54 protein-coding genes and 2 pseudogenes (1 of these 56 running past the window's edge) are annotated in these 56,958 nt (G+C 65.5%); 28 read left to right on the top strand and 28 right to left on the bottom strand.

Annotated elements, in window-relative coordinates; genetic code table 11:
• Window positions 1-845 carry the 3' end of a putative PEP-binding protein gene (locus ACQP1T_RS25060; protein ID WP_433755510.1) on the top strand. It extends 868 nt beyond the left edge of the window, so only the last 845 of its 1,713 coding nucleotides appear in the window; its start codon lies beyond the left edge, outside the window; its stop codon occupies window positions 843-845.
• Window positions 846-935: 90 nt separating this feature from the next.
• On the top strand, window positions 936-1,139 hold the full coding sequence (locus tag ACQP1T_RS25055) for a hypothetical protein (RefSeq protein ID WP_433755509.1): 204 nt from the start codon (window positions 936-938) through the stop codon (window positions 1,137-1,139).
• Window positions 1,140-1,173: 34 nt separating this feature from the next.
• On the opposite strand, the gene ACQP1T_RS25050 is transcribed toward ACQP1T_RS25055, so the two are convergent.
• From ACQP1T_RS25050 to ACQP1T_RS25040, 3 genes are all read right to left on the bottom strand, one after another.
• Complete coding sequence (locus tag ACQP1T_RS25050) at window positions 1,174-1,716, bottom strand: DUF779 domain-containing protein (RefSeq protein WP_433755507.1); 543 nt, start codon at window positions 1,714-1,716, stop codon at window positions 1,174-1,176.
• Window positions 1,716-3,239, bottom strand: a complete 1,524-nt coding sequence (adh, locus tag ACQP1T_RS25045) for an aldehyde dehydrogenase (protein WP_433755505.1) — start codon at window positions 3,237-3,239, stop codon at window positions 1,716-1,718. The genes ACQP1T_RS25050 and adh overlap by 1 nt, the downstream gene beginning before the upstream one ends.
• A gap of 92 nt (window positions 3,240-3,331) precedes the next feature.
• Window positions 3,332-4,624, bottom strand: a complete 1,293-nt coding sequence (locus ACQP1T_RS25040) for a transcriptional regulator (RefSeq protein WP_433755504.1) — start codon at window positions 4,622-4,624, stop codon at window positions 3,332-3,334.
• Window positions 4,625-4,815: 191 nt separating this feature from the next.
• On the opposite strand from ACQP1T_RS25040, the gene ACQP1T_RS25035 reads away from it, so the two are divergent.
• Genes ACQP1T_RS25035 through ACQP1T_RS25020 form a run of 4 tightly spaced genes read left to right on the top strand, consistent with a single transcriptional unit; the run spans window position 4,816 to window position 10,442 of the window.
• Window positions 4,816-6,078 carry a cytochrome P450 gene (locus ACQP1T_RS25035; RefSeq protein WP_433755503.1) on the top strand — a complete coding sequence of 421 codons (1,263 nt, stop codon included), beginning with the start codon at window positions 4,816-4,818 and terminating at the stop codon, window positions 6,076-6,078.
• Between the two features lie 36 nt (window positions 6,079-6,114).
• The gene (locus ACQP1T_RS25030) at window positions 6,115-6,570 is read left to right on the top strand and encodes an SRPBCC family protein (RefSeq protein WP_433755502.1); all 456 of its coding nucleotides are present in this window, start codon (window positions 6,115-6,117) and stop codon (window positions 6,568-6,570) included.
• A gap of 25 nt (window positions 6,571-6,595) precedes the next feature.
• Entirely contained in the window at window positions 6,596-6,943 is a 348-nt protein-coding gene (locus ACQP1T_RS25025) for a maleylpyruvate isomerase N-terminal domain-containing protein (protein WP_433755501.1), read from the top strand.
• Window positions 6,944-6,971: 28 nt separating this feature from the next.
• On the top strand, window positions 6,972-10,442 hold the full coding sequence (locus ACQP1T_RS25020) for a protein kinase domain-containing protein (protein ID WP_433755500.1): 3,471 nt from the start codon (window positions 6,972-6,974) through the stop codon (window positions 10,440-10,442).
• Between the two features lie 6 nt (window positions 10,443-10,448).
• Here the strand turns inward: ACQP1T_RS25020 and ACQP1T_RS25015 are convergent, their stop codons facing one another.
• Window positions 10,449-12,194: a putative bifunctional diguanylate cyclase/phosphodiesterase gene (locus ACQP1T_RS25015; RefSeq protein ID WP_433755499.1), complete on the bottom strand. Its 1,746-nt coding sequence runs from the start codon at window positions 12,192-12,194 to the stop codon at window positions 10,449-10,451.
• Window positions 12,195-12,381: 187 nt separating this feature from the next.
• Complete coding sequence (locus tag ACQP1T_RS25010) at window positions 12,382-12,663, bottom strand: YggT family protein (protein ID WP_433755498.1); 282 nt, start codon at window positions 12,661-12,663, stop codon at window positions 12,382-12,384.
• A 111-nt stretch (window positions 12,664-12,774) separates the two neighbouring features.
• Here ACQP1T_RS25010 and ACQP1T_RS25005 point away from each other — a divergent pair, with 111 nt between their 5' ends.
• On the top strand, window positions 12,775-13,566 hold the full coding sequence (locus ACQP1T_RS25005) for a transporter substrate-binding domain-containing protein (protein ID WP_433755496.1): 792 nt from the start codon (window positions 12,775-12,777) through the stop codon (window positions 13,564-13,566).
• 63 nt (window positions 13,567-13,629) lie between these two features.
• Here the strand turns inward: ACQP1T_RS25005 and ACQP1T_RS25000 are convergent, their stop codons facing one another.
• Window positions 13,630-15,357 carry a DUF3556 domain-containing protein gene (locus ACQP1T_RS25000; RefSeq protein WP_433755495.1) on the bottom strand — a complete coding sequence of 576 codons (1,728 nt, stop codon included), beginning with the start codon at window positions 15,355-15,357 and terminating at the stop codon, window positions 13,630-13,632.
• A 176-nt stretch (window positions 15,358-15,533) separates the two neighbouring features.
• Between ACQP1T_RS25000 and ACQP1T_RS24995 the strand changes: the two genes are divergently transcribed.
• The 4 genes from ACQP1T_RS24995 (at window position 15,534) to ACQP1T_RS24980 (ending at window position 18,380) form a co-directional block, all read left to right on the top strand.
• Window positions 15,534-15,968 carry a GlcG/HbpS family heme-binding protein gene (locus tag ACQP1T_RS24995; protein WP_433755494.1) on the top strand — a complete coding sequence of 145 codons (435 nt, stop codon included), beginning with the start codon at window positions 15,534-15,536 and terminating at the stop codon, window positions 15,966-15,968.
• 122 nt (window positions 15,969-16,090) lie between these two features.
• Window positions 16,091-16,882, top strand: coding sequence for an alpha/beta fold hydrolase (locus tag ACQP1T_RS24990; protein WP_433755493.1), 792 nt, complete (start codon window positions 16,091-16,093; stop codon window positions 16,880-16,882).
• Window positions 16,883-17,097: 215 nt separating this feature from the next.
• A complete protein-coding gene (locus ACQP1T_RS24985) occupies window positions 17,098-17,526 on the top strand; it encodes a DUF6636 domain-containing protein (protein ID WP_433755492.1) in 429 nt (142 codons plus the stop codon).
• Window positions 17,527-17,588: 62 nt separating this feature from the next.
• Window positions 17,589-18,380 carry a hypothetical protein gene (locus ACQP1T_RS24980; protein WP_433755491.1) on the top strand — a complete coding sequence of 264 codons (792 nt, stop codon included), beginning with the start codon at window positions 17,589-17,591 and terminating at the stop codon, window positions 18,378-18,380.
• A 126-nt stretch (window positions 18,381-18,506) separates the two neighbouring features.
• Here ACQP1T_RS24980 and ACQP1T_RS24975 read toward each other — a convergent pair whose 3' ends face one another.
• The 4 genes from ACQP1T_RS24975 to ACQP1T_RS24960 form a co-directional block, all read right to left on the bottom strand.
• A complete protein-coding gene (locus tag ACQP1T_RS24975; RefSeq protein WP_433755489.1) occupies window positions 18,507-18,665 on the bottom strand; it encodes a hypothetical protein in 159 nt (52 codons plus the stop codon).
• A gap of 11 nt (window positions 18,666-18,676) precedes the next feature.
• The gene (gene msrA, locus ACQP1T_RS24970; RefSeq protein WP_433762343.1) at window positions 18,677-19,141 is read right to left on the bottom strand and encodes a peptide-methionine (S)-S-oxide reductase MsrA; all 465 of its coding nucleotides are present in this window, start codon (window positions 19,139-19,141) and stop codon (window positions 18,677-18,679) included.
• Window positions 19,142-19,185: 44 nt separating this feature from the next.
• The gene (msrB, locus tag ACQP1T_RS24965; protein ID WP_433755488.1) at window positions 19,186-19,641 is read right to left on the bottom strand and encodes a peptide-methionine (R)-S-oxide reductase MsrB; all 456 of its coding nucleotides are present in this window, start codon (window positions 19,639-19,641) and stop codon (window positions 19,186-19,188) included.
• 101 nt (window positions 19,642-19,742) lie between these two features.
• Window positions 19,743-21,392: a bifunctional phosphatase PAP2/diacylglycerol kinase family protein gene (locus tag ACQP1T_RS24960; RefSeq protein ID WP_433755487.1), complete on the bottom strand. Its 1,650-nt coding sequence runs from the start codon at window positions 21,390-21,392 to the stop codon at window positions 19,743-19,745.
• Between the two features lie 19 nt (window positions 21,393-21,411).
• Here ACQP1T_RS24960 and ACQP1T_RS24955 point away from each other — a divergent pair, with 19 nt between their 5' ends.
• Window positions 21,412-23,436 (top strand): M3 family metallopeptidase, encoded by a 2,025-nt coding sequence (locus ACQP1T_RS24955; RefSeq protein ID WP_433755486.1) that lies wholly within the window; start codon window positions 21,412-21,414, stop codon window positions 23,434-23,436.
• A gap of 50 nt (window positions 23,437-23,486) precedes the next feature.
• On the opposite strand, the gene ACQP1T_RS24950 is transcribed toward ACQP1T_RS24955, so the two are convergent.
• Together ACQP1T_RS24950 and ACQP1T_RS24945 are read right to left on the bottom strand one after the other, a co-directional pair.
• On the bottom strand, window positions 23,487-24,845 hold the full coding sequence (locus tag ACQP1T_RS24950; protein ID WP_433762342.1) for an AIM24 family protein: 1,359 nt from the start codon (window positions 24,843-24,845) through the stop codon (window positions 23,487-23,489).
• A 96-nt stretch (window positions 24,846-24,941) separates the two neighbouring features.
• Complete coding sequence (locus tag ACQP1T_RS24945; protein ID WP_433755485.1) at window positions 24,942-25,268, bottom strand: hypothetical protein; 327 nt, start codon at window positions 25,266-25,268, stop codon at window positions 24,942-24,944.
• A gap of 137 nt (window positions 25,269-25,405) precedes the next feature.
• Between ACQP1T_RS24945 and ACQP1T_RS24940 the strand changes: the two genes are divergently transcribed.
• Window positions 25,406-26,890 (top strand): alpha/beta fold hydrolase, encoded by a 1,485-nt coding sequence (locus ACQP1T_RS24940; protein WP_433755483.1) that lies wholly within the window; start codon window positions 25,406-25,408, stop codon window positions 26,888-26,890.
• A 3-nt stretch (window positions 26,891-26,893) separates the two neighbouring features.
• Here ACQP1T_RS24940 and ACQP1T_RS24935 read toward each other — a convergent pair whose 3' ends face one another.
• The gene (locus ACQP1T_RS24935) at window positions 26,894-27,595 is read right to left on the bottom strand and encodes a putative glycoside hydrolase (RefSeq protein ID WP_433755482.1); all 702 of its coding nucleotides are present in this window, start codon (window positions 27,593-27,595) and stop codon (window positions 26,894-26,896) included.
• Window positions 27,594-27,785 (bottom strand): annotated as a pseudogene (locus ACQP1T_RS24930) (putative glycoside hydrolase); the annotation flags it as partial. The pseudogene ACQP1T_RS24930 and the gene ACQP1T_RS24935, both read right to left, overlap by 2 nt.
• 826 nt (window positions 27,786-28,611) lie before the next feature.
• Between ACQP1T_RS24930 and ACQP1T_RS24925 the strand changes: the two are divergent.
• Entirely contained in the window at window positions 28,612-29,613 is a 1,002-nt protein-coding gene (locus ACQP1T_RS24925) for a polysaccharide deacetylase family protein (RefSeq protein ID WP_433755481.1), read from the top strand.
• A gap of 319 nt (window positions 29,614-29,932) precedes the next feature.
• Window positions 29,933-32,479, top strand: coding sequence for an MFS transporter (locus ACQP1T_RS24920; protein WP_433755480.1), 2,547 nt, complete (start codon window positions 29,933-29,935; stop codon window positions 32,477-32,479).
• Window positions 32,480-32,617: 138 nt separating this feature from the next.
• Here ACQP1T_RS24920 and ACQP1T_RS24915 read toward each other — a convergent pair whose 3' ends face one another.
• Window positions 32,618-33,538, bottom strand: a complete 921-nt coding sequence (locus tag ACQP1T_RS24915; protein ID WP_433755479.1) for an LLM class flavin-dependent oxidoreductase — start codon at window positions 33,536-33,538, stop codon at window positions 32,618-32,620.
• 158 nt (window positions 33,539-33,696) lie between these two features.
• Here ACQP1T_RS24915 and ACQP1T_RS24910 point away from each other — a divergent pair, with 158 nt between their 5' ends.
• Entirely contained in the window at window positions 33,697-34,170 is a 474-nt protein-coding gene (locus tag ACQP1T_RS24910; protein WP_433755477.1) for a hypothetical protein, read from the top strand.
• Between the two features lie 67 nt (window positions 34,171-34,237).
• On the opposite strand, the gene ACQP1T_RS24905 is transcribed toward ACQP1T_RS24910, so the two are convergent.
• From ACQP1T_RS24905 to ACQP1T_RS24885, 5 genes are all read right to left on the bottom strand, one after another.
• A complete protein-coding gene (locus ACQP1T_RS24905; RefSeq protein ID WP_433755476.1) occupies window positions 34,238-34,462 on the bottom strand; it encodes a hypothetical protein in 225 nt (74 codons plus the stop codon).
• Window positions 34,463-34,508: 46 nt separating this feature from the next.
• The gene (locus ACQP1T_RS24900; RefSeq protein ID WP_433755475.1) at window positions 34,509-35,735 is read right to left on the bottom strand and encodes a cytochrome P450; all 1,227 of its coding nucleotides are present in this window, start codon (window positions 35,733-35,735) and stop codon (window positions 34,509-34,511) included.
• 88 nt (window positions 35,736-35,823) lie between these two features.
• Window positions 35,824-36,243: a MarR family winged helix-turn-helix transcriptional regulator gene (locus ACQP1T_RS24895; protein ID WP_433755473.1), complete on the bottom strand. Its 420-nt coding sequence runs from the start codon at window positions 36,241-36,243 to the stop codon at window positions 35,824-35,826.
• Window positions 36,233-37,609 (bottom strand): MFS transporter, encoded by a 1,377-nt coding sequence (locus ACQP1T_RS24890; RefSeq protein ID WP_433755472.1) that lies wholly within the window; start codon window positions 37,607-37,609, stop codon window positions 36,233-36,235. The genes ACQP1T_RS24895 and ACQP1T_RS24890 overlap by 11 nt, the downstream gene beginning before the upstream one ends.
• Window positions 37,610-37,696: 87 nt before the next feature.
• Window positions 37,697-38,581 (bottom strand): LysR family transcriptional regulator, encoded by an 885-nt coding sequence (locus ACQP1T_RS24885; protein WP_433755471.1) that lies wholly within the window; start codon window positions 38,579-38,581, stop codon window positions 37,697-37,699.
• 79 nt (window positions 38,582-38,660) lie between these two features.
• Here ACQP1T_RS24885 and ACQP1T_RS24880 point away from each other — a divergent pair, with 79 nt between their 5' ends.
• Genes ACQP1T_RS24880 through ACQP1T_RS24870 form a run of 3 tightly spaced genes read left to right on the top strand, consistent with a single transcriptional unit; the run spans window position 38,661 to window position 41,136 of the window.
• A complete protein-coding gene (locus ACQP1T_RS24880; protein WP_433755469.1) occupies window positions 38,661-39,581 on the top strand; it encodes an EamA family transporter in 921 nt (306 codons plus the stop codon).
• Window positions 39,578-40,201, top strand: coding sequence for an NAD(P)-dependent oxidoreductase (locus ACQP1T_RS24875; protein ID WP_433755467.1), 624 nt, complete (start codon window positions 39,578-39,580; stop codon window positions 40,199-40,201). The genes ACQP1T_RS24880 and ACQP1T_RS24875 overlap by 4 nt, the downstream gene beginning before the upstream one ends.
• The gene (locus ACQP1T_RS24870; RefSeq protein ID WP_433755466.1) at window positions 40,198-41,136 is read left to right on the top strand and encodes an SMP-30/gluconolactonase/LRE family protein; all 939 of its coding nucleotides are present in this window, start codon (window positions 40,198-40,200) and stop codon (window positions 41,134-41,136) included. The genes ACQP1T_RS24875 and ACQP1T_RS24870 overlap by 4 nt, the downstream gene beginning before the upstream one ends.
• Before the next feature lie 76 nt (window positions 41,137-41,212).
• Here ACQP1T_RS24870 and ACQP1T_RS24865 read toward each other — a convergent pair whose 3' ends face one another.
• The gene (locus tag ACQP1T_RS24865) at window positions 41,213-41,968 is read right to left on the bottom strand and encodes an alpha/beta hydrolase (RefSeq protein WP_433755465.1); all 756 of its coding nucleotides are present in this window, start codon (window positions 41,966-41,968) and stop codon (window positions 41,213-41,215) included.
• Between the two features lie 85 nt (window positions 41,969-42,053).
• Here ACQP1T_RS24865 and ACQP1T_RS24860 point away from each other — a divergent pair, with 85 nt between their 5' ends.
• Entirely contained in the window at window positions 42,054-42,221 is a 168-nt protein-coding gene (locus ACQP1T_RS24860) for a hypothetical protein (RefSeq protein WP_433755464.1), read from the top strand.
• Window positions 42,222-42,290: 69 nt separating this feature from the next.
• Here ACQP1T_RS24860 and ACQP1T_RS24855 read toward each other — a convergent pair whose 3' ends face one another.
• Together ACQP1T_RS24855 and ACQP1T_RS24850 are read right to left on the bottom strand one after the other, a co-directional pair.
• Entirely contained in the window at window positions 42,291-43,247 is a 957-nt protein-coding gene (locus ACQP1T_RS24855; protein WP_433762341.1) for an alpha/beta fold hydrolase, read from the bottom strand.
• A gap of 124 nt (window positions 43,248-43,371) precedes the next feature.
• Complete coding sequence (locus ACQP1T_RS24850; protein WP_433762339.1) at window positions 43,372-44,742, bottom strand: ABC1 kinase family protein; 1,371 nt, start codon at window positions 44,740-44,742, stop codon at window positions 43,372-43,374.
• A gap of 155 nt (window positions 44,743-44,897) precedes the next feature.
• Between ACQP1T_RS24850 and ACQP1T_RS24845 the strand changes: the two genes are divergently transcribed.
• Entirely contained in the window at window positions 44,898-45,527 is a 630-nt protein-coding gene (locus ACQP1T_RS24845) for a TetR/AcrR family transcriptional regulator (protein WP_433755463.1), read from the top strand.
• Between the two features lie 269 nt (window positions 45,528-45,796).
• On the top strand, window positions 45,797-47,038 hold the full coding sequence (locus ACQP1T_RS24840; RefSeq protein WP_433755462.1) for a PucR family transcriptional regulator: 1,242 nt from the start codon (window positions 45,797-45,799) through the stop codon (window positions 47,036-47,038).
• 228 nt (window positions 47,039-47,266) lie between these two features.
• Here the strand turns inward: ACQP1T_RS24840 and ACQP1T_RS24835 are convergent.
• Window positions 47,267-48,505 (bottom strand): annotated as a pseudogene (locus ACQP1T_RS24835) (MFS transporter); the annotation flags it as partial.
• A 75-nt stretch (window positions 48,506-48,580) separates the two neighbouring features.
• Between ACQP1T_RS24835 and ACQP1T_RS24830 the strand changes: the two are divergent.
• Both ACQP1T_RS24830 and ACQP1T_RS24825 read left to right on the top strand, forming a co-directional pair.
• The gene (locus tag ACQP1T_RS24830; RefSeq protein WP_433755461.1) at window positions 48,581-49,501 is read left to right on the top strand and encodes a LysR family transcriptional regulator; all 921 of its coding nucleotides are present in this window, start codon (window positions 48,581-48,583) and stop codon (window positions 49,499-49,501) included.
• 328 nt (window positions 49,502-49,829) lie between these two features.
• Window positions 49,830-50,801: an alpha/beta hydrolase gene (locus ACQP1T_RS24825; protein ID WP_433755460.1), complete on the top strand. Its 972-nt coding sequence runs from the start codon at window positions 49,830-49,832 to the stop codon at window positions 50,799-50,801.
• A gap of 67 nt (window positions 50,802-50,868) precedes the next feature.
• Here the strand turns inward: ACQP1T_RS24825 and ACQP1T_RS24820 are convergent, their stop codons facing one another.
• A complete protein-coding gene (locus tag ACQP1T_RS24820) occupies window positions 50,869-51,534 on the bottom strand; it encodes a hypothetical protein (RefSeq protein ID WP_433755459.1) in 666 nt (221 codons plus the stop codon).
• 146 nt (window positions 51,535-51,680) lie between these two features.
• On the opposite strand from ACQP1T_RS24820, the gene ACQP1T_RS24815 reads away from it, so the two are divergent.
• Window positions 51,681-52,865: an NAD(P)/FAD-dependent oxidoreductase gene (locus ACQP1T_RS24815; protein WP_433755458.1), complete on the top strand. Its 1,185-nt coding sequence runs from the start codon at window positions 51,681-51,683 to the stop codon at window positions 52,863-52,865.
• Window positions 52,862-53,758, top strand: a complete 897-nt coding sequence (gene sigJ / locus ACQP1T_RS24810; RefSeq protein ID WP_433755457.1) for an RNA polymerase sigma factor SigJ — start codon at window positions 52,862-52,864, stop codon at window positions 53,756-53,758. Before ACQP1T_RS24815 ends, sigJ begins: the two co-directional genes overlap by 4 nt.
• 31 nt (window positions 53,759-53,789) lie before the next feature.
• Here sigJ and ACQP1T_RS24805 read toward each other — a convergent pair whose 3' ends face one another.
• Together ACQP1T_RS24805 and ACQP1T_RS24800 are read right to left on the bottom strand one after the other, a co-directional pair.
• A complete protein-coding gene (locus ACQP1T_RS24805; protein ID WP_433755456.1) occupies window positions 53,790-54,263 on the bottom strand; it encodes a nuclear transport factor 2 family protein in 474 nt (157 codons plus the stop codon).
• A 36-nt stretch (window positions 54,264-54,299) separates the two neighbouring features.
• On the bottom strand, window positions 54,300-54,869 hold the full coding sequence (locus ACQP1T_RS24800) for a YdcF family protein (RefSeq protein ID WP_433755454.1): 570 nt from the start codon (window positions 54,867-54,869) through the stop codon (window positions 54,300-54,302).
• Between the two features lie 157 nt (window positions 54,870-55,026).
• On the opposite strand from ACQP1T_RS24800, the gene ACQP1T_RS24795 reads away from it, so the two are divergent.
• Window positions 55,027-55,203 (top strand): hypothetical protein, encoded by a 177-nt coding sequence (locus ACQP1T_RS24795; protein WP_433755453.1) that lies wholly within the window; start codon window positions 55,027-55,029, stop codon window positions 55,201-55,203.
• A gap of 188 nt (window positions 55,204-55,391) precedes the next feature.
• Here ACQP1T_RS24795 and ACQP1T_RS24790 read toward each other — a convergent pair whose 3' ends face one another.
• Window positions 55,392-55,796 (bottom strand): peptidase inhibitor family I36 protein, encoded by a 405-nt coding sequence (locus ACQP1T_RS24790; protein WP_433755452.1) that lies wholly within the window; start codon window positions 55,794-55,796, stop codon window positions 55,392-55,394.
• A 148-nt stretch (window positions 55,797-55,944) separates the two neighbouring features.
• On the opposite strand from ACQP1T_RS24790, the gene ACQP1T_RS24785 reads away from it, so the two are divergent.
• Window positions 55,945-56,511: a hypothetical protein gene (locus ACQP1T_RS24785; protein ID WP_433755451.1), complete on the top strand. Its 567-nt coding sequence runs from the start codon at window positions 55,945-55,947 to the stop codon at window positions 56,509-56,511.
• Window positions 56,512-56,958: the final 447 nt, after the last annotated feature.

The raw sequence follows: 56,958 nt of genomic DNA, 5'->3' as shown, positions 1-56,958 counted from the left end.
GTGCGACGCGCTCACAACCGGCCGAGGGCATCGGCCTGTTCCGCACCGAATTATGTTTCCTGGACCGCGAATCCGAGCCGAGCATCGCCGAACAGGCGGCTATCTATCGCGAGGTCTTCGATGCCTACGCCGGGTCGAAGGTGGTGATCCGCACCCTCGACGCCGGATCGGACAAACCCTTGCGTTTCGCCGACCAAGCCAATGAGGCGAACCCGGCGCTCGGCGTGCGCGGCATCCGCATCGCGGCCCACGACAGCGGAATCCTGGACCGCCAACTCGACGCGATCGCCCAGGCCGCCGCCGATCGCACGCCGACGCCGTGGGTGATGGCTCCGATGATTTCCACTGCGGCCGAAGCGAAGTCGTTCGCCGCCGCGGTGCGAGCGCGCGGGCTGATCCCGGGCGTCATGATCGAGGTCCCCGCGGCCGCCCTCCTGGCCGAGGCCATTCTGGAACACGTCGACTTCCTCTCGATCGGCACCAACGACCTCGCGCAGTACACCATGGCCGCCGATCGCATGTCCGCCGACCTCGCCGCACTCACCGACCCCTGGCAACCCGCGGTGCTGGCACTGGTGGCGCGCACCGCGGCCGCGGGCGCGACCGCGCACAAGCCCGTCGGCGTCTGCGGCGAAGCCGCCGCCGATCCGCTATTGGCTTGCGTCCTAACCGGATTCGGCGTCGGCTCGTTGTCCGCCGCCGGTGCCGCAGTAGCCGCTGTCGGCGCCACCCTCGCCTCCGTCACGATAGAAGACTGCCGCCGCGCCGCGGCCGCCGTCCTGTCGACCGCCGATCCGGACAGCGCTCGCGCCGCCGCTCGCGCTGCCCTCCAAGCCGCCGGATGAGCGAGGTTGCATCGTGATTGCTGAATGTGCCCTTCGTGATCCAGCAAACTCGAGCGAAACGGTCGGGCGTGTTGCGGCGATCTGGTGAATATGGCCACCGACACCATGGATCTCGCCGAGCGACGTCAAGCGATCAGACGACTCGTCGCGGTCTGCCACGTAGTCAACAAGCTGGTAGAGCTAGCCGAGACGGAATCATCCGAACCCTTGATCGCGCAGGCGCATACCACTCGCAGGGTGCTCCAGGATCTGGTGCTCGACCTGGTGGCGATCGAGCCGCGCACTGAAGTGTGAGTCGGAACCGGCAGGGTCGCAGTAAAGTTAGCTGTCAAGCTCGAGGCCGCGTTCCGCTATCGGGGACCGGGCAGGCATCGGCTGCCTCGGCGACGACCTGTGCTTCGGTTGCCGCCGCAGGACGTTCCCCACGCTCCCAGCCAGCGCCCGTGACGGGTTCGATCGCGGCCAGTGCGACAAGCTCATCGTCATCGAAAACCCTTCCGCGACTGAGGAATCGAAACCCCTCGGGCGATTCCAGACTGAAGCCCGAACCGCGACCCGGCACCACATCGAGGACCAGCTGGGTGTGCTGCCAGGCAGCGAACTGCGCTCCCGAGATCCACACCGGCGCAATATCGTCCGGCTCCGGCGCGGTAGCCGGCAACTCGTCGACCCGCAATCGCAAATCGAGCAATCCGAGCAGCACATCGTGATCGCCGACGATGAATTCGCCTGCGGGATAACACATCGGGGCCGATCCGTCGCAGCAACCGCCGGACTGGTGCAGCATGAGCGGGCCGTGCAGCCCTCGGAGGCGACGGAGCAGATCCATCGCCGCCGCGGTGGCGCGCACGCGCCGGGGGACTGCCGCCATCAGAAGAAGCCTTGCGCCTTCGACGCGTAGCCGACCAGCAGGTTCTTCGTCTGCTGATAGTGGTCGAGCATCATGCGGTGGTTCTCCCGGCCGATACCGGACTGCTTGTAGCCGCCGAATGCCGCGTGCGCGGGGTACTGGTGGTAGGTGTTGGTCCACACCCGTCCGGCCTGGATATCGCGTCCGGCCCGGTAGGCCACCGAACCGTCACGCGACCATACGCCAGCGCCGAGTCCGTAGAGGGTGTCGTTGGCGATCTTGATGGCTTCGTCGTAATCCGCGAACGAGGTCACCGAGACAACCGGTCCGAAGATTTCCTCCTGGAAGATCCGCATCGAATTGCTGCCCGCGAAAACCGTTGGCTGCACGTAGTATCCGCCGGACAGATCGCCGCCGAGATCGGCGCGCTCGCCACCGGTCAGCAACGTCGCGCCCTCGCCCTTGCCGATTTCGAGGTAGGACAGGATCTTTTCGAGCTGATCATTGCTTGCCTGTGCGCCGATCATCGTTTCGGTGTCGAGCGGATCGCCCTGCCGCACCGCCTTGGTGCGCACCACGGCGGCGGCCAGGAATTCGTCGTAGATATCGGCCTGGATGAGCGCACGCGACGGGCAGGTGCAGACCTCACCCTGGTTCAGCGCGAACATGGTGAAGCCCTCGAGCGCCTTGTCCTGGAAGTCGTCATTGGCGGCGAGGACATCGCTGAAGAAGATATTCGGGCTCTTCCCACCGAGTTCCAGCGTGACCGGGATCAGGTTCTGCGAGGCGTACTGCATGATCAGGCGACCGGTGGTGGTCTCACCGGTGAAGGCGATCTTCTTGATCCGCGGGCTGGAGGCCAGCGGCTTGCCCGCCTCGACACCGAAACCGTTGACGATATTGACCACACCGGGCGGCAGCAGATCACCGATCAGCCCGATCAGGAACATGATCGAGGCGGGAGTCTGCTCGGCGGGCTTGAGCACGACCGCATTACCGGCGGCGAGTGCGGGCGCGAGCTTCCAGGTGGCCATCAGAATCGGGAAGTTCCACGGAATGATCTGGCCGACCACACCGAGCGGCTCGTGGAAGTGGTAGGCGACGGTGTCGGCGTCGATCTGCGAGAGCGAACCCTCTTGTGCGCGAATGGCACCGGCGAAGTAGCGGAAGTGGTCGATGGCCAGCGGGATATCGGCGGCCAGGGTTTCCCGGATCGGCTTGCCGTTGTCCCAGGCCTCCGCGAGTGCGATCGCGTCCAGGTTCTGCTCGATGCGGTCGGCGATCTTGTTGAGGATGATCGCGCGCTCGGCGACCGAGGTCTTGCCCCAGGCGGGTGCGGCGGCGTGCGCCGCGTCGAGGGCGAGTTCGATATCCTCCGCGGTGCCGCGCGCGACCTCACAGAACGGCTGACCCGTTACCGGAGTCGGGTTTTCGAAGTACTGCCCCTTGACCGGCGCGACCCATTCGCCGCCGATCCAGTTGTCGTATCGGGTCTGGAACGACATGGCGGCGCCGGGCGTGCCTGGGCGGGCGAAGACGGTCATCGAATGCTCCTCGATCTGCTGACTTTTCCTACGTCAGGTGTGATCCGGAACACTAGAAGCGGCCATGTTGCACGACAGTTGCAAGAAACCGGTCAGATGCCCAATTTGCGGTCGAGCAGTCGCAATTGCGTCTTTACCTGGGCATACAGCGAGGACTGCGGGTCAAGGGAGGAGAGGTAGGCGGTCCATGCGGCAATGTCGTCGCGGCCCTCGACCGAACCGGTCCAGCGGGCAAGCAAGCGGCGATCACCGGCGGTCAGCAGGGCCGCGCGCAGGCGTCCGCGCAACTCGACACGCAGTTCGGTGATGCCCGGTGCGAGCGATCGCGGCAGAATCGGGCCGGGATAGGCCCGCAACGCCGCCGAGGTATCGCCGCGCGCGAGTGCGCGCCGAACCTGGTCGACATCGGTATCGAGATCCATCAGCAGCCGATACGGACGCGAACCGAGACCATTGGCGCCCAACATCTTTCGCACCCGCGACATCTCCGCGCGCACCGTCACCGGATCCAGCTCGGATTCGTCGAGCAGCATGGCGAGATGGTCTGCGCTCAATCCCTCCGGGAAATCGGCCAGCAGCAAAAGGATTTCGGCATGGCGCTGGGACAGACGGATGCGCTCGCCATCGCGGATCAGCGTCGGTCGCGCCGCGCCGAGTACCTCCAGGCGTGCCGTCGTCGACGCGAGCGGTTTCGGCGCGTCGAGCATGAGCAGGCGCAGTTCGGATTCCGCGGCCGACACCGTCGCGCGGATCAGCGACAACACCTCCGGCGCCGCGACACGGGGTCCGCCGGTGATATCGATGGCGCCGATGATCCGACCACTGCGCGGATCATGTACGGGCGCAGCGGAACAACTCCATTCGTGCACCACGCGACTGAAGTGTTCGGCACCGAAGATCTGCACATGGTGATCGAGGGCGAGCGCGGTGCCAGGGGCATTGGTGCCCACCCGGCCCTCACTCCAATCCGCACCCTCGACGAAATTCATGGCCAGCGCCCGGTCCTTGACCTTCGAATCGCCCTCCACCCACAGCAACCGGCCCTCGGCATCGCTGATCGCGACGAGCAGTCCGGCATCGGCGGCATCCTCGACGAGCAGTTTGCGCACCACCGGTCGGACCAGCGCGATCGGATGCGTGCCCCGATACCGTTGCAGCTCAATGCCATCGAGGTCGACACCGGCGCCGAAGTGGTCCGGATCGACGCCGTTGCTGCGGCTGCGGCGCCAGGAATCCAGCACCACCGGGCGCACCGGATCGGTCGGCGACCGTTCGTCGCCTTCGATGAAGCAGCGATGCGCGCACGACACCTGTCGCGCCAGTTGCGCGAGGTCGTCATCCGGTCGAACGGCCACCCAGGGGTTGCCGTGCGCTGCTGTGCTCAATCGGTTTCCTTCGTGTCGCCCATACTCACTGTAATGCCGGTCACATGGCGTATGGGCAAGGGTGGGAATGCTCGGGACGCGCGGACTCGGCGGCCGACGTAGGCTGACTCTGCTCTGCGCAGGCGGCACGAATGCGCCTGCGGTCGCGCACCATGCTCATCGCTTCTGCACAACGACTGGAGTCACGTCTCTTGACCACGCCAGAGTCGGCAACCACCACCACTTGCCCGTTCCCTGTCGCGCACGGATCGCCGATCGATACCGACGGCCCCCGAATCTCTTTGTTCTCAGCGGAATTCGCCGAGAACCCGCATGAGGCCTACCGTGAGATGCGCAAGAGATACGGTTCGCTGGTGCCCGTGGAATTGGCTCCGGGTGTACCCGCGACCCTGGTGATCGGCTACTACACGGCGCTGCAGATCCTCAATGATCCCGACCATTTTCCGCATGATTCGCGAACCTGGCAGAAAGGTGTTCCTGAGGACTGCCCGGTGCGGCCGATGCTCGAATGGCGTCCGGCGGCGATTCGTACCACCGGCCTCGAGCACGCCCGCTACCGGGAGACGACCGTGGCGGGCCTCGGTGTCGTCGACCTGTTTGCTTTGCATTCCACCGTGGAGCAGATCGCCATCCCGCTGATCAACACCTTCTGCGAGGACGGTACGGCGGATCTGGTCGGGCAGTACGCATTGCCGCTGGCCTTCGCCGTGATCAACGCGATACTCGGTTGTCCGCCGGAGATCAGCCAGCGTGCCGCAACCGGTCTGGCGCGCATGATGGAGGGTGCGGACGCAGCCGTCGAGGGCGGCAAGATTCTTGCCGATGCCATGTTCGAACTGGTCGACCTCAGGCGTGACCAACCGGTCAACGATGTCGTGTCCGTGCTGCTCGCCCATCCGGCGAAGCTCGATGACGCCGAGATGATCCAGCAGGTCCTCCTCCTGTACGGCGCCGGAATGGAACCGACGCAGAATCTGATCGTCAATACGCTGCGACTGATGCTGACCGACAATCGGTTCGGTGGTGGCATTCTCGGCGGCACTCTATCCACGCGCGACGCGTTGGACGAGGTGCTTTTCACCGATCCGCCGCTATCGAACTACTGCATCACCTTCCCGAAGCAACCGGTCCTGATCGAGGGCTCGTGGCTGCCCGCGCACCAACCGGTCGTCATCAGCATGACCGGCTGCAATAACGATCCCGCGATCACCACCGGCGCGTACACCGACAACAGCTCCCACCTGGCGTGGAGTGTCGGCCCGCATGCCTGCCCCGCCCGCTCGATCGCGACCCTGATCGCACAGGACGCGATCGATCAACTCCTGGACGCCCTGCCGGAAATGCGGCTGGCCGTCCCTGTCGAAGAATTGGAATGGCGACCGGGCCCGTTCCATCGAGCCCTGGCCGCCCTCCCCGTCACTTTCCCTAAATCCCCTCCGCTGCAGGTCTTCTGACTGGCGGGAGTCGGCTTCGGATGCTTCGATCATGGGATGACCGATGACAGCGAGGTGCCACGCGTTGTTTCCGCCAGCCGGGAGATCGCGGCCGGGGTGGAGGAAATCTTCGAGTTGATCGCCGATCCCGCGCAACAGCCGCGGTGGGACGGCAACGACAACCTGGCCGAAGCCCCGGCGGGGCAACGCGTCCGGAAGGTCGGCGAGGTCTTCGCCATGACCCTCAGCAACGGCCACATCCGGGAGAACCACATCGTGGAATTCGAAGAGGGCCGCCGGATCGCCTGGCTGCCAGCGGAACCGGCGAGCGAACCGCCGGGGCACCTGTGGCGCTGGGAGCTCGAGTCGGTGGACGCGGCGCACACTCGGGTCACGCATACCTACGACTGGTCACGACTGACCGACGAGAACCGGCTCCCGCGCGCCCGCGCCACCACGCCCGACAAGTTGCAAGCGTCCGTCGACCGGCTCGCCGCCATCGCCGAAGGGTAGGCATTGCTCGACTTCGCTCGGCTCTGTGTCGAAATCCCCAGGTAGACCGGCACCCTCGCATCTCGCCGAGGACGCAGATCCGACGCTTCCGGTGCCGGACTGCCCGGGATGGAAACTCGGACAGCTGCTGCGGTACGTCGGCGGCTGCCACCGTTGGATAGAGACGACAGTGCGTACCCGCGCCGACCGGCTGGTGGCTCACCGAGGACGCGTCGTGACACAGTTCGCCAACCGGTTGCCTCCGGTGTGCGGGGCACGAATAGTTTCGGCAGCCCGACATTCGGCGACCAGGATCGCCTGCACCGCAGGCAATTGCGGCGGCATCGTACCGAGCGCGCGCGGAATCGTCGCGACGGGAATATGCTCGAAGTAGCTAGCTGGTAGTTGTAATCGGGGTCGTCGTGTCGCAAATCGATCCGCTTTCCACGCAACGCGACCTCACCTCAGGGTTCGCGGCAGAGCTGGCCGCTGCCGGGTTCACCGACGCCGCCGAAATCGGACGCGGCGGATTCGGAGTTGTCTATCGGTGTGCCCAACCCGCGCTCGAACGCATGGTTGCGATCAAGGTGCTCACCGCCGATCTGGAATCGGAGAATCTCGAACGCTTCGTCCGCGAACAACTCGCCATGGGCAAGCTGTCGGGTCATCCCAATATCGTCAGCGTTTTCGAAGTGGGCTCCACCGCGACCGGTCGGCCCTACATTGTGATGCCGTACCACCCGCACGGCTCACTGGACACCCGCATCCAGGAACACGGCCCGATCGGCTGGCAGGACGCGCTGCATATCGGCGTGAAAATCGCGGGCGCGCTGGAGACCGCGCACCGGCGCGGGATGCTGCACCGCGATGTGAAACCCGGCAATATCCTGCTCACCGAATACGGTGAACCGCAGTTGGCCGATTTCGGCATCGCCCGGTTGGTCGGCGGCTTCGAGACAACGGCGGGCACGATCACCGGGTCACCCGCCTTCACCGCGCCCGAGGTGCTGCAAGGGCACGTTCCGGACGTGACCTCCGATATCTACAGCCTGGCTTCGACGCTGTTCTGTGCCAGCACCGGTCACGCGGTCTTCGAGCGACGCAACGGCGAGCAGTTGGTCGCACAGTTCCTGCGCATCACCAAACAGCCGATACCCGATCTCGGGGAGGCGGGTCTGCCCCCGGATGTGACCGCCGCGATCGAAGGCGCGATGTCGCGTGAGCGCACCGAACGGCCTTCCAGCGCAGCCGAATTCGGTGCGCAACTGCGCGAGATCCAGGAGCGGCACGGCCTGTCGCCCGATGATATGCCCGTCCCGCTGCCCGCCGCCGAACCCCGCGGACACCGGCCGTCGCCGACACTCACCTCCGGTCGTCGCCGCACTTCGGCGACGTCATCGACCATCACCCCACCCGTGCCCGCCACCCGCTTGCGGCCGCCGGTGGCCACCCGCCCGCTGGTCGATCGCCAGCGCTTGCTGGCGCTGCTGCGCGACGGTCGCAACCGCCGGCTCGCGGTCATCCACGGCCCCACCGGATTCGGCAAGACCACCCTCGCCGCCCAATGGTGCGAGGCGCTGACCGCCGAGGGCATCGCGGTAGCCTGGCTGACCGTCGATCACGACGACAACAATGTCGTCTGGTTCCTCGCACATCTCATCGAAGCCATTCGCGCCGCACGACCTTCGCTCGCGCGCGAACTCGGCGAACTGCTCGAGGAGCACGGCGACGCGTCCGAACGCTATGTGCTGACCTCGTTGATCAACGATATCGATCGGCGCGGTGAGGAAGTGGTGGTCGTCATCGACGACTGGCACTGCGCCACCGATCCGACCACCACGCGCGCACTGCGGTTTCTGCTCGAAGGCTGCAGTCCCGCCTTGCATCTGGTGATCACCAGCCGCAGTCAGGCCGGACTGCCGATGAGTTCGATGCGGGCCCGCGACGAACTGGTCGAAATCGGCCCCAGCGCATTGCGTTTCGATATCGCGGAGGCCTACACCTTCCTGGTCGAGCTGGGCGGACTGGAGCTGGATCGCGCCGATGTCGAGGATCTCACCGAGTCCACCGAAGGCTGGGTCGCGGCTCTGCAACTGGCGGCACTGTCCTTGCGCGGCAGCGACGATCCCGGCGAGTTGATCAGCCATCTGACCGGCCGCCACCACGCCATCAGCGAGTTCCTGGTGGAGAACGTCCTGGACACCCTGGAACCCGGCATGCTCGACTTCATGGTGGCGACCTCGATCACGCCGCGGATCTGCGGTGAGCTCGCCTCGGCACTAACCGGGGTACCGGATGGGCAGGCGATGCTGGAGCAGATCGAACTCCAGGATCTGTTCCTGCGCAAGCTCGATGACGGCAATTGGTTCCGCTACCACCACCTGTTCCAGGATTTCCTGCAACAGCGGCTGGAACGCGATCGGCCCGAACGGATCACCGAACTGCACCGGGTGGCCTCCCGATGGCTGGCCGAGCATCGACATGTCAGCGAGGCGGTCGATCACGCCCTGCTGGCCGGGGACGAGGAGCGGGCCATCGAGATCGTCGAGCGGGATGGGATGTCGCTGCTCGAATACGGGCAGTTCGCCAGTCTCATCGGTCTGGTGAACAAGCTGCCCGCCAGCATCATCGAAACGCATCCGCGGCTGCAACTGGATCTGGCCTGGGCCAATATCCTGCTGCACCGGGCCGCTCCGGCCGAACGCGCGCTGCGCCTCGCCGAATCGACGCTGAACCGCGGTGAACTCGACGAAGCCAGCACCGCGCTGCTGCGGGCCGAGGCCGGTGTGGTGCATGCGGTGGTCGCGGTGCGCGCGGATGCGCTGGCCGGCGTCGACGATCTGCTGGCGCCCTGCTTCTTCCTGGCCGAGGAACTGTCGCCGTATGTGGTGGCGATCGGTGCGAATGTCGCGACCTTCACCGCGGGCTATCGCTACGACTTCGAGGAGGCGCTGCGCATCCAGGAATGGTCGGCACCGTATATGCGCCAGAACAAGGGCTTCTACAACAATATCCACGGCCTGTGCTTCCTGGGGCTGGCCGCGAGCCTGCAACTCGATATCGCCAGGGCCGAGCAGTACTTCCGTAAGGCGATGAAGGTGGCCAAGCAATCCGGCGGCAGCCATTCCTACGGCGCGCGGTTGGCCGGATCCCTGCTCGGCGAATTGCTGTACGAGCGTGCGGAAGTCGCGGAGGCGGAGCGGCTGCTCGATGAGGGCTATAAGCTGGGGCCCGAAGCCGGTGTCGTGGATTTCAAATTGGCGCGCTATGTCGTAGGGGCGCGAATCAAAGCATTGCGCGGTGATCGCGCGGCCGCGATTCGCAGATTGAACGAGGGTGCGCGCGTTGCGCGTTCGATGTCTTTGCCGCGACTGGGCGCCGAGGTGGAGAACGAGCGGCTGCGACTCGGATTGCCGCCGCATCCGGAATTCGGTCCGCTGCCCGTTGTCGAATACGGGAATCGCCGCGTTCCGGTCGACCCGATCGACGAATTCACCGTACTGTACGAGGAATTCACCGCGATCCGGCTGCTGCTCGCCGCGGAAACACCGGAAAAAACCGAACTCGCCTGCGCGTGGGCCCAGGAATGGGTGGATCTGCTCGAATCCGTCAAGCGGCCGAGGGAATTGCTGAAGGCACGTCGAATGTTGATCGCCTGCCTCGCCGCCGCAGGCCGCACCGATGAGGCCAAGACCTTACTGGCAACGGTAACCGCCCAGTGTGCCGAACTCGGATCGGTGCGCTACCTGCTGGACGGGGGACCACACGTCGTCGCGACACTCGCGGCCGTGTACGAAGATCAGCTCGCCGGACGATGGCGTCCCGAATGGCCCGATGTGCCAACGGAATTCTTGATCGCGTTGGTCAATGCGCATGCGGCGCAGCGAATCTGATGCTCGTCAGCCGGAAAGCAGTTCGGTGATCTCCGCGACCGGCATGGGCCGGTGGAAAAGCCAACCCTGTGCGCTGTCGCAGCCGAGCGATTCGAGCCGATCGGCCTGATATTGCGTTTCGACGCATTCGGCGGTGAGGGTGAACCCGAGGGCATGGGTGAGTTCGATAATGGATTCGAGCACCAGCAGATCGGTGGCACCGGGCGATTCCGGGGTGCGGATACAGCGGATGAACGGTCCCGCGAGTTTGACGACATCGAGCGGCAGTTGCCCCAGGTAGGCGAGATTGGAATAGCCGGTGCCGAAATCATCGATCGCGATGCGGACACCGGCCTCGGACAACGTGCGCAATGCCTGTAGCGGGCGCCCGGTGGTGTGCATGAAGGCCCGCTCGGTCAGTTCGAGTTGTAGCCGATCCGGTGCGATGCCGGTCTCGGCGATGACGTCCTGGACCCGATCCAGCCAGGTCGGGTCGGCGACCTCGGCGGCGGAGACATTGACGCTCACGATCGGTGTCCGGCCGGGAAAGCGGTCGTGCCAGTCCCGGCTGTCACGACACGCGCGCTCGAGCACCTGCGCGCCCAATGCGCCGATATGGCCGTTGTCCTCGGCGAGGTCCACGAATTGCGCCGGGGCGAGTACGCCGAGTTCCGGATGCCGCCAGCGCACCAGTGCCTCCACCGCGATCATCCGCTGGTCGGCGAGGGCGACGATGGGCTGGTAGTCCAGGAAGAGTTCATCGTGGAGCAGGGCGGCGGGCATGGCGGCCGAGAGTTCGGCGCGGGTGTGTTCGCGGCGGCCGCGATCGGCATCGAAGACCGCGTAGCGGGCGCGACCCGCGGCCTTGGCCCAGTACATGGTGGTATCGACGGCCTGCAGGAGTTCATCGGCGGTGGTGTGCTCGGTGCGCCCCTCCATGACACCGATGCTCGCCGTGACGGTGAGGTGGTGGCCGTCGATATCGAATGGTCGAGTAAAGGCGTCGAGCATGTGCTTCGCGACCGCGGCGACGGTTTCACCGGATCGCGGGACCAGGATGACGAATTCGTCGCCGCCCATGCGCGCCACCAATCGACCGGGTTGGGCGCAGGCGCGTAGGCGGGCGCCGACCTGGATGAGCAGTTGATCGCCGAATGCGTGTCCGAAGGTGTCGTTGACGAGTTTGAAATGGTCGAGGTCGAGATAGCAGAGGCCGAAATCGGCACTCGGATCGGCGAAGGCGGCGGCGAGCGCCTCGATGAATTTGGTCCGATTCGGCAGGCCGGTCAGCTGATCGTGGTGGGCGCGATATCGCAGCCGCGCCTCACTCGCGCGCAACTGTTCGGCGACCGCGCGTCGGGCGGCGACTTCGGCGGCGCGGACGCCCTCCTGCTCGGCGAGCAGCCATGCCCGGAATGCGCGGATATACCCATTCGTGAAGGCGGCGAGCAAATCGGCCAGCCGATCCGCCGTGATGCTGCCCGTCTCGGTGAAATGCGCGCTGAGTGCCGCGATGCTGCGCCCGAGCACCTCGTCACCGCCGAAATGCGACCGCGCCAGCTCTGCCCCCAACTCGGCCACCCGATCGGCGGATTCGGTTGTCTGCGTTGCGGTTTCGAACTCCATGGCCAGCCGCGTCAGCAGCATGCGCGTCCCACCCGCACTCGTCGGTACCACATGATCACGCGCCCCACCTGTCAGCGCGGCAGTCCAGCGTCCGGTCAGGTCGCCGCGCGAGCCGTCTCCTGCACCGGGCCCGGCTTCCCAACCCATGAGACCTGATCTTACAGCGCAACTCCCGACCGATGATGTTGGGAGACACCGCCGTTCCCGATGATTTTCGGGTCAGTGCAGAAGTCGTCGAAGTCGCGAAAGACGGTGGGTACGACGATCGGTTCGACAGTGAGGTCGATCAGACCGGCCGCGAGCCACAACTCCCGTAGGCGATGGATTCCATCGCCTACAGGCTGAAGAAGATCTGACGCAGGACCAGGGCGACGATGAACACCACGGTGAATGCCAGGTCGATGGAGAGTCCGCCGAGGCGGACCGGCTGCAGGTACCGGCGCACCGGGGCGATCACCGGTTCGGTCGCGGCGTGGCTCAGGTCGCGGGCGCGATTCACCCATTGAGGGTGCCTGCCATCGGCGAGCACACCTACCCAATCGAATACCAGCCGGGCCAGTAGCAGCAGGATGAATACCGTCAGGGCTAACCCGAGCAAGGTGCCGATTAGGGTCATGTCGAACTCCTTCGTGGGTGGCCAGCTACCAGTATCAACGGTCGCGACCGGCTGGGAAGTGTCCCGTTCGTCGGGTTCTCAGCCGACTATCAGGTCGGTTAGCCTGTCCCGATGCGCCGACCGCTCCGATATCTGCCGATAGCCGTCCTGTCGACCCTGTGCTGGTTGCTCGCCACCGGGCCGGTCGCGACCGCCCAGGAGGCGTCGCATCTGCTCACCGTGCAGCAATCGGGCGTATTGCGCGTCTGTACCACCGGCGATTACCCGCCCTACACCCTGCGCGAAGACGACGGCAGCTACCGCGGCGTCGACATCACTCTCGCCGCCGACCTCGCCGCGACCTTACATGTTGTCCCGCAATGGATTCCGACCACCTGGTCCACCCTGACCGACGACTTCCTCGCACGCTGCGATATCGCCGTCGGCGGCATCTCCGACACCCCGGCCCGCCGCATCGTCGCCGACTTCTCCATCCCCACCTCCATCGACGGCAAGACCCCCGTCGTGCGCCGCACCGACGCCGCCGACTACGCCACTGTCGACCAGATCAACCGCCCCGAGGTCCGGGTGATCGTCAACCGCGGCGGCACCAACGAGGCCTTCGCCCGCACCAACTTCCCCGCGGCCCAGCTGACCATCTGGCCCGATAACCTCACCATCTACGACCAGCTCGAACAGCACAACGCCGACGTCTTCGTCACCGACTCGGTCGAGGGCCGCTACCGCCAACGTACCCACCCCACCCTCGAGGTCCTACACCCCGACACCCCCTTCGACTCCGCCCCCAAGGCCTACCTCCTGCCCAAGGGCGACACCCTCTTCAACACCGTCGTCAACACCTGGCTCGAAACCGAAATCCGCACCGGCAGAAGCAATAAGCTGTTGACCGACTGGATCGGGTGATCGCTTCTCCGACACCACCGAATCCAGCGTGGCTCGGCTCCGCGAAGCTGAGGGCTTCTTCGGTCAGTCCCGGTCGGTGTGGGTGACGTGAACGGGGACGTCGTCGGCCCAGGGCTGGCGGGTGACCATGTCGGCGACATTTACTGTGCCGCGTTCGAATTCGCCGGTGGCGGCGTCGACCAGGCGATAGGACTGGGTTTGTTTGTGGATGGGTTGGGCGTCGAGGAGGACTACCCGGACTTCGCCGGGGTCGAAGTGGCAGCGCTCTTGCATGGCGGTGATGAGTTGTTCGTTGTGCATGTGGCCGTCGCCGAAATTCCAGCCGAGGGCGGTGCTGCAGATGCGTTCGCCGTCGGTGAGGGTGTATTCGTCCTCGTGGCCGGATGGCATGGCTCGGTGCACGAGGGTGAACAGGGCGCGGCCGTGGGTGTTCATGGCGCGGAAGGCATATCCCATGAACATCGGGATCTGGGCGCGGTCCTTGCCGTAGAACCGCTCCAGCTGGGCCTGCGGCATGCTGGCGATCGCGACGATGCCGCGGCCGATCTTTTCGGCGGCGGAGGGTTTGATGCACCACATCGTGGTGTCCCAGTTACCGGCGTAATAGCGCATGCCCGGTAGGAACGAAATCTGGTGGGGGAAAAGGTTTCCGGTGATCACGATGCCCGCGATCACCAGGAAGAGCAGCACCACCGGCACCGGGTGATGCAGATCGGCGAGGCCGAGATCGGCGTGCGCGACGAACAATACGAGCACACCGAAAATCATGAAGACGTTCCACTCCAGCGGGACACCCATCGGGATGGCGGTCAGGATCGCCAGATGGAAGCACACCATCACGAACGCGGCGACCGCCGTCAGCCAGCCGCCGTGAGAGAAGAACAGCACCAATGGAATACACATCTCGACGGCCGTACCGCCGTGCGCGAAGATGCGGGACAGCCGACCCGGCCGCAGGTCGTCGGGAAAGTTCTCGAAGAACTTGCGCTTGAGCAACTTTCGCCGGAAAACCGGGCTATTGGACATCATGGTGGACACCACGAACGGAAAGTGCTTGTTCAGCTTCGATGTCGCCGCACCCATCCAGATCACCACGAAGACCAGCTTCGCGGCCACGACCATATCCGCGGCGAAAAGGAAGGTGACGGCGAGCGTGGCATAGACCTCGCCGCGCGCCGCCAGGAATATCACCTTGTCGCGCAACCCGATCAGCGCCAGCAGGCCGAGGATCGTGGCGATCTGCCGAATCGGCAGCAGCCCGACCGTCGTATCCAACTCCGGCACTGCACCGGTTCCGTCGGATAGCAAGGCGACCACGGTCATTACCAGCAATGCCGCGTACAGCGTGATATCCACCGGCGAACGATCGGTGCCCTTGGTCAGCGGCACGACACCCGGCCACGGCGGCAACCGAATGGTCTTGGGCCGCAACCAATACAGAATCGACCCCATCGGCGGAAAGAACCTGTTGTTCAACGGACCGAACCCGCACCCGAGCCCGACCACCTCGAACAGCAGCGTATACAGCACAACCTTCTCGAAGACGATCGGCTCGGACCACCACGCATCGATGTTCGCGAATCCATCGATCCCCCTGGTGGACAACACGATCAGCCAGCCACCGAGAATATAGAGACAGACCTTGCCGACATAGAACAAATGCAGCGCGATCGGCGTCCCGAAACCGACCTCGGCCCAATGCCGCGCCATAGGCCGGATCCGCTCACCTCGAGTGCCCTTGCTCCACTCCGCCATATCGACCACGGGCAGGTCGGGTTCGAGAAACCCCATCAAGCACTCTCCGATTCGCCGACATCGGAGCACCAACTCCAATCACGGCATCCGATGTGCTCCGATACGTTGACAGCTCGACCATTTGCTGTCAATCACCGGTCCCGACGACCGAGATTATGGTTGGCGCGGCGGATGCTTTGACGGCCGCCGCTATCACCCTTAGTTTCAGGCTCGTGTCTGGTACTCCGCGCTTTCCTGGACTGAAGTCGGCCGATGCGGATTGGTTGGTGCAGACCGCGTTGGCGGTCGGTGCCGAGCGAGGGTTCCCGCCGCTGGCGGTGGCGGTTGTCGACCTCGCGGGTGAGGTGATCGCCCTGCGGCGTGGCGACGGCGGTATGCCCATGACCAGCCGAATCGCGGTGGCCAAGGCGCGTACCGCGCTGCTCGCCCTGCGGCCCTCCGGCCAGATCGAACTGCCCGGCGGGATCGTGGACAGCATCCAACACCTCTACGACGGCGACTTCGTCCCATGGGCAGGCGGTGTTCTGGTCACCGAAGGCGAGTTGATCCTCGGTGCCGCAGGCGCGTCCGGCGCCCATGCCCTCGAAGACGAGGCGGCCGTGCAAACAGCGGTGCAGCGATGGCAGGAGAACCGTTCCGCCGGGTAGCGGTGCGCACCGTTATCCGCACGATTCCGAGAGGCCGTTCGACGCTCGCAGGGCTGTTGAGGTAGACCTGTTTTCGAGGCGATGAGGGAGATAGTCATGAACGTCGATGTGGGGCGGGCGCGATGAGCGGTGAGCCGCTGGTGCTGTTGCACGGGGTGGCGATGTCGGCGCGGGTGTGGGATCCGCTGGTTCCGAAGTTGTCGGCCCGGTTCCAGGTGCTCGCGCCGACTGCGCTGGGGCATCGGGGTGGGGCGGCGGTATCGCGGCGTCCGGCACGGATTGCCGACTTTGTCGACGAGGTCGAACGGCTGCTCGATGAAAATGGCTGGGCGACAGCCCATCTGGTTGGGAACTCGCTCGGTGGGTGGACCGCCATCGAGTTGGCGCGGCGCGGTCGGGCACGTACTGTCTGCGCGCTCTCACCGGCCGGATTCTGGGATGCGGGCGGAACAGGGCACGCCGATTCCTCCGCCACCATCGCGCGCAACGTCACCTTCGCGCGGCTCACCCGGCCGCTCGCACCGCTGACACTGCGGTCATCGCTGGTGCGGCGGGTGGCCCTGCGGGTCATCGCTGAACACGGCGATCGCCTCGAACCATCGGCGGCCGCGGGCATCGTCGCCGATCTGCTCGGCTGTACGGTCACGGATGACCTACTCAACACCCGAGATGCGATCGCGGAATTCGAGCGACTACCTTGCCCGATCACGGTGGCTTGGTCGCAGGCCGACCGCATCTTTCCGGTCGCGGTCAACGGCGCGATCGCTCAGCAGCGCCTGCCGGGTGTCACATTCGAGGTGCTGCCCGGAGTCGGGCACGTCCCCATGATCGATGACCCGGAGTTGGTCCTGCGCACCATCCTGACCGGCACCAGCGAGGCTTCGTCTCCGGGGGAATCTCCATCGGAGCGGTGAGATAGCCACCAGTTCGACGGTATTCACATCTCGGGGCGAGCGTCGGTTCGGTAGCGGATCGGCGCCGCGAGGATGGTCACTCGAGGGTCCACCCAGCGAACCGAGGCCCCGCCCACGTATACGTTTCTCCAGCGATCCGCGAACTTCTCTGTGTGGTCCGGTGTCGACCGGCGGGCGCGGCCTGCCGCATCGGACCCCGAAATGGGGGAGTTCGGATGATGAATCGGGTGGGTATTGCGGCATTGGCGGCGGTGTCCGGGTCGATATTGGCCTTCGGGGTGGCGGGGGCGCAGCAGCCGGATCTGTCGAACGGGTTCCGGTCGCCGAGCGGAAATATGACCTGCGTGGTTGCCGATAAGGGCGCGGTCTGCGAAATCGGCGACCGTTCGTATGCGGCACCGGCCAAGCCGAGCGACTGCCACCAGGCGTACGGCGACCGCATCGTGCTGTTCCAGGGCGATCCGGCGCGGTTCACCTGCCACGGTGACACGATCCGGGACACCAGCCTGCCGATCCTCGACTACGGTCAGTCGTTCCGTGCCGGCGAAGTGGTCTGCGAGAGCCGGACGTCCGGTATGAAATGCGCGAATACCCGTACCGGACACTGGTTCTCGCTCGCACGGGAGGGTTATCAGCTCGACTGATCGTTAGGACCCTGTACCGGCCTTCCGACCAAAAGGACCTCATCGTCGCTGACTTCGCGGCCGTGATCGCCCGATCGCTGGACGCGGCGTTGGCTCGCGGCACCGGCGGCACCGGGTCGGCCAACGATGAGCTGGTCGAGCGGCTGCAGGCCGTCGTGATCGATATGCGCGAGGAGCAACGACGCTGTATCGGCGACCTGATAATTCCTATGGCCGACCCTGGCGCGCCGCGCCCTCGCACCCGCGACCGAGCGGTGAAACTGTCGGTAGTCACAAACGCGAGACAGGGAGGCGCCATGCACTGGGATCAGATGTCCGCAACGCTCGATGACCTCCGCGAACGGGTGACGCGCGGGCGTCGCAGTGCCGGGCAACTCGGGGTGCTCGGCTCCATCATCGATGCGGCGGAAGGGCCGTGGCTGGGTGCGATGGATACCGACGGCCGGGGTGCGGCGGAGTTGCGGATGCACCTCGCGGGGCTTTTCCGCCTCACCGCGGTGGTGACGAGTGCCGGAAAGTTCGATCTCGTGCAGCTGACGGGACCGAGCGCCGATCGGGTGCTGTCGTCGAAGCCGTCGCTACGGCGCGGATGGGATGCCGATCAACGCATGCCCAAACAGCCGGAGTGGCTGGATTACGTTGTGGGCTGGGTGATGTACGCCAGCGCGGAGGTCGACCGTCGCGCGGTCGTCGAGTGGCGGCTGGCCGGTGCCGACCGGAATTTGGAGGCGATGAACGACACGGTGGACAACCTGCGCACCAGCCTCCGGGAACGCGAACAGCTGCGCGACGAGCTTGCCGCCGAGGTCGCGGAGTTGCGCGATGAGCTCGAATCCCTCACCGGGAGTTCATAATCGTGTCGCCAACTACATCAAGCACAACCAGATGCACAACCCGCGGCCCGCTATGCGCTGGGTGCTGATCGCACTGCCGAACGCCGGTCGAATCGTCGTGCCCGGCACGAGCCGAAAGCTGGTCAGCTATCTGGTCGCGTCGCGATTGCCCGACCGCCAGTGCACCGCGATCCGGTCGCCCTTCGCCAGCGGTACGCCGAGCAGATCGTTGTCCTGGGTGACCAGTCGGCCCATCAGGCTGCTCGGCGCATCGAATACCTTGTGCCGCAACAAATTGCGGCACAAGGCGTGGGCTACTACGCGGTGGTCTGCCGCTTCGGCAGCTTCCAGCCCGGCCGCGGGAAGTGGCAGGTGTATCCGTCCGGGTAGCGCAGCAGGTAGTCCTGGTGCTCGGGCTCGGCCTCCCAGAACTCACTCGCCGGGGTCACCTCGGTGACCACTTTGCCCGGCCACAGGCCCGAGTCATCGACATCGACGATGGTCTCCAGCGCGACGCGCTTCTGCTCGTCGTCGAGATAGAAGATCGCCGAACGGTAGCTGGTACCGATATCGTTGCCCTGGCGGTCCTTGGTCGTCGGATCGTGGATCTGGAAGAAGAACTCCAGCAGCGCCCGGTAGTCGGTCTGCGCCGGGTCGTAGATGATCTCGACGGCCTCGGCGTGGCCCGGGTGGTTGCGATAGGTGGGGTGATCATTTCGCCCGCCGGAGTAGCCGACCCGCGTCGAAATCACCCCCGGCTGCTTGCGGATCAAGTCCTGCATGCCCCAGAAGCAGCCGCCCGCCAGAATCGCCTTTCGCGTGTCGGTCACGCGTCCTCCTTAGTGAACAGGGTCTTGTACCGACCGTAGCCTTCCGCCTCGAGGTCATCGAGGTGGATGAACCGCAGGGCCGCCGAGTTGATGCAATACCGCAGGCCGCCCGCTACGCGCGGCCCATCGGTGAACACATGCCCGAGATGGCTGTCACCGTGCGCCGAACGTACTTCGGTGCGGATCATCAGATGACTGAAATCCCGCTTCTCGACCACGTTCTCGCCATCGATCGGCTTGGTGAAACTCGGCCATCCCGAACCGCTGTCGAACTTGTCGACCGAGGCGAACAACGGTTCACCGGACACCACGTCCACATAGATACCCGGCTCGTGATTGTCCCAGTATTCGCCCGTGAACGCCCGCTCGGTCCCGTTCTCCTGGGTGACGTGGTACTGCTCGGGCGACAGCGCGTCCACCGCAGCGGGGTTCCGGTTGTATTCCTGTGCCACCTGACCTCCTCATATCGGCCCCACGTACAACCCGTGGCCCGATCCGGAAAGTCCCCGCCGAGCAGCGCGTCACACTTCCGTCATTATTGGGCGGCCAGGACCTATGCGGTAGGCGTGCGGTTTGTACGGAAGACATCGCGGAGCCAGGGCGCTCGGCGGTGGTGTGGGCGGAAGCGGTCGGCCCAGCGGGGGTTCGATTCGTCGCGGCGGTAGGCGGCGAGCTGGCCCGCCATCGCGAAATGCAGGTGGGTGGCCTTGCCGATCACCTCGCCGTCGGTGGCCAGCGCCTCCGGCTTGGGTAAGTGCACATACAGTTCGGGCAGGCGGCGCTCGCCGTAGACCTTGCTGTGGCCGATCGCGGCCAGTAGCAGCGCCACCAACGCGCGGGTGCGCGACCAGCGCAGATCGGCGCGCAACCAGCGGACGTCGAGTAGTCCGGCGTCGAGCCGGTCGCGGAAGGCGGGTACGGCGCCGTGCGGGTGGTAGGGGCCGTTGCCGATGAACAGGAACCACACCCGCTGCCACCGATCGTCGAGATAGATCTCGATCGGTTCGGCCCGGTGCAGGGTAACCACGAGTGCGGCCGCGAAGGCGGGCCATTTGCCCCAGCGCGCCTGCCACTTCTCGCGCAGCCGCACCAGGTCCGGATAGGCGCCGATGCTGGCGGTATTGATCAAATGCCTGGTATGCGAACCGGTTTCGTCACCGTACTCGACGCGCGCGATATCGACCGCGACCGCCTCACCCGCACCGGTGGCATCGATCACCTCACGCAGGTCGTAGACGCCGAGATCACGCGCGAAATGGTTGAGCGTGCCGGTGGGGATGACGGCCAGCGGCAATTCGTGCCGCAACGCCACCGCGGCCGCGGCCGCCACGGTGCCGTCGCCACCGGCGATGCCGATCGCCAGCACGGGCTCGGTGTGTTCGGCCAGTGCCCGCTCGAGTTGTTCGGCGACATCCAGGTCGGGTCGGGTGCGCAGGACGGTGGCGGCGGGCAGGGCCGCACTGATATCGGCGGTGGGATCGTAGGTCGGATCGCCGGAGACCGGATTCACCAACACCACAAGACCTTTGCCCGCGACCATCGCGGGCGCCTCGCGGACCAGCCTGGCCTGCGCCTCGTCCGATTCACGCACCGGCCACCAGCGTCGGGTTGCCAATGCGATACCGGAACCAACGGCCGCTCCGAAGAGCACATCGGAGCTCCAGTGCACACCGGTGTGCACCCGCGAGTAGGCGACAGTGGCGGCCAGCGGGGCGACAACCAGTGCGGTGCGCGGACTTTCGAGCGCGACCGCGGTGGCGAATGCCGCCGCGCAGGCGCTGTGCCCGGAGGGGAAGGATGAGGACGTCGGGGCCGGTAGCAGCCGCCGGTATGCGGGCAATAGTTCGGCGGCCGGTCGGCGCCGCGCGATGAGTGTCTTGAGTACGAGGTTGACGGCCAGGCTCGCGCCCCCGACCGAGACCACCCCGCGCAGCGCGGCCCGCCGCGGTGTGCCCTGGCGGGTGGCGAGCAGCGCGGCACTGGCCAGCCACAGCGCGCTGAAATCGGCGCTCTTGGTGAGCCGCAGCAGGCCGCTGTCGACCATCGAGGCCGGTAACTCGGCGACCGCACTGCCGACCGCCCGATCGAATCGTCCGACTCTGTAGAACTTTCGCCGCACCCAGCCACTCACCCGCTCGACATTACCGATCGCGGCGGACAGCCGGGTGCCGCTCGTGCCCCGGGTCAGTGCGAAGCGGGTCACAGGCCAATAGGGTTGATCTATGACCAGCAACCCGTTCTTCGAGCCAAGTGCGCTGCCGTATGAGCTTCCTCCGTTCGCCGAGATCGGTACGGAGCACTATTTGCCTGCGTTCGAGCGAGGGATGGCGGAGCAATTGGCAGAGGTTGCCGCCATCACCTCGAACGAGGAGGAGCCGAGTTTCGCGAATACCATTGCGGCGTTCGAGCGTTCGGGAGCGGTGCTGACTCGGGTAGCGAATGTGTTCTTCAATATCACGAGCTCCGATTCCAGCGAGACCACCGATGCGATCGAGGCGGAGGTGTCGCCGAAGCTGGCGGCGCACCGGGACGCGATCTATTTGGATCCCGAGCTGTTCGCGCGGGTCGAGGCGCTCTATGGGCGCCGGGAGGAATTGGGATTGGATCCCGAGGAAGCGCGGCTGCTGGAGCAGTATCACATTCGGTTCGTGCGGGCGGGAGCTCGGCTGGATGCGGCCGGTCAGGCCCGGCTGCGTGAGTTGAATGCGGAACTCGCCGCGGCGGCAACGGAATTCGGGCAGAACATTTTGGCGGCGACCAATGCTGCGACGGTGGTCGTCGAGTCGGCGGCGGAATTGGCGGGGCTGGGGCAGGCGGCCGTTGCTGCGGCCGCGCAGAACGCTCGGGAATTGGGGCGCGACGACGCGTGGGCGCTTCGGCTACAGAACGTTTCGAATCAGCCCCTGCTGGCGGAGCTGGCCGACCGGGACGTGCGGCAGCGGGTGATGGCGGCTTCACTGAGCCGCGGGTTGGGCGACAACGGTGCGCTCGCCGTGCGTATCGCCGCATTGCGAGCCGAACGTGCCGCGCTGCTCGGCTATTCGGATCACGCCGCGTATGTGGTCGAGGATCAGACCGCGAAAACCGCTGCGGCGGTGGAAGAAATGCTCGGGCGTCTGGTCGCGCCCGCGGTGGCCAATGCGGAGCGCGAGGCAGCCGAATTGACGCAGGCCATGGGCGGGCAGGAGCTGCGCTCGTGGGATTGGCAGTTTTGGTCGGAAAAGGTTCGCGCCGAACGCTTTTCGGTGGATGCGGAGGCATTGCGTCCCTATTTCGAGCTGGAACGCGTCCTGCGCGACGGGGTGTTCTTCGCCGCCGAGCAGGTGTACGGGATCACCTTCCAGGAGCGAAAGGATCTGGTCGGATACCACCCGGAAGTGCGCATCTTCGAGGTATTCGACGCGGACGGCAGTGCGCTCGGACTGTTCCTCGGTGACTTCTTCGCGCGACCATCGAAGCGGGGCGGGGCATGGATGAACGAATTGGTCAGCCAGTCCCGGCTTTTGGGCAAGCGGCCGGTGGTGGTCAACAACCTCAATATCGTCAAGCCGCCGGAGGGTGAACCCGCACTGCTCACCTGGGACAACGTGCGCACACTGTTCCACGAGTTCGGGCACGCGCTGCACGGCTTGTTCTCGGATGTGACCTACCCGTTCTTCTCCGGCACCGAAGTCCCACGGGACTTCGTCGAATTCCCGTCCCAGGTGAACGAGATGTGGATGTCACGACCGGAGATACTCGCCAACTACGCCAGGCATATCGAGACCGGCGAGCCCATGCCCACCGAACTGGTCGAGCGGATGGCCGAAGCCGAGCGTTTCGGAACCGGCTTCAAGACCGTCGAATACCTCGGCGCGACGCTGCTGGACTGGGCGTGGCATCGCGTATCCGCACCCGAAGCGCTGGACGATACCGACGTCGAAGCATTCGAGGAAGAGGCGCTGCGCAAGGCCGGTCTGGCCATCGACGCGATTCCGCCGCGCTACCGGACCGGCTACTTCGCCCACATCTTCTCCGGCGGCTACGCGGCGGGCTACTACTCCTACATCTGGAGCGAGGTGCTGGACGCCGACACCGTCGAATGGTTCGACGAGGGCGACGCATCCATCCGTGAAAAGGGCGAGACGTTCCGTCGCGAACTGCTCTCCCGTGGTGGCTCGGTAGACCCGCTCGCGGCCTTCGAATCCTTCCGCGGCCGCGCCCCCGAAATCGAACCGCTCCTGATCCGTCGGGGTCTGTTGAACTGATCCGTAGCACTGGAACCGGCTGTGGCCCAGCCGGTTCCAGCGCGGGATGATTATCCGAACAAGCCGCCGAGCACTCCGCCGCTCTGTCCGGCCTCCTGGCCGCCACCGGTGCCGCCGATGAAACCGCCCGGCGGCAGTTCGGACGGTTGCACGATGACGAAGCCGCGTCCGGAGAACGACAGCGTCAGGCCTTCACCGGTGCTGCGGCCGATGAGGCGGCCGAGGCCGAAGGAGTCGTTGCGTTTGATGCCGGTGGACAGGCTCGACGACCAGGCCACCGCGGCCTGCGGGTCGGCGTAGGTGGGTTGGTCGACATTGAGGACGACGGGTGAGCCGTGCGTGGTGATGGCGATGCGGCCGCGCCCGGTGAACACGCAGTTGAAGAAGCCCGCGTTACTGGCGAAACCGGCTGCGCCCTGGACCCTTTGGATGTTGTAGGACAGCGAGGTATCGAAGGCGAGCACATTCGAACCGTTGATGGTGAGCCCATCGGTGCCGTCGAGATCGACGGTGTGCACGTCGGCGGCGGCATCGGCGAGGAACAGGTCGCCATGTCCCGACACCTGCATGAGCGGCACGCCCTCGCCGGTGAGCCGCTGCTGGATGGCCCGGCCGATACCGCCCGAACCGAGTGCCTTGAAGTGCAGATCGCCCTGGTAGGCGACCATCGATCCGGCCCGCGCCATGGTCTCGCCATTGACGGCGACCTTGATCATCTTGCCGCCCTGCTTCTGGATGCCGATGCCGTTGACCTCGGCGTGGCTCGGATTGAACAGTTCGCTCTGCATCGGCAGCGCTCCTTGCTGGGGTGCAATCGGTGGGGGCGGCGGTACGGCGCCGGACGGGGAATAGGCGGGCGGCGTCGGAGCCTGGTACTGCGGCTGGGCTGGATATTGCGGCGCCGCGGGCGGTACCGAGGCCTGCGACTGTGCCGGGGCAGCGGGCGGCGCCGCGTCGGGTTCGTCGTCGATATTCACACCGAACGCCGTCGCGATTCCGGCCAGCCCGTTGTCATAGCCCTGCCCGACCGCGCGCACCTTCCACGCACCGCCGCGCCGGTAGATCTCCACGCACACCACGGCCGTCTCGGTGCTGAGCCCGGTCATCGGGAAGGTCAGTGTCGCGTTATCGGATCCGATGGTCGCGGTCAGCGAACTCGCGCCGGCGAAGGTCGGCGGCCCGCTGCCGTCGAGACTGGCCGTGACCACGACCTTGTCGACATCGGCTGGCAGCGCGGAGGTCTGCACATCGACCATATCGCCCGCACCGCGGCCGTGCCGATAGGTGACACCTGGTCCGGCGGGCTGGTTGAAGAAGACGAAGTCGGCATCGGACCGGACCCGCCCGTCGGCCCCGAGCAGCAGCGCCGACACATCGACCGGCGCCGCACAGGTGACGGTCACGATCATCCGGTCACCGGGCGCGGGGCGATTTTCCCCGCGTGCGAGTGCGGTCACGGCGGACCGCCCCGGTCGATACGTCCGAGTGGCATGCGATTCACGGGATCAAGTGTGTCGCGAGTCCCGTCCGATTGCCACCACCCGTGCTAGATCCGGCCACGGCGGCCTGCGCAGCACCGCGAGCGTGGCGATGACCGCGGCCGCGAGACCGATCAATTCACCCATCAGCGCGATCCGGGTCGCATCGACCGCGGGTGTCCAGCTGACCTCGCCGTCATGGACCACGAACGCACCCACCGGACGCGCGCTGCGCAGCAGGCCGCCCGTCCTGGTGACGGTGATGATCGTGGTGCCGTCGGAGGTTTCGTACGGCTGCCCGTAGGCGAGCGAATCATCCACTGTCCGCAGTGAATTCAATTGGCTTCGAAGCATTGGTTCCTCCCCTCGATGCGGAACCGGCGGTGGCGCGGCCCCCTTGGAGTATCGGCGGCACCACCAAATGTGGCAAGGGTGCCCTGCGACGGGGTGTGGTACGAAGTTGCGGGATTTGGCGGTGAGAGGCGAGTGGGTTGTCGGCGAGGCTTTTGCGGTGGTTGGTGCTGATAGCGGTCGGGTCGGCGCTGATCACCGTGCCCGGGGCAGCGGTCGATCCGGAATACCGGTTCTATCACCAGCGACTGCACTGGCACGCTTGCGGCCTCGAGGATCTGGACAAGGCCGGGGCCGAATGTGCGGATGTGCTGGTGCCGCTGGACTATCTGCGGCCCTCCGACCGCACGGTGAAGGTCGCGATCTCCCGGGTCCGGGCCGCCGATCCGGATCAGCGCCATGGCGTGCTGCTGGCCAATCCGGGTGGTCCCGGCGCATCGGGTCTGGACACCGTGGATCTGCTCGGTGACGTGCTCAGCCCGCAAGTGCGGGCCCGTTTCGATTTGATCGGTATGGATCCGCGTGGTGTCGGCCACTCCGGGCGCACGCCGCGCTGCGGATGGTCGGTCGGCGAAATGATCCATTCCGCGGGTCTGACTGCGCAGGGCTTCGCGCGGGAAACCGCACTGGCGGCCGATATGGCCGCGGGCTGTCTGGCCGATGATCCGGTGAAGGTGCGGCAGCTCACCACCCGCAATACCGCTCGCGACATGGAAGTCATCCGAATTGCGCTGGGCGAACCGAAGCTCAGCTATTACGGCGTCTCCTACGGTACTTACCTCGGCGCGGTATTCACCCAGATGTTCCCGGAACACAGCGACCGGATGGTGTTCGACAGCGCGATCGATCCGGATCGGTATTGGACCGGCCTCGTGCAGGATTGGGGTGACTCGGACGAGCGAGCGATCGACGAATGGTCGAATTGGGCTGCGGAACAGGATGATACGTATCACTTCGGTTCGTCCCCAGCGGAAGTGCGGGCATGGCTGACGGAGCTGATCGCCACGGCGGGGCGGCAACCGATCGTGATGGACGACTTCCCGATCGACGATCATTGGCTGCCATTTCTCTTGCACAACATGGTGACCGATTTCCGGCGCAACCAGGCGCTGGCCGAAACGTTGCGCGAGATCGCCGATGCGGCGGGCGGCCCACCTGTCTCCGCGCGGGCGCCACGCCTGCAAATCGTCTTGCAGGCCTTGCGATCCGAGGAGAACTCCACCTTGGCCCAGATCGCCTGCGGTGATGCCGCCGCACCGACAGATCCGGCGTGGTACGCGGGCAATATCGAAGCCAGTCGTGCCGCGCAGCCGATATTCGGTCCGCTGGCCAATAACATCCAGCCGTGCGCATTCTGGCCCGGACCTGTTGAACCCGCTACCACCGTGCGGAATTCGGTTCCCGCGCTCATTCTGCAAGCAACCGGCGACGCGCGAACGCCGTACACCCACGGTGCTCGACTACATCAGCACCTATCCGCATCCCGCATGGTCACACTGCAGGACATCCGTATCCACATGACCTTCCGGCCGGATCTGAGCGCCTGCGTCAACAACGCGATCAATACCTACTACGCCGACGGCGCCCTGCCTGCCGCCGACGTCACCTGCTATGCGAACCAGTAGGAATCAACCGGGCGCGACCGCCGAGGAGTGATATCGCGACGCCGCGTTCCACAGGAAGAAGCTGTTCGTCCCCGCGGCCGACGCCGCATCGATCTGCGCTTTGACCTCGGCATCCCCGTAGTTCACGCCAAGACTGAAATCCTGCAGCCACGGAATGACTTTCGCGCCGGTCCCTTCGGTCTGGTGGAAGAAGTCGGCCAGCGACCGGAAAATGATGTCGTACGGCTGGGCATTGGGGTTCGCGACACCGTATTCACCGGCATTCCAATGCGACGGATAGAGCATCGGAGCGACATAGTCGACATACCGGGCGATCTGCGGAATGTCCTGTGCGATCTCATCCGGCCGTGTCGCCGCGATGCCGAACACCGCGGCACCGAGATTCGCGCCTTTGTCACGTACCGGATCCCGGCTCTCGTGCAGGAACTCGGCGATGGATTCACCAGGCGTGACGGTCAGACCCGGAAACTGCATCTGCGACAGCGCACCATCCGGCCGCCGGACATAGTCGTACATGATCCCGTCGAAGCCGAGCTCGGCCGCCTCGGTCGCGAGATCGATGTTGTACTTGCGGATTTCGGGATCGGCGAAGTTGGTGAATGCGATAGCACCGTACTTGCTGGCATACGGCTGACCGGAAGGGATTCTGGATGACCCAGTCCGGATGGCCTTCGCGCCAGGCCCATTCGGCCATGGTCGGATCACGGAAGGCCACGATCCGCCCGACCACCCGCAGATTCAGCTCGTGCAGTTGCCGCAATGCGGCGCGCACATCGTAGATACCGGTGGCCGCACCAGCCTGCCGGGCCAGCGGCACTTGTGAGTCGTAGCCGATGACCCCGTCCTCATCCTTGATATCGAGTTGAACGGTGTCGATGCGGCCCTCGCGCGCCATATCCAGAATGGGCTCGCGCAAGCCCTCGTATGCCCATCCGTACGCCGTGATATGCACGGCCTTGACCCGCGGCATATCGACCGAGGTCGTAATCGCCTGCGTCGCCTTATTTCCCGCCGCGTCGACCGCGGTCACCGCACCGCCGACCGGTGTGCGCGGCAGCGTGATCTCGAAAGTGCCGTCCGCGGCCGGGGTGATCGACTGTGCGCCGACGGAGACGTGTACGGCACCGGATTCCTTGCCGCGCAATGTGATCGGCTGACGATAGGACCCGGCAGCGCCCGGCTGGGTCACCTCGAGTCTCGGCGCTTCGGTATCGACGGTGAAGGTCGCGGTAGCCCCGGGACCGGCGCTGAACAGGCCGAGTATGCCCGCGCGCGGGATCTCGGCGGTGAACGTGTGGTCGCCATCGGCGAGCTGTCCGGGCCGGTACACCACCGCATCGCCTTCGACCGTGCCGTGCACCGCCTTGCCGTCGAGTTCGAGCCGCATATCGTTCGGATTGTGGCCTTTGGCGTCTACGCGCAATGCGAGACCGCTCAGCGTGCCGGCCCCGACGACTCCGTCCGGTAATCCGGCCAGCGCCAAACCCGCGGGCTCGGACCGATTGGCGCCGATGATCACGGATGCGATGAGGATTGATAAAACTGCGATAACCGCTATTGCCGCGAGCCGCCATCGCCCGGTGATCCGGACCAATTTATCCAACGCGCACACCAACTTTCACCTGTCGCTATTGCCTAACTATCTACCTCAGACAGCCGGATCGGGCGTGGTTATGCCGATTCGCAACCGAGATTCCTTGGCACCGCGTACCGTTCGATCGGTGGTGCGGCGCTCGGCTATCGGAACTCGGGTTGTCCTGTCGGCCTTGATAATCGCGACGGCCACCGCATGTGGTGCGGCGGCGGATCCGGTCCCGGCGGCCATCGAAAAGGTTCCGGTGTCCACATCGACGCCCGACCCGATTGCGGTGGGAGCCAACGAACTCGGCCTCGTCCCCATCCTGATGTACCACCAGGTGACACCCACTCCGGTCGGCGATTACGACCAGACACCGGAGAAGTTCCGTGCCGAACTCGAGCGCCTGTACCGCGAGGACTACCGACCGGTGACCGTCGCCGATTACATCTCCGGCCATATCGACATTCCCGCGGGCGCCCACCCCGTGGTGCTCACCTTCGACGACTCCACCATCACCCAACTCCGGTTCACCGAGGACGCAAAGGTGGCCCCCGATACCGCGATCGGGATTCTCGAGGAGTTCGGTGCGCGCAATCCCGACTTCCATCCCACCGCGACGTTCTATGTCAATAACGAGCCGTTCGCCGGCGACGCGCGCGCACTGCCCTGGCTGGCCGCACACGGATACGAAATCGGTGCGCATACCGCGAGCCATGCGAACCTCGGCCGTTTGGACGGCACCGGCGTGCAACGTGAGCTGGTCGAGAACATGCGCGCGATCGTGACCGCGACGCCAGGCAATCGCGTGCGCACGATGGCCTTGCCGCTGGGCATCTTTCCGACCGATCGTGCCCTCGCCACCGCGGGAAGCTGGGACGGCACAAACTACGCGTTCGAGGCCGTGCTGCTGGTCGGCGCCGAACCCGCGCCCTCCCCATTCGGACAGGTCGATCCCGCTGGTGTGCCACGCATCCGCTCGGGAAAAAACGAGGTCGACTTCGCCTCCGCCTACTGGCTCGACCGCCTCGACCAGCATCCGGACCAGCGCTATACCTCCGACGGCAACCCGACCAGGATCTCGGCGCCCGAAGTCCTTGCCGACGAAGTGAATCCGCGCTGGCGCGGCCAGTTCAACCCCTATTGACAAGCATGGAACCGACGATTCGGCGAACCGGTTCACGCCGAATCCGTCATGATCTTCGGCTGCGGCCGGGCCGTTGCCAGCGATTAGGTGCAGTGCCGTTCGGATCCGCTCGGCCGCCGAAGCATTCGCCGCCGGGATGATCCGACCAGGCCGTTTCGCCCTGAGCGGCCGTATGTATATTAGCGAGCGCAACTAGTTACGGGTGATCGTGTGTGGGGGCAGATCGCTTGTGGCGCAGTGTGCCAATTGCTCGACCGGCTCGACTCAGGTTTCGAGACACTTCCACCACGGATAGCCGATCAGAACTAGGGCTCAAATTATGACGAATTCGACCGTCCAGGCCCCGGCAACGTCGCCGGACCTGGATGCCGGTGAAGGTACGTCACTGTCGCACCGGCAGATCCTGACCATCCTGTCCGGACTGCTGCTCGGCATGTTCCTCGCCGCGCTGGATCAGAACATCGTGAGCGTGGCGATCGTGCGGATCGCCAACAGCCTGGACGGATTCGACGAACAGGCCTGGGCGACCACGGCATATCTGATCACCGCGACGATCACCACCCCGCTGTACGGCAAGCTGGCCGATATCTACGGTCGTAAGCCGTTCTACCTCACCGCGATCGGACTGTTCGTCATCGGTTCGGTGGCCTGCACCTTCGCCACCTCGATGTACGAACTCGCCGGATTCCGCGCCTTCCAGGGCCTGGGTGCGGGTGGGTTGATGTCGTTGGCGTTCACCATCATCGGCGATATCGTGCCCGCCCGGGAGCGGGTGCGCTACCAGGGCTATTTCATGATGGTCTTCGGTTCCGCGACGGTGCTCGGTCCGGTGCTCGGCGGATTCTTCTCCAACTACGATCAGCTCTGGGGTCTCGAGGGTTGGCGCTGGGTCTTCCTGGTCAATGCGCCGATCGGTGTGCTCGCGCTCGGTGTGGTCGCCAAGGTGCTCAACACGCCGCATCAGCGTCAGGATCACCGCATCGACTGGATCGGCGCGGTGGCATTGACGACCTGTGTGGTGCCGCTGCTGATCGTCGCCGAACAGGGCCGGGATTGGGGTTGGAGTTCGCAGCGCGCGCTGATCTGCTACGGGATCGGTGTGGGCGGCCTGCTGCTGTTCCTGCTCGTCGAATCCCTGATGAAGGATGCGGCGCTGATTCCGTTGCGGCTGTTCAAGAATTCGACCTTCAGCGTGACCATCGCGGGCGGGTTCATCGTCGGTATCGCGATGTTCGGCGCGATCGTCATGGTGCCGCAGTACTTCCAAGTGGTGCGCGGATATTCGCCGACCAAATCGGGTCTGCTGATGCTGCCGCTGGTGCTCGGGATCATGTTCGGTTCGCAGCTGGCCGGATTGACCACCAAATTGACCGGACGCTACAAGATCCTGCCGGTGATCGGGACATTCGTCATCGCGGTCGGCGCGGCACTCTACGGGCAGGTGCATTACGACAGTCCGCTGTGGCAGCCGCTGGTCTACGGCGGCGTCATCGGGTTCGGACTCGGTTGCTGCATGCAGACCCTGATCATCGCGGCGCAGAATGCCGGTCCGCGTTCGGATATGGGGGTTTCGACAGCGTCGGCGACCTTCTTCCGCCAGATGGGCGGCACCCTCGGTGTCGCGGTGTTCCTGACCATTCTGTTCAATCTGTTGCCGCATCGGATCATCGACGCATTCGGTGGTGCGCTGCCCGCCGGGTTCGATGCCGCGCAGTTGAGCACCATGCAGAGCAATACCAGCGGAATCGCGGCGCTGCCGGATGAGCTGAGGGTGCCGATTCTGATCGGGTTCACCGATGCGATGCACGGCGTCTTCTATGCCGCGGCGGGTGTCGCGCTGCTGGCCTGCTTGGTGCTGATGTTCATGAAAGAGATTCCGCTGCAGGATAATCCGGTTCCCGTCGTGGAGCCGGTGTCTCTGGAATCCAGCTGGGATGAGGCACAGGTCTGGGAGGGCGCCGCGCAGGTGCTCTCCGAACCCGAACCGGTGCTGGCGGGTGCGGTCGGCCGCGTTTCGGTGGACCACGACGGCAATGGTGTGTATGTGGCCGCCGTTGTGCCGCAGTCGCATTCGGGTCTCGACTACGAGGGCACATCCATCGGCGGGCGGATCGGGCGCGAGGACGGCAGACCGGTGCCCGGCACGGTTCTGACCCTGATCGACCAACGGGGACACCAGGTTTCGCGCGCGATGGGCGATGCCGACGGCGGCTACCGCATCGAGGCACCCACTGCGGGCAACTACGTGTTGATCGCATCGGCGACCGGACATCGGCCGGAGGCGGTCAGCGTGGCCATCGGACAGCGGCCACAACAGCTCGACCTGACCCTCACCGGCTCGGGCGAATTGTCCGGCGTGGTCCGTTCGGCCGGTCGCGGCACCCCGCTACCCGGTGCCACCGTCACGCTCACCGATATCCACGGTGAGGTCGTCGGCGCCGCCATCACCGGGGGCGACGGCGCGTATGTCTGCCACGGCGTCGTCTCGGGCACCTATACCCTGGTGGCGGTTGCCGAACATATGCGCCCCAGCGCCACCACCCTCACCATCCCCGACAGCGGTCTCCTGCATCACGACATCGACATGGCGTCGATGGCCGTGCTGGCCGGATCCGCCTGGGCCGACGGCGACCGAGCCGTCCCGGACATCCAGATCACCGTCCTGGACGCATCGGGCGATCTCACCGCCACGGCCCGCACCGACGCCACCGGCCGCTATCTGGTAACCGACCTCCCCGAAGGCCACTACACCGTAATAGCCCGCGGCTACCCACCCGTCACCACCCGAGTAACGGTCTCCGGCGGCGAAGTAACCCACGACGTCCGCCTCGGCTACGAACCCGCAGAAGCCCCCGACCCCCGCTGACCCACCCCGCCGCCGATCCGAAGACGCTCGCCATCGAGTCGGGGCACCATGTCGAAATCCTCGAAAATGCACTGAGGGAGTTCGCCTCTCGACGTTTACCGCCGTGCGTGCATTCTCGAGGTTGTCGGGTCCGGGGGGTTAGGGGAGGTGGGGGAGGACTTCGGTGGCTATGCGTTCCATTTGGGATTGTTCGTCGAAGAGGGGGTTGATCAGGGTTAGTTCGGCGCCGGCGTCGGCCACCGCACGTAGGCCCTGGACGCAGTCCTTGGGGGTGCCGTGTACGGCGACGGGGAGCAGAGTTTTGCCGAAGTCGCCGTAGAAATCGGTCAGGGCGGTGGCCATGCGCTGTTCGGCCCGCGCCGGATCGTCGTCGACCGCGATGTAGACGCGTTTGGCGATGCGGAAATCCGATGGGGCGCTGGAGTTTTCGGCCAAAGATTCGCGTACGAATCGGACCTGCTCGGCGAATTTGGCCGTCGTAGTCGAACCGGCGCCGAAGAATCCGTTGCCGTGCCGCACCGCGCGCCGCAGGGCCGCGGGTGTGCTGCCACCGAACCACAGTGGCGGATAAGGCTTCTGGAATGGCTTCGGCTCCATGGTGGCGGCGTTCAGCTGCCAGAACTCGCCCTCGAAATCGGTCCGCGGCTGGATCCACAGCGCCTTCATGACGCGTAGCCCCTCGTTGAAGCGGGTCACCAGATTGTCGGCAGGGTCGACGTCGAAGGCGGAGAACATTCGGTTGCGGCCACCGATCCCGACGCCGATCTCGAGTCGGCCGCGGGTGAGTTGATCCAGCGTGCTGATGCGTTTGGCGAGGTGCACCGGATTGTGCAGCGGCGTCACGAACACCGCGCATCCGAAGCGCAGCCGCTCATTGCATGCGGCCGCGTAGGTCAACAACTCGATCGGACTCAGATTCGGCGCGGATCCGAGCAGTTGCTCGGTCGTCCATGCGCTCTCGAAACCGAGCGTCTCGGCTCGATCCAGGTAGGTCCGCAGATTCTCCGGTTGGAACGATCCGTCGGGAATGAGCTGCGGAACCGAGATGGCGTATCGCATCGTCCGAGCCTAGCTCGCGCGGCGCAGCGCCACGGCCAGGTGATCGCGAGCAGACCTGAACATGCCGGTAACTCGTCTGTAACCGCCCGCCGAGCGGCAGCGGCACTCACCCGGCTAGATTGTCCGAAAGCCGTTATCCCAGAGAGGAAATCACCCCCGTGGGGCAGTTCTGCAGAGCCGTCTTCCTGGACGCCGATCACAAGCTGATCGGGTATCTGGAACCCAAGGTCCGCTTCCTGAAACGCGCTTGGATCGGCGACGACTTCGTCCAGGGTGTTGAGCGCCTGCTGACGGTGCCGACCCGCGTGGTGTGGGCCGGACCGCAGGTGGGGGAGCAGACCGGCCTCTACGACCGGGCCGCCTCCGTCGCCCCGCTGGTCGCGCCCCAGCACGGCTTCATCGGCCGCTACATCCTCAATCACGACAAACGCGCCTATGTGGACAAGGCGACGGTCAGGCACGGCGACGACCGCCATCGCATCCATCCGCTCCCGATGCTCACCGCCGAAGGCGCGGATTGTGCCGACGGCGATTTCGCACTGGTCGGTAGCTGGTCCGGGGATCGCATCTCGATGGGCGCCACCGTGCCCGCCGGGTTCCAGCTACTGAAATACGACCTCGTGCCGAACTAGCCCATGACTTCCGGGCGCTCACGCGGCACGCGGATGTGCGTGCCGCACTGCGCGATTCCGATGCGTATCAGAGTCGCGGATCGAAGACCAGCCGAAAGCCGGTCAGCTCGTGCTCATCACCGGTGGCCCAGAACTCCCGTCCCGGTAGTTCGTTCTGCGGCAGCCCGGCCTGTTCGGCGATATCGGCCGCCGGTATCCACATCGGCGAATGTGCCGGATGCCATGGTGTCTGCACCTGCGCCCGATCGCCGAACAACAGGATCACCCGCACCCGCACTGGTTCAGGATCCATAGTTACATGATGCGCGCTCGCAACGGCTTTGCCGAGGTCGCGTGCATCAATCGAAACGTACTTCCCACCGTTTGATGCCGTTGAGCCATCCGGAGCGCAGATGCTCGGGTTCGGCGACCTGCCGCAATTCGGGCATGGCGTCGGCAATGGCATTGAACATCAGATCGATCTCGAGTCGGGCCAGGTTCGCACCGAGGCAGTAGTGTGTGCCCGCGCCGCCGAAGCCGACGTGTGGATTGGGGTCGCGCAGGATATCGAAGGTGAACGGATTCTCGAAGGCGTCCTCGTCGAAATTGGCCGAGCTGTAGAACAATCCGACGCGCTGGTCCTTGCGGATCAACTGACCGCCGAGCTCCACATCGCGCGTAGCGGTCCGCTGGAATACCGAGACGGGGGTGGCCCAGCGGACGATCTCATCGGGTGCGGTGCGCGGCCGCTGCTCCTTGTAGAGCTCCCACTGTTCCGGGTTGTCGACGAAGGCCTTCATGCCGTGGGTGATCGAATTGCGGGTGGTCTCATTGCCCGCGACCGACAGCAGGATCACGAAGAACGCGAACTCGTCCGAGCCCAGATGCTCACCGTCGATGTCGGCATTGACCAGCTGCGTCACGATATCGTCTGCCGGGCAGGCGCGCCGCTGCTCGGCCATGGTCCAGGCATAGCCGGTCAATTCCAGCTGTGCGGTCGGCGCATCGGTGGCGTACTCCGGATCATCGGCGCCGATCATCTGATTGGACCAGTGGAACAGCTTTTTGCGATCCTGCTGCGGCACCCCGAGCAGTTCGGCAATGGCCTGCAGCGGCAATTCGCAGGCGACCTGCTCCACGAAGTCACCGCTGCCGGATTTCTTGGCCTCGTGCACAATTCGGGCCGCGCGCTCGGTGAGCACCGCCCGCAGACCCTCCACCGCGCGCGGAGTGAAGCCCTTGGACACGATGCGCCGATTCTTGGTGTGGGCCGGCGGATCCATATTGAGCAGAATCAGCCGCTGCATATCGATCTGCTCGCGGGTGATGGTGGACTGAAAGCGGATGATCGCACTGTTCGCGGTGGAGGAGAAGATCTCCGGATGTTTCGAGATCTCCTTGATGTCCTCGAGTTTCGTGACCGCCCAATAGCCGCCGTCGTCGAAGCCGCTGGAGCGATCGGGCTGGGCGCACCACCAGACCGGTGCGGTTCGGCGCAGCTCCGCGAATTCCTCGGTGGGTCTGCGTTTCGCCCACAGGTCCGGGTCGGTGAAATCGAATCCGGCGGGAATCGACGGCGTGGCCATGGCCACCTCCCAGAGCTGGAACGTGTTCTACAACCGATTGAAGCACAATGTGCCGTTCCGAAATGGTGAAATGCCCATGCCTCGGAGGTCAGTGCTCGAGTTTGCGCAGGAGTTCGTGCAGCGAGCGCAGGTCGGCGGCGGAGAGGGCGGCGACGGCGGCCGGGGCGGGGTCGGGGGTGGCCATGGCCTGTGCGAGCACGGCGCGACCGGCGTCGGTGATGGAGACCTGTTTGCGGCGGCGGTTGGTCGGGTCGATCTCGCGGACGACGAGGCCGAGTTCATCGAGATTATTGACCGCGACGGTGGTAGCGGGCGCGTCCATGCCGGTCGCCTGCGCGATCTGGTTGAGTGTGAGCGGGCCGGGGCGCAGGCGGCGCAGAATGCGAATTCGGCTGAACGGCAAGCCCGTTCGCTCGGTGACCGCGCGCTTCCACGAGTCACGGGTATCCATCACCAGGTGGGTGAGCTGGGCCCACACATCGTCGGCGGTGGGTACGTCATCCGGCATGTGCGGGGACCTTCTCTTCCAATATCGGGGCGACGCGATCGCGGGACCGCGCGGCCCACCGGGTGTTCGCGACTATGCCGAGTATGGCGATCCCGGCGGTGAAAACCGCAATCAGCCACCACAGACCGGCCCCGGTCAGCGCGCCGCACAGTGCGACACCCATGCTGACGCCCACCTGTCTGCTGGTCGAGGCGACCGCCGCCGCGGCGCCCGCGCGATCCAGCGGCATCCCGCTGACCGCCGCCGTCGTGATCGGCGCATTGACCATGCCGAATCCGATTCCGAAGATCGCGAAGACGACGACCAGCTGCCAGATCGGCGTTGTCACATCGAGTCGAGTGAGCAGCACCGCGGCGATGGTCATCGCGATACCCGCCGCGAGCAGTGACGGCCTGGTCCCGTGGCGTCCCACCAGACGCCCCGACAGCGGTGAGAAGATGAGCGTCGCGATCGCCATGGCCAGATACAGCAATCCGGTGTGCACCGCCGAATAACCGCGCAGCTCTTGCAAATACAGCGAGCAGGTGAACAGGAACGCGCCGAGCGCCGCGAAGGCGAAGATCGCGGTCACCGTCGCCGACGCGAACGGCACACTGTGGAAGAAGCGCAGATCGATGAACGGATCCGAGCGTCGCGACTCCTGCCACAGGAAGGCCGCCAGGGCGACCGCCGATACCACGAACATCACGGGCAACCGCTCGATCAACCCGAATACCACCGTGAACAGCAAGGCGATGGCAAGCAACTGTCCGATCGGATCGAGTCCGCGCACCGTGGCCGACTTCGATTCCGGCACGAACAGAGTCGTCAAAACCAGTGCGAGCCCGCAGATCGGCAGATTGATCCAGAACACCGACTGCCACCCGAGCGCATCGATCAGCACACCGCCGACCATCGGCCCCAATGCCATCGAAATGCCGACCACCGCACCCCAAATGCCCACCGCGCGAGCGCGTTCCACCTTCCCGGTGAAAACCTGGGTAATGATCGACATCGCAACCGGATTCAGCATCGAGCCACCGATCGCCTGCAAAAACCGTGCCCCGATGAGGGTTTCGATATTCGGCGCGAGACTGCACGCCAGGGAGCCGAGGGCGAATACCGTCAACCCGATCCGGAACACCCGCCGCCGCCCGAACCGATCCGCCGTCGCGCCCGCGAGCATCAGCAGACTCGCCATCGTGAGCGTGTAGATATCGATGATCCACTGCAGCCGAGCCAGCGGCGCATCCAGATCGGCCCGAATCGCAGGCACCGCGACATTCACGATCGTCGAATCCATCGACACGATCAGCAGACTCAGGCAACAGGTCGCCAACACCACCAATTTCCGCCGCGGCGTCAACCCGCCAACAGTTGTATTCACACAACGATTGTGTATTCACAACTGTTCCGAATGCAAGGGTGCGTCCCAGGATGTGAGCCGCGGAACATGTCCGTGGCCGCTGATGTTTCAGTTGCCGGTGTGTGCCGGGATGTTGAGAACGGTGCGGAAGGCCGTCGCCGCGGGTGTGCTGCCGACGCGGCTCCAGATGACGTATTCGACGCGGGCCGGTGCGTCGGTGACCTCGATGGTGACAACGCCGGTGAGCTGCGGCGCGTAGGCGGCGGGGAGCATGGCCACGGCGAGGCCAGCTTCGACGAGTCGGGCGATGTAGTCCGCGCTGGTGACTTCGAAGGCGACGTCACGGTCGAGACCGGCGGCGGCGAAGGCCAGGTCGGATTGGATGCGTCCGGCCGTCCCGGCCGGGAGGTCTACGAAAACCTCGGACGACAGTCGGCGAAGGTCGACCACTTGTTCGTCGGCGAGCGGATGGTCCGGCGCGAGCACGGCGACGAGTCGGTCCCGCGCGAGCTCGTGCACGGCGACACCCTGGGGTCGAGCCGTGGTCGGCAGTCCGAGGAAGGCCACGTCGATGGCGCCGTTCCTGACCTGTTCGATCAGATCGTCGCTCGAGCCGACCCGCAGGTCGATGCGCACTTGCGGGTACTTCCGGCGGAAATCGCGTAGCGCGCCCGGGATATCGACCGCGGCGACGGTCGGGATCAGGCCGACGGCGAGCCGGCCGCGTATCTCACCGACGGCCGCGGCGACCTCCGCGGCCGCGCGCTCGGCGGCGTCCAGGCACTGACGGGCGGCGGGGAGGAATGCCGCACCGGCCGGTGTCAGCCGCACCCGGCGGCTGGTGCGCTCGAAAAGCCGTGCGCCGAGTTCGCGTTCCAGGCGCGCGATCTGGTGGCTGAGGGCGGACTGGACGACCAGGCATCGTTCGGCTGCCCTGGTGAAACTGTTGGTCTCGGCGACCGCGACGACATAGCGCATCTGCTGGAGCTCCATGGATCAATCGTGAATCGAGATTGATCCGGTGACAAACATGTGTTGGACTCATTGATCGCCGCCGGGTGAGACTGCGAGTGTGAAAAGTCCAGTAGCACAGCGGGTTTCCAGTGCTTCCAAGGAAAACCTGCCGCGCGCCGCCCTGACGGCGCTCGCGCCTTTGGCGTGGGGCACGACCTACGTCGTCACCACCGAACTTCTCCCGCAGGGACATCCACTGTTCGCGGGACTCTTGCGTGCGCTGCCCGCCGGGCTGATCGCACTGGCGCTCACCCGGACGGTGCCGCGCGGGGTGTGGTGGGGCCGGGCCGCGGTGCTCGGAGTGCTGAATATCGGGCTGTTCTTTCCGCTGCTGTTCGTCGCGGCCGAACGCTTGCCCGGTGGTGTTGCCTCGACTTTGGCGGCGGCCCAGCCGCTGCTCGTGGCGATCCTGGCCGTGACAGTTCTGCACGAGAGCCCGTCGGCCTGGCGGATCGGCTGGGGTGCGACGGGAGTTGTCGGTGTCGGCCTGGTGGTGATCGGTCCGGATGCGGCCCTCGATGTCATCGGGATCGCGGCGGGCCTGGCCTGCGCGGCCACGATGGCGCTCGGCGTGACGCTCACCAAACGCTGGGGACGCCCCGCCGAGGTGAGTCCCACCGCCTTCGCCGGTTGGCAACTCACTGCGGGCGGCCTGTTCCTGATCCCCGTGACCCTCCTCTTCGAGGGCGCACCTCCCGCGATCGACCCGCCCGCCGTCCTCGGTTACCTCTGGCTGGGACTGATCGGCGGCCTGATCGCCTACATCCTGTGGTTCCGCGGCATCACCACCTTGCCCGTCAACTCGGTCTCGATTCTGTCCCTGCTCTCGCCACTGGTGGCCGCCGTGCTCGGCGCCGCCGTGCTCGGGCAGACACTCGGCCCGATCCAGCTCGTGGGCTTCGGACTCTCACTCGCCGCCATCGTCGCGGGCCAACTTCCCGTTCCCACTCGTTCCGTACTGGAAAGGACAGCTCGATGAAGATCGCCGTCGTCGGAGCCGCAGGCATGGTCGGTTCGCGCGTCGTCAACGAAGCCGCGAGCCGAGACCATGACCTCCTCGCCGTATTCCGGAAAGAGCGGCCGACCACGCTGCCCGCCGGAGTGACCGCCGTCGCGCATGACGCCGACCAGATGAGCGGACTGTTCCGTGACATCGATGCGATCGTGCTGGCGACCCGTCCGGCTGCGGGGCAGGAGAACACCGTCGCCGCGACCACGACGACGTTGCTCGACGCGGCCGCGACAGTCCACGCCCGCATCCTCGTTGTCGGCGGCGCCGCACCGTTGCAGGTCCCCGGAAGTCCCGGTCGGCTCGTCATCGACAGTGCGGAGTATGTGCCGCCCGCCATCCGCCCCATCGCCGCCGCCAGCGTCGCGCAGTTGGAAGCCTGCCGCAAACACTCGGCCAACTGGATCTATCTCAGTCCGCCTGCCCTGCTCGAACCCGGAATTCGCACCGGAAAATACCGACGCGGCACCACGACCCTCATGACCGATGCCGACGGCGCATCCCGAATCTCGGCCGAAGACCTCGCCGTCGCAGTCCTCGACGAACTCGAAACCCCATGCGATACACAACATTTCACCGTCGGGTATTGAGGCGAATCCGAGGTGTCTCGGCCGCGCTCGCCGGTATCGCCGTCGTGGTGCTGCTTCCCGCGGAAAGGGCAGCGGCGGATGGTGCGGTCCCCACCACGATCGACCTGCCCGCCGGATTCCGGCCGGAGGGTATTGCGATCGGGGCGCTGCCGGTGGCCTACCTCGGTTCGCAGGCAGATGGCTCGATCTACCGCGTCAGCCTGATGACCGGGCAGGGCGCCATCCTGAGTCCTGGACCGGGTACGCCGTCGCTCGGGCTGCGACTCGACCATCGCGGTCGGCTGTTCGTCGCCGGGGGCACTGCTGGCGACGCGCGCGTCGTGGACACCCGGACGGGTGCGGTGTCGGCGAGCTACCGACTCGGTACGCCGCCGGACACGTTCGTCAACGATGTGGAGTTCACCCGCACAGGCGCGTGGTTCACCGACTCGCGCACTCCCGTGCTGTACCACCTACCGGTCGGCCGCGACGGTGCGTTACCACCTCCCGAGGCAGTGGTGCGCCTCCCATTGACCGGCGACATCGCTTATGTGCCAGGAGCTTTCAACGCCAATGGAATCGCACGCACTCCCGACGGCAGTGGGCTGATCATCGTTCAGTCGGTGACCGGCCACTTGTTCCATGTCGACCCGGCGACGGGCATGACGCGCCGGATCGACCTCGGCACCGCGACCGTGCCCGACGGTGACGGATTGCTCTTGTACGGCAGCACGCTGTTCGTCGTCCAGAACCGGCGCAATGCGATCGCCGTGATCGCGCTCGACGCTACGGGCACGACCGGCTCCGTCGAGCGGCGCCTGACCGATCCGCGCTTCGATACCCCGACCACCATCGCTGCCTTCGGCGATCGCCTGTACCTGCCGAACGGTCGCTTCACCACACCGCAGTCACCGACCACGCCATACAACTCCGTCGCGGTCGACCGACCTGGTTAGGAACCTACCGAAATCCGGGCCGACGAAATCTGGGTATCGGCGAACGGCTCGATACCGCTCGCCGATAGCTGATCCGTCAGGCCGGTGAGGTGCCGTTCGAGCCGAGGTGGCGGGCGAAGAATCGGGCCGCGCTGTCGACTTCGAACCTGGGGACCGCGGCGTGTCCGCCCGCGTTGGCGTGCAACGTCTTTTCCTTCGAGGCGAAGGCGTCGAATAGTGCGAGCCCGGATCGGCGGTCGACGAGTTCGTCGTCCCACTGGAGCAGGAATTCGATCGGGACGGTGATCTGCGCCGCCGCCTCGGTCAGGGATTCGTGCCCGAGGCAACCGAAGACCGCGGCGGTGATCCTGGGTTCGACTGCGGTCAATGGCACGCCGATCCCGGTGCCCTGCATGATGCCCCAGAAGCCAATCCGCGCTTCGGTGCCGATTTCCGGCAGATTCTGGAGGGTGTCGATTGTTGCCTGCCATTCCGGTACGGCACGCGCCGCCAGATCGAGGTGTATCCCCACCACGATCGGGGCTATGGGCTCGCCCGCTGCCTGAGCCTTCCGTAGCGCGGCTACGTGCTGTTCGTCGGTCGCTGTGCGCGGCCGGTCGCCGTGTCCGGGTGCGTCGAGGGCGGCGACGTGGAAGCCGCAGCCGGTTACGAAGCGGTGGGCGCGGCCGAGGATTCCCGGTGCTCGCTTGTGTTGGCCGCCGCCGTGCGCCATCAAAATCAGCGGTGCGCGATCGGAGTCGGACTCGGGTGACCACAGCACGCCGGGGATCTCACCCAGAGTGAAGTCGCGTTCGATGACACCGTTCGACGATGTTTCCGAGGTGAAATGCATGGGTTGTCGCCTTTCGGGATTGCCTGTGAAGAGGCACTCCCGGCGACACCGATCGCCCTACCGTGAATTCGAGGGGAGTACCCACATGGATACAGCGTTCATGGGTCTCACCTCCTCGCGCGATGTCACGGTCTCCGGCACGCTATCAGCCCGGGTATCCACGCGCCCAATCATTTTCGCTTCCGCGTGGTTCGCCGACGGTGCCGACCGCGAAAAGGCCTGGCAGCGCATCACCGCCGCCCAGCCCCGCTAGAAGAAATATCGGCGCAAAGCCGACAAGGAATACCCGGTGGCCCGATTCAGCTCGCGGTGATCGCCCCGACTACGCGACGAGGGCGAGCTCCGCGGCCGCGCCGTTGCCGGTACCTCCGGCGCGCGTCATCAGGCGGGTGATGGCCTCGGCGACCTCGGTCGGCTGTTCGAGGATCACCGAGTGGCCCGCGCCGTCGACGAGGACGAAATCCGAGTACTCGACGGCGGCGGCCATCGCGACGGAATGCGACGGCGGCGTCATCAGGTCGGCGCTACCGCACAGCACCAACGTCGGGATCTTCGACAAGACCGCGAGGGCGTCGGTTTGGTCGTAGACCATGAATGCGCTCAGGAAGCTCGCCATGGTCACGATCGGCGTCTCGTTGTGCATCGCGTTGGCGAGCGCGAGCACCCGCGGGCTCACCTTGCGATCGCCGAATTCGGCGGTGCGGATGACCGGTGCGAAGACCTTGCAGGCCATGAGCTTCGCGTGGTGCATGAGGCTCGGAGCGCGCCGCACGGCCGCCTGGAATGCGGAAACAGCCGGGTTGCGCAGCAGGCGGCCGAAACCGGCGTCGGCGAGTCCGCTCGCGGCGGTCGCGATGAGGGCGACGCCGGTAATGCGCGTGCCGATCTCGTGCGGGTTCTGGCTGACGTAGGTGAGCACCGTCATGCCGCCCATCGAGTGGCCGACGAGGACGACCGGGCCGGTGGGGGCGACCGCGTCGAGGACGTCGCGCAGGTCGTTGCCGAGCTGCTCGAGGTGGTAGGTGCGCCGGGACGCGGCGGCGGAATCGCCGTGGCCGCGGTGGTCGTAGCAGACGATCCGGGCGTGCGGGTACCGGCGCAGCAGCGCGTCGCGGACGTAGGTCCACGACGCGGTGCGCAGGCAGTGCCCGTGCAGCAGGACGACGGTGAGCTCGGCATCTCGCGGGCCGTATTCGCGAACCGCGAGTGCCACGCCGTCCTCGGTCGAGACCGTGGCACGACGTTCCGCCGAGGCGGCGGTGGTGGTGCTGCTGGTGATCGACATCGGGGGCTCCGGTTCGGTTGCGGTGACTTGATTAACTGTCCGCCGCATCGACCGCCGATATCAGGTCCCCGAGTGCTGAGCTCGTGCCCCCAAGGTGGACCGGATCACCACCAAGGTGTTACCGGTCGGCGCGCCACCGTGCTGTCGCCCGTCCGATCTCGGTTACCGGAGGTTCGTGGTAGAGCCATTCCCTGGCGATTCGGTGCCAGTTGTTCGTGGTCCCCAATTGGCCCAATACGGCGAGGGTGAACAGGTCTGCTCGCCGTGAGAAGACATGCTCCGGCGGGAGCCACTGCTGTCGCATACCGCGAAACTCGGCGGCCCTGGGATCGACCGCGAGAATGACTGCGCCGGTGGCGAGTTCGGGTGTGACCGTGATTTCCTCGTCGGTCAGATGCCAGCCCGCGGCAGCCCACACATACTCGAGGCATTCGGCTGCGGTGACATCCGAGTTCGGGTCGATGATGCCGCGGCGCACCCACGCCTCATAAAGGTCCTTGGCCCGATTTTCACCGGCGGCCTGCAGACACGCACGTTCGAGTTCGACGTGCACCGGATCCATATCGTTGTAGAGCCCGAAATCCACGAAGCAGACACGACCGTCCGGGGCGAGCATGATATTGCCCGGATGCGGGTCACCGCAGAATTCGAAATCCGAAAACAGCGAACTGACATAGAAGCGATAGATCAGCTCGCCGATCCCGTCGCGCTCGGCCGCGGGCAGTTCCCGGATCTGCTGAAACGACTTCCCGTCGACGAACTCCGTCACCAAAACGTGGTGCCCGCAGAGTTCTTCGACGCTGTCCGGAACCGCGATGAAGGGGTGGTCCCGGTAGCGTGCGGCGACTCGATGCTGGGTCCGCGCTTCGCGCAGATAGTCGAGTTCGCTGCCGATATTGCGGGCGATTTCGTCCAGGACATCGGTGTCCGCCGCGCTCGGCAGAATGGATTTCCAGAGTCTGCTGATCATCGCCAGATTGCGCATATCCGCCTCGACGGCCTCGTCCACGCCCGGATATTTGACCTTCACCGCGACGGTGCGTCCGTCATGCAGCTTCGCGCGATATACCTGGCCGATCGAGGCCGCGGCGACGGCGGTTTCATCGAAATCGGCGAACGTTCGCGCCAATGGCCCGAGATCGTCCTCGATCACCTGCCGCATTGCCGGAAACGGGAATGCGGGCGCTTGATCGCGTAGCTCGGCGAGCTTGTCGCGGAACATCTCACGGTGCGATTCCGGCAGCAGATCGACATCGAGGACCGACAGCATCTGCCCGAATTTCATTGCCGCGCCCTTCATGGCGCCGAGCACAGTGACGAGTTGCTGTGCGGTGCGAAGCGTGGAACGTTCGGCGAGCAACTGCCGGGCCTGTTCGGTTCGCCCGATCATCGACAGGCGGGTGCCGACTCCCCGGATGGCCTGTCCCGCAACCAATCGGCCCACCCGGCCGCCCCGCGCGAGACGACTCTTCGGCACCCGACCGACCACTATCGCACCTCCATCGGTCACGCTTGTGTACCTGGACTCACCACATTCCACCCCATTGCGGCGTCATCGGATCAGGAATTCGTGGCATGAAAACTGATACTGCCGTTAAGCTGAGCGACGCTCATCTTCTCAGCACAGTTCGGCAGGAGGGTGCGATGCCGCCGAAAGCCGTTGGACAGCGCCGTCGCCCGAGGCAGGAACGCGCCAAAGCGACCCGAGAACACATACTCGACACCGCCGCAGAGCTTTTCGGCGAGCGCGGTATCGCCAACACCTCGACGAACCGGATCGCCGCCGAGGCCGGGGTGAGCATCGGCACCGTCTATCGGTACTTCGCCGACCGCTCGGTGATCGTCGAAGAGCTGCTCCGGCGCCTGCTGGAAAACGTCGAAAGGCGCTTTACCGAGCGGGTTTTCGGGCTGTCGGACAAGCCGATTCTGGAAATGATCACCGGCATCCTGGAAGTCATCACCGACGAACTGGTGGCCAATGCCCGCTTGGTGCGGGCGCTGGTGGCCGGAGTCCAGTTCTACAGCAGTGGTATTCCCGAATTCGAGCCGCGGCTACGCCTGTTGGTCAAGCTGCTGGTGATTCAGCTGCTCGGTCCCGGTGACGATCACGAGTACGACGTGATGACATTCGTGCTGATCAACACCGGTTTTGCCGCGGTGCTCCGTGCATCGGCGCTCGAGGTCGACAGCCAGGAGCGCAAAGAGGCGATCGAGATGACCGCGCGGATGATGACGGCCATGGCCGAGGCCGAAATCAAGGCCAAGGCGGCCTGACGTCGCTCCGTGTCGGTTCAAAAGTGAGCACCTCCCCAACTATTGGTGTGTGAGTACTCCTCGACGACGATCGAGAATCTGCATCTTGGCTGGTAGCTGACTATGTCTGCGGCTGTTGCAGATTGTTCAAAGAGGAGTAGAAGGTGAGCTTCCGCTCGGCTTAACGTTTCCTGGTACATACGACAGTCGGTAACAGCAAAGTTCCCGGCGCGGCAGTTGTTCACCCAGGTCGTCGCGACCGTGTGACTACGATGACAGGGAGGTCATACGTGACGATCGAGAGTCTCGTCCGGCCCGAACTCAATGGGCTGGAGCGGCCGATTTCGCCGTCCGCACGCGATATCGACAGGTTGACCCGCGAGGTGATGGCGCATCTGGCCGAGTCGGACGAACAGTTCGGCGCGTTGCCGGGGCGAACCCTGATTCGCGATCTGAAGCCTGTGGTCCGGATCTGTCTCGGGTGGTTGATCGACTGCGTGAACGGTCATGTGCCGCCGACGAGCACCGACCGGCTGGCGATCGCGGCCGCCGGATGTACCCGTGCGGGGATCCCGGTGGATACCGTTCTGCATGCCGTTCACGAGGGCTGCAAAGTCGGTCTGGATCTGATCTTCGCTCGTACGGGTCCGACGGATGTAGTCGGCGTTGTCACGGGTACCGCCAGGGTGCTGGAGCTGTCGAAACTGGTTACCGCCACTGTCAGCAAGGCCTACGTCCTCGAGCACAAGGCCGTCGCCGCTGAGCACCACACCGCGGCGCACAGTCTGACCTCGGCCTTGCTCGCCGGTCGTCTCGATTCCGCGGCGGCGCGGGAATGCGGTGTGCCGATCGCCGAGGAGTACTCGGTGCTCGCCGTCGCGATCCCGGCGCATCCCGATGAGAGCCACCCGCAGCTCGACGGGCAGGTCGTCGCACGTCGTAAGCTCCGTCGCCTGCAAGCCGCACTCGCGGCCATATTCGGGGGGCAGGCGCTGTCACTGCTATCCGTTGATGGCGGAACGATTCTCGTCCCGTCCACCGTGCGGACCGATACCGATCTGGACGACCTGGTGCAACGGATGTCCGCCGCCACGCAAGTGCCGCTCACCGTCGCAGTTGTCACCGCCCGCCCCGACGAGGTGCCCACCACCGCACGCCATGCCCACGAACTCCTCGACACCGTGCAGCAGCTCGAATTGCAGCCCGGCGTATACAGATTCACCGAACTGGCACTGCAATACCAACTGACCCGCCCGGGGATCGGCCGCGATGCTCTCGCCACCCGACTCACCCCATTGGACGAACACCCGGGCCTACTGGAAACCCTGCAGATTTACATCGACACCGGTCTGAGCCGAACGCGCGCCGCCCGCCAACTGTGCGTCCACCCGAACACCGTCGACTACCGACTCCGCCGAATAGCCCAGCTCACCGGCTTCGACCCCGCCGAACCCAGCGGACTCTGGTACCTCCGCTCCGCCCTCGTCGCCCGCAAGGGCCACACCGCAAGCGGCCCCACGTCGAGACAGTAGCGACTGCAGTAGGACGAGCCCACCCGCGACGAGCACGATCAGGCCGATCACCCGGAATCCGCCGTCCGCACCCGAAATGAACGCTGCGACAACGTCATTGGTGCGGTCCGAGATGGCGAGTGCCTGGGCGACGGTGTGTGGATCGTGGTCGGCGCGGATCTCCGACGGTAGCGCGGCGACGAACTGCGCGGTGAGCGCCGTGCCGATGACCGCGACGCCGAGGGCGCTGCCGAATTCGCGGGTGGTGGCCTGCAATCCGGCCGCGACCCCGGCCTGCTCCGGCGGCAGCGCCCCGGCGATCGCACCGGACAATGTCGGAAGTGCCAGCGCCACACCGACTCCCATTACGACGAGCCACGCGGCGTATGCCACATACGGTGTCTGTACGTCGCTCGTGGACAATCCGAGCAGTCCGCCGCCGACGAATGCGAATGCGAGCGCGGTGGTGGCGTCGAGTCCGATCCGCTGTGCCAGTCGTCCGACATGCTTCGCGCCGAGGATGATCGGGACGGTGAGCGGGATGATCCCGAGACCGGTCCGCAGTGCGTCGAATCCCTTGCCGTACTGCAGGAATGAAGCGTTGACGTAGAACAGCGCGAACATCCCGAAGAAGACCGCCGTCATGCCGAGGCAGGCACTGCGCAGAGCCGGGAGGCGGAACAACCGCGGATCCAGCAGCGGATGTTCGACTTTCAGTTCGACAATTGTCCATACGATGAACAACACGGCGGCACAGGCGAATCCGGCGATGACGATCGCGCTGTCCCAGCCCGACTCCGGACCCTGGACGATTCCGAGCAACAGCGCGACCGACGCACCGACCAGCAATACCGCGCCGAGCGGGTCGAGCCGACGGTCATGGCGCGGCGACACCGGCGCGATCCATCCCACCAGCGCGGCGAGCACCAGCGCGATCGGCACCACACCGGCGAACAGCCAACGCCACGAACCGCCGGAAAGAATCGCTCCGCCACCGACATTGCCGACAACTCCACCGATACCGGTCATCGATGCCCAGACCGCGATCGTCGTGCTCTTCCGCTCGGCGGGAACGGCATGTAGCAGAACAGCGAGTGTATTGGGCAGTACGGCGGCGGCACCGAGACCCGTGACCGCACGCCCGGCCAGCAGTAGCGCCACATTGGGCGCCGCGGCCGAGATGAGCGCGCCCACTGCGAACAGGCCCAGTCCGCTGAGCAGAATCCCCTTGCGCCCGAAGCGATCTCCCGCCGCGCCGCCGGGGATTACCAGGCAGGCGAAGACGATCACATAGGTGTCGACGATCCAGACCAGCGCCGACGCGGACGGATGCAGTGCGCTGGCGGCCAGCATCGGGACGGCGAGATTGATCGCGGCGACCACGCCGACGACGAGCACCACGCAGGCACAGATGACCGTGAGCAGGCCGCGCCGCGAGGCCGGACGCGATGGCAGGTCCGTGCTTCGATTCAGAACATTGAGTTGCATGGCGACGACGGTATGGACGTGGGCAGTCTTCGCGCCACGCAACTTTCACAACCAATCCTTGCGTAGAATGCAACTGTGCCAGAGCAGCTCGATCTGAACCTCCTGCGGGTGTTCGACGCCTTGCTCCAGGAAGGCAGCGTGACGGGGGCGTCCGAGCGTCTACATCTGTCCATCCCGGCGACCAGCCGGGCTTTGGGCCGGTTACGGCGGGCGATGGGCGATCCGATTCTGGTGCGTGCCGGTCGTGGGATGGCTCCGACACCGTTCGCGCTGCGCACCGCGCCGCGGGTGCGGTCCCTGCTGGACGAAGCATCGGCACTGATCAGCGCCGATCGCGAGGTCACGGTCGCAGAATTGCAGCGCACCTTCACCATTCGGATCAACGACGGTGTGGCCTCGACCCTGGCGGCGGTGGCGGTCGAAGCCACCGCCGCGGTCGCTCCCGGCGTGACGCTGCGCTTCGTCGCGGAGGGCAGCGAGAGCATCGAGGCTCTGCGCGACGGCTCGGTCGATCTGGATATCGGCGCCGGCGAAGTCGTCGCTCCCGACATGCGGTCAGCTGTGCTGTACCGCGAACGAATAGTGGGCATCGTTCGGGCCGACAGCCCACTGGGTCGTCGCCCGACATTGCGCCAACTGTGCCGACATCCACACGTATCGGCCTCGCGCCGTGGTCGTGCTCGCGGGCCACTCGACGACGCACTCGAGGCCGCGGGCTTGCAACGCCACGTCGGGGCCGTCGTACCCACTTCCGCCGTCGCCGCACTCCTGGTCGCCTCGAGTCAGTACGTCGGACTCGTCCCGCAACGCCTCGCCGAACAGTACGGCCGACCCCTCGGCCTTCGCTGGTTTCCGATCCCGGCGCCCCTGCCGGAGGTCGAAGTGCGACTGCTCTGGCACGCCCGCCTCGACGCCGATCCGGCGCAGTGCTGGCTCCGCGACACGATCCGCGACGCATTCCGCTCGCCGGGCGAATCTGCGGATCGCACCGATTGACCAGGGACGAATCCATCCTTCGCCAAGGCCAATGCCCCAGCTCCTACGCCGAACTCTGGTACGGTATGCCCGCGTATGCCCTGGGCGGCAAGGTCGTCTGCTTTCTCCGAGCCGCCGAGAAAATCAAGTCGCGGTAGGCGACCTTCGGCTTGGCCGACGTCGCGACCCTCGATGAAGGTTCCATGTGGCCGACCGCCTTCGCGCTGACGAAGTCGACGGCCGACGATGAGGAACGGCTCGGCGCGCTGGTGAAGAAGTCGGTCAGCTGAGGCGAGAGTGATTGTCGCGCAAACTATGATGATCTTTCCGATCGGTAGGAGGTGTGCGGGTGGGTGCGGCACGGTCTGGAAATCAGTGGGGTTGGCTACGCAAGACCGGCGCTGCGCTGGCAGCGGCCGTTCTGCTGTCATCGCTCGGTGCGGCGGAAGCCAGCGCCACACCGAAACTGCGCACCCCCGCGGGTGGTAACCAGGACTTGTTCGTGCCGTCGACCATGGGGTCGATCAAGGTCCAGGTGCAGTGGGCGGCCCGAGGCGGGAACGCGGCCGTCTACGTGCTCGACGGTCTCCGCGCGCCCGCCGATCACAGTCAGTGGACCAGTGATACCGACGCGCTGCGCCAATTCGCGGGCGACAACGTCACTTTGGTGTTCCCGGTCGGCGGCCGGTCGAGCTTCTACACCGACTGGTACCGCCCCAGTAGTACCAATAATCAGCAGATGACGTACAAATGGGAAACATTCCTAACCCAGGAATTGCCCGCGTACCTGGCAGGGTTCGGCGTTTCGCGCACCAACAACGCGATCGTCGGTGCCTCCATGGGCGGCAACGCCGCACTGATACTGGCTGGCCAGCATCGCGACCAATTCAAGTTCGCGGGATCATTTTCCGGCTTCGTGCACCCGACTTTTCCGCTCTGGAACGAAGCGATGCGCGCTGCCATGTGGGACGAGGGCAACTTCAATGTGGACGATATGTGGGGTCCGGCCGGTGACCCCGCCTGGATCCGCAACGATGCCACCGTCCAGGCGGAATCGCTGCGCGGGCTGCCGATCTACGTCTGGACCGGCAATGGCCAGCCCGGCCCGCCCGACCTGCCGTACGGATTCGGCAACACGGTGAATGCGATGGCCCTCGAAGCGATGACATTGACCTCTGCCCAGATGCTGCGTGATCGAATGGCCGAACTCGGCATCCCCGGGCGCTTCGACATCGTCAACGGAACGCACACCTGGCCCTATTGGCAGCAAGCGCTCGCGGCGGCGCGTCCGATGATCCTCGACGCGCTCGGCGCGCACTGAACTCAGGATTGGAAGATCGCTGAGGTCACGGCCACATCGGCGTAGCTGTAGGACCAGCGCCGTGGCCTCAGTGCACCAGGGCGGCTCGGTTTCGCGCGTACGCGATGACATCTTCCGCGTAGGCCGCATCTCGTTCCGCGAAATGCTTTCGGAGCTGGTCGAATGCGTTGTCCAGTTGTGGTCCCGGTCCGCGATCGGCGAGCAGGACGACGATGGCCTCCCAAGTGCCGAGGCGCGGGTCGGGATGGGTGAGTAGTTCGTCGAGGTATCGGTCCGGCTCCACCAGCCGTAATGCCCTGCGCGCGTAGGCGTGTACGCGTCGGGGGAGTTCGGCGCGGATGGTGTCGATATCGGTCTGCAGCACATGTTGGCCGGGCTGCTCCGGGTCGAGTCGTAACGACCACGATGCGGTCAGCTCCTGCGGCAAGGTTTGGATGCTGATCAGGTCGGGGCCGGTGGCCTCTTCCAGGGGTGTGGGCGGTAGGCCCAGTTGTGCGTTGCGCCAGTTGCGGAATTCCCACCAGGCTGTCGGGGTGGCGGTCAGCTCCAAGCCGAATCCGAGCACCTGCTGTCCGCTGGTCCACGTGCGGGAAACTCGGGTTCGGCCGACGGATGCGACACCGCCCGGCTCGATCCGGATCCACTTGGGGTCAGAGCCGTCAAACCCGTACGGTTGCAACAGTTTCCCTGTCTCACGCAGCAGACGGCGCAGTGCCGATTCAGGTCTGACCATGCTCGCAGATTAACGATGTGCTCCGACAGATCGTCGCCGGTGCCACCGAACTGGAGCGGTGCATGCGGGCCGCTGAGCCGTGATCGGAGTGACGCACGTCACGTCGCGGTCTGTCACGTTCAGGCGTTGGGCGGTGTCTCTAGGGCATGACTGAACACAACACACATCACAAGGTCGTCGTTGTCGGCGGTGGCTATGCCGGCACCGTCGCGGCCAATCATCTGCGGCTGCGCACCGACGTCGATATCACGCTGGTGAATCCCCGCCCGCGGTTTGTCGATCGAATCCGGTTGCACCAGTTGGTGGCCGGTACCGGCGAGGCGACGGTCGATTACGGCACGCTGCTCGGTGAAGGCATCGAGTTGGTGGTCGACAGCGCCACGCGCATCGACACCGCCGCCCGCGCGGTGCGGCTGGCGTCGGGGGGCACCCTGGACTATGACCATGTCATCTATGCGGTCGGCAGCACCGCGGCGATTCCGTCGGTGCCTGGCGCGGCCGAGTTCGCTTTCCCCGTTGCTGAATTCGAGTCCGCGCAGCGGCTGCGCGCCAGGCTGGACGAGTTGGCCCTGGATGCTCCGGTCACCGTGGTCGGCGGCGGAGCGACCGGTATCGAGGTGGCCGCTGAGCTGGCCGAACAAGGTCGCATGGTCACGCTGGTGTGCGGCGGATGCCTGATGCCGTCACTGGGTGCGCCTGGCCGCCGTTACGTTGCCAGATGGATGTCGCGACACGGTGTCGTCGTGCTCGAAGCCGACAGGGTGACCGAGGTTCGGCCGGATGCGGTCGTTTTTGCCGACGGCGGGGTGCGTCCGAGCGCTCTCACCATCTGGACAACAGGTTTCGGTGTGCCGACGCTGGCGGCCGAGAGCGGGCTGCGCACCGATACGCTCGGCCGGTTGCTCACCGATGAGACACTGACGAGCGTCGGCGACGAGCGAATCGTGGCGACCGGTGACGCCGCCGCACCCTCCGGGCAGCCGTTGCGGATGAGCGGCCAGGGGGCGGCGCCGCTCGGAGCGCAGGCCGCCGATACCGTGCTGAGCCACATCGCGGGCACCGAACCCGCGGCGATCGACCTGGCCCTGTTGGGAACCTGCGTCAGTCTCGGCCGCCGCGCCGGTATCCGACAGCTCGCGCGCAAAGACGACATCGCGGTGAACCTCTACATCGGCGGGCGTGCGGGCGCGAGAATCAAGGAGATGACCTGCAAGCTCGGGGTAACCAAGATCCGCAGGGAGGCCCGCGAGCCGGGTTCGCTGGCCTGGCTCAAGGGCGGCCCGCGTCCCGAACGGTCGGCCTCCATCGCGCAGATGGTCGGGTCCGCATGACCACCGACGAGCACACCGAGCGTTTCACCCTGCTGCGGCCGTTACTGTTCACGATCGTCTACGAAATCCTGGGCTCGGCAACCGAATCCGACGACGTGCTGCAGGACAGCTATCTGCGGTGGGCCGAGGTGGATCTGGCGACGGTGCGCGACACAAAGTCGTATCTGGCACGGCTGGTGACCCGTCAGGCGCTCAACGCCGTGCGGGCCGGCGCGCGCCGTCGTGAGGACTACGTCGGTCCGTGGCTGCCCGAGCCGCTGCTGCTCGACGAGCATGATGCGTCGACCGACGTCGTGCTCGCCGAGTCGGTATCGATGGCGATGCTCGTTCTATTGGAAACACTCACACCCGACGAGCGTGCGGTGTTCGTGCTGCGCGAGGTATTCGGCTTCGACTACGACGACATCGCCGCAGCGGTGGGCAAATCCGTGATGACGGCGCGCCAGGTGGCCCACCGCGCGCGCTCGCATGTGCAGGCGCGGCGCAAACGCTTCGAGCCCGTCGACGCGGCGGAGATCGCGCGGATAACCGACCAGTTCATGACCGCGGCGGCCACCGGTGACACGGACGGGCTGCTCTTGCTGCTCGCTCCCGAGGTCACCTGGACCGCCGACAGTGGCGGCAAGGCCACTGCTGCGCGGCGACCGGTGGTGGGCGCGGATAAGGTGGCCGCGGTCCTCATCAATCTGCTCCACACCAGGAGGCCAACGGCGGACATTCGGATAGAGATGGTCACCTGCAACAACACGCCCGCGATGGTCGCCTACCGCGGCGACCTGCTCGAAGGCGTCTTCCTGATGGAGATCATCGAGGGCAAGATCACCAACTTCTACGCCATCCGCAACCCGGACAAACTCGCCACGGTGGCCGTTCCGCGCCGGATCAGCCGGTAGGGGTCCGGGAAACCCGTTCCAGTCGGCCGGATTACGGTGTGCTCGAACCGTTTCCGTCGTGCTCGGGCGTCTGTGTGTCGAAGGCCTTGGCGACGGCGAGGCTGTCTTCGTAGACGTGGTGGCGGGTGATGAGGCCGTTTTCGACGGTGAGGTGTAGTGCGAAACGGGAGCGGTAGGCGCGTCCGGTGGGACGGGCGGTTTGGCGGATTTCACCGAGTACCACCGCATCCGGGCCGTCGACCAGGATGCGTTCGATCACGGTGCCGACCTGTTCGGGCACGTGGTGGTGAGCGATCTCGCGAAAATGTTCGGCGGCGTCGGCTCGGGTGGCACGGTGACGGATCCAAGGGGTGGCGGGTCGGTTGTGCTCATTGTCCGGCCAATTCAGTTTCCAGTCGCTGACCGGGGCGTAGAGCGTGGCGGTGGCGTCCGGATCGCCCGCACCGATCCGGCGCAGCAACTCCTCGACGACGGTGCGAGTGGTGGTCGTCCCGAGATCATCCATGCCTGCCACCATGCCCGTGCCGCTGTGCCGCGTCGATTACCTCCGACGTAATAACGCTCGCTTGCGGGCGTCTTTCCAGAGGCCGTAGATCGCCACCACCGGCTTCACCGCCATCCACTCACCGAACCGATAATCCGCGCCCCGCACCAGACGCGACGCCAGCTCCGGGCGCTGCTGGGCCAGGTATTGTCGCCCCTTCTCGGCGTGTAGGGGAATCGAGACGATTTTGATCCGATCGACGTCCTGCAGGTACGGGATGGCGAAACTGATGTTCTCCCACGTGGTCCGGCTCTGATCTTCCAGGACGAGCTCGCCACGGTACCCGCAGGTCTGCGTGGCGTAGCGGGCCATCAGCGCGGCCTCGCTCCGCGGACCCGCGCACGCCCCGCCACAGAGCACGAGACGAGTGCTGACCGTGGGGTCGATCGAACGCAGACCGGCCCGCACGCGCCACCGGTTCATGAGGTTCGCGCGTGTGCCCGCATTGCGATAGCCGAGCACCACGACGGCCTCGGAAGTGCCCGTGACCGATCCCACCAGCCTGCGGGAAGCGCGCCAGTTCTCCCACTCGCCCCACAGCAGCACGAGCACGAGACCGGTCGTCATAAGCCAAGTCCGTTTCCGCACGGGGTCCAGCCAAGCACAAGCCCTTCGAAAAGCCGGTCCGCGACATGGCTTTTCACCGATATCTCGGCTGCGTCCCCGATGTCGTTCGTCGGAACTCAGTGGTATGGCGATCAGGGTCGGTTTCCGGGAAACGGCGATGCAGGCGGTCGATGAATCGTTGTACCGCGCGCAGCTCGATCACGAGTTCTTCGCGGTATGCCGGATTGCGGCGGCGGGCGAGTCCCAATTCACGGGTCAGCGTTTCGGCTCGATTCGCCAGTATTTCCAAGAAGACCTGTGCCTGGGCCAGGTCGGGATCTTCGTACATTTATGAGGGCCGTTCTGTGTACGTCGCATGGGATTGCACCTGGTTCAGGTGGGTCCCGGCGGTCGCGGTCCTCGACAGCGTGGGAATCGACTGATGCTATCTCGCGGCAACACACTGCGTGACGACTTCGTACCCTCGATCGAAAATGGGTATGTGAGTGCGACGTTGCTTCGCACTCACATACCGCCGAGATTTCAGCGGCACATCTCCACCGCGTCGGCCTTGTTGTCCGCGCTGGACGGCAGGGTGCCGCGAGCGTTGTTCGGGACGGATGCGAGCAGTTGCCAGCGCTCGCCCGTCCAGTTGTATACCGCGACGGTTACGCCGGTGCGGTTCCAGTAGGAGGTCAAACGGTCGCCGACGCCGCCGTTGCCGATGTCGTGCAGAAAGCAGCCCGCGTCATACTGAAAGAGCGTGCTGCCGGTGCCATTGGCGCCGTCCCAGCCGCAGAACAGTCCGCCCGGGCAGTCGTAACTCGGTGTCGCGGATGCCGGGGCGGCCGAGATCATCGCCCCACCCGCGACTGTGCCGAATGTCAGCACGGCTGCGGCGAGCGGGACCAAACGGCGAATAGCGTTGGCGCGGTAGTTGATTTTCATGGTGCTGTCCTTCGTGAGAATCGGTGTCGGCCTTCCGACGGCTTGACACCAACTCTGTGCGGCCCCACCAACGACCGACCAACGACCGACTAATCCAGCAGATCAGCGGGTTGGTTGGGCGCCGCGGAGGTACTTCTACAATTCCGCTGTGACGCTTGACCTCGCCGACCTGGTCGGCTACACCGATCGCGACCTCGATACCGACCTCGCGCGTTGGTTCCCCGCTACCGCGGCCGTCCAGGTTCCCGAGCAGACCCGATCGGTGGCACCGTTTCTCGCGCGCCTGGCTCCCACCGACGCGGCGGCGCTGGCCGCGTTCGACCGCCGGGTGCGTTCCGGCAAGCTGCCGCAGTTCTTGGATGTCTTCGACTGGTCCTACGGCTTCGATTTCGCCGGAAACGACTGCGGCATAACCGATTCGGACTACACGACCGCATTGACCGACGACGATGTGTACTCGATCGGTGCGGACGGAGGCGGCAATCTCTACGTCGTACTCACCAATGGTCAAGTGGCCGTGTGGTTCCACGAGGAGGAGGTGCTCGAAGGCGGCACCCGCTTCGACAATCTGGACGTCTTCCTCTGGTCGTTCGTGCGCTACCGCGCGGTACGTGCCGGGAACCTCGCGCTCTCGGACATCGAGCCGGACTTCCTGGCGCTCGGCCAGGACGGCGCACTCGAACCACAGCTCGGCCTGCTCAGCCTCATGAAGTAGGACACCTCAGGAGCGCATCCATTTTCGTGCATGGAAACGAATAGCTCCTCCGGTCGTGGGGTGGCTTGTCGGGCGGGTCTGCTCACGAGGCAACGAGAGGTGCTGGGGGAGAACATGTTCGGGACGGGGTCCGTCGATTATCAACGAGGGACTGCCGGTGTCTCGCCTGATCGGGTGGCAACGCTGTCGATCACGGGAGAGCATTGGTGAATTGGTCGTGGTCGTCAGACGATCGATGTGGAGGGCAAGCGCAAAGTCGCCGGTCCGGGCGTGACCCGGTGCGGGAAAGGGAACTCCCTTCCATATTCAATCTATAGCGCACCCGGGGGCTTGCGGCAAGACCCCGGTCGTGCCGCAGAATCACTGGCCGAAGCCTGAACCTGCGGAAATGGGAGTCACGAAGTGCGTGTGTTGCTGTCGACGTGTGGGGCGCGCGGGGACGTCGAA

Source organism: Nocardia sp. CA-135398 (assembly GCF_050955845.1).
In the GTDB taxonomy this organism is placed as follows: domain Bacteria; phylum Actinomycetota; class Actinomycetes; order Mycobacteriales; family Mycobacteriaceae; genus Nocardia.
This window is presented reverse-complemented; position numbering and strand designations above follow the sequence as displayed.

What these genes read in the sequence shown, in the direction of transcription:
- ACQP1T_RS25055 (WP_433755509.1), top strand. Translation starts at nt 936, where the DNA reads ATGGCCACCGACACCATGGATCTCGCCGAGCGACGTCAAGCGATCAGA.
- ACQP1T_RS25050 (WP_433755507.1), bottom strand. Translation starts at nt 1,716, where the DNA reads ATGGCGGCAGTCCCCCGGCGCGTGCGCGCCACCGCGGCGGCGATGGAT.
- adh (WP_433755505.1), bottom strand. Translation starts at nt 3,239, where the DNA reads ATGACCGTCTTCGCCCGCCCAGGCACGCCCGGCGCCGCCATGTCGTTC.
- ACQP1T_RS25030 (WP_433755502.1), top strand. Translation starts at nt 6,115, where the DNA reads ATGACCGATGACAGCGAGGTGCCACGCGTTGTTTCCGCCAGCCGGGAG.
- ACQP1T_RS25015 (WP_433755499.1), bottom strand. Translation starts at nt 12,194, where the DNA reads ATGGGTTGGGAAGCCGGGCCCGGTGCAGGAGACGGCTCGCGCGGCGAC.
- ACQP1T_RS25010 (WP_433755498.1), bottom strand. Translation starts at nt 12,663, where the DNA reads ATGACCCTAATCGGCACCTTGCTCGGGTTAGCCCTGACGGTATTCATC.
- ACQP1T_RS25005 (WP_433755496.1), top strand. Translation starts at nt 12,775, where the DNA reads ATGCGCCGACCGCTCCGATATCTGCCGATAGCCGTCCTGTCGACCCTG.
- ACQP1T_RS25000 (WP_433755495.1), bottom strand. Translation starts at nt 15,357, where the DNA reads ATGGGGTTTCTCGAACCCGACCTGCCCGTGGTCGATATGGCGGAGTGG.
- ACQP1T_RS24990 (WP_433755493.1), top strand. Translation starts at nt 16,091, where the DNA reads ATGAGCGGTGAGCCGCTGGTGCTGTTGCACGGGGTGGCGATGTCGGCG.
- ACQP1T_RS24985 (WP_433755492.1), top strand. Translation starts at nt 17,098, where the DNA reads ATGATGAATCGGGTGGGTATTGCGGCATTGGCGGCGGTGTCCGGGTCG.
- msrA (WP_433762343.1), bottom strand. Translation starts at nt 19,141, where the DNA reads ATGCAGGACTTGATCCGCAAGCAGCCGGGGGTGATTTCGACGCGGGTC.
- ACQP1T_RS24955 (WP_433755486.1), top strand. Translation starts at nt 21,412, where the DNA reads ATGACCAGCAACCCGTTCTTCGAGCCAAGTGCGCTGCCGTATGAGCTT.
- ACQP1T_RS24950 (WP_433762342.1), bottom strand. Translation starts at nt 24,845, where the DNA reads ATGATCGTGACCGTCACCTGTGCGGCGCCGGTCGATGTGTCGGCGCTG.
- ACQP1T_RS24945 (WP_433755485.1), bottom strand. Translation starts at nt 25,268, where the DNA reads ATGCTTCGAAGCCAATTGAATTCACTGCGGACAGTGGATGATTCGCTC.
- ACQP1T_RS24920 (WP_433755480.1), top strand. Translation starts at nt 29,933, where the DNA reads ATGACGAATTCGACCGTCCAGGCCCCGGCAACGTCGCCGGACCTGGAT.
- ACQP1T_RS24915 (WP_433755479.1), bottom strand. Translation starts at nt 33,538, where the DNA reads ATGCGATACGCCATCTCGGTTCCGCAGCTCATTCCCGACGGATCGTTC.
- ACQP1T_RS24905 (WP_433755476.1), bottom strand. Translation starts at nt 34,462, where the DNA reads ATGGATCCTGAACCAGTGCGGGTGCGGGTGATCCTGTTGTTCGGCGAT.
- ACQP1T_RS24900 (WP_433755475.1), bottom strand. Translation starts at nt 35,735, where the DNA reads ATGGCCACGCCGTCGATTCCCGCCGGATTCGATTTCACCGACCCGGAC.
- ACQP1T_RS24895 (WP_433755473.1), bottom strand. Translation starts at nt 36,243, where the DNA reads ATGCCGGATGACGTACCCACCGCCGACGATGTGTGGGCCCAGCTCACC.
- ACQP1T_RS24885 (WP_433755471.1), bottom strand. Translation starts at nt 38,581, where the DNA reads ATGGAGCTCCAGCAGATGCGCTATGTCGTCGCGGTCGCCGAGACCAAC.
- ACQP1T_RS24875 (WP_433755467.1), top strand. Translation starts at nt 39,578, where the DNA reads ATGAAGATCGCCGTCGTCGGAGCCGCAGGCATGGTCGGTTCGCGCGTC.
- ACQP1T_RS24865 (WP_433755465.1), bottom strand. Translation starts at nt 41,968, where the DNA reads ATGCATTTCACCTCGGAAACATCGTCGAACGGTGTCATCGAACGCGAC.
- ACQP1T_RS24860 (WP_433755464.1), top strand. Translation starts at nt 42,054, where the DNA reads ATGGATACAGCGTTCATGGGTCTCACCTCCTCGCGCGATGTCACGGTC.
- ACQP1T_RS24845 (WP_433755463.1), top strand. Translation starts at nt 44,898, where the DNA reads ATGCCGCCGAAAGCCGTTGGACAGCGCCGTCGCCCGAGGCAGGAACGC.
- ACQP1T_RS24820 (WP_433755459.1), bottom strand. Translation starts at nt 51,534, where the DNA reads ATGGTCAGACCTGAATCGGCACTGCGCCGTCTGCTGCGTGAGACAGGG.
- ACQP1T_RS24815 (WP_433755458.1), top strand. Translation starts at nt 51,681, where the DNA reads ATGACTGAACACAACACACATCACAAGGTCGTCGTTGTCGGCGGTGGC.
- sigJ (WP_433755457.1), top strand. Translation starts at nt 52,862, where the DNA reads ATGACCACCGACGAGCACACCGAGCGTTTCACCCTGCTGCGGCCGTTA.
- ACQP1T_RS24805 (WP_433755456.1), bottom strand. Translation starts at nt 54,263, where the DNA reads ATGGATGATCTCGGGACGACCACCACTCGCACCGTCGTCGAGGAGTTG.
- ACQP1T_RS24800 (WP_433755454.1), bottom strand. Translation starts at nt 54,869, where the DNA reads ATGACGACCGGTCTCGTGCTCGTGCTGCTGTGGGGCGAGTGGGAGAAC.
- ACQP1T_RS24795 (WP_433755453.1), top strand. Translation starts at nt 55,027, where the DNA reads ATGCAGGCGGTCGATGAATCGTTGTACCGCGCGCAGCTCGATCACGAG.
- ACQP1T_RS24790 (WP_433755452.1), bottom strand. Translation starts at nt 55,796, where the DNA reads ATGAAAATCAACTACCGCGCCAACGCTATTCGCCGTTTGGTCCCGCTC.